The organism is Sphingomonas sp. Leaf339 (assembly GCF_001426195.1).
Taxonomy (GTDB): Bacteria; Pseudomonadota; Alphaproteobacteria; order Sphingomonadales; family Sphingomonadaceae; genus Sphingomonas.
In genome coordinates this window covers 575,221-629,732 of sequence record NZ_LMRS01000012.1, presented here as the reverse complement: position 1 = coordinate 629,732, position 54,512 = coordinate 575,221, and the positions used below count along the sequence as shown (strand labels likewise).

59 protein-coding genes and 1 tRNA gene (2 of these 60 only partly in view) are annotated in these 54,512 nt (G+C 66.0%); 31 read left to right on the top strand and 29 right to left on the bottom strand.

The window, feature by feature from the left end; genetic code table 11:
- Positions 1-569 carry the 5' portion of a methyltransferase domain-containing protein gene (locus ASG67_RS09725; RefSeq protein ID WP_056528902.1) on the bottom strand. 277 nt of this gene lie to the left of the window's left edge, so only the first 569 of its 846 coding nucleotides appear in the window; it begins with the start codon at positions 567-569; its stop codon lies beyond the left edge, outside the window.
- A 43-nt stretch (positions 570-612) separates the two neighbouring features.
- Here ASG67_RS09725 and ASG67_RS09720 point away from each other — a divergent pair, with 43 nt between their 5' ends.
- The 5 genes from ASG67_RS09720 (at position 613) to ASG67_RS09700 (ending at position 3,026) form a co-directional block, all read left to right on the top strand.
- The gene (locus ASG67_RS09720) at positions 613-1,350 is read left to right on the top strand and encodes a ComF family protein (protein ID WP_056529254.1); all 738 of its coding nucleotides are present in this window, start codon (positions 613-615) and stop codon (positions 1,348-1,350) included.
- Positions 1,351-1,381: 31 nt separating this feature from the next.
- A complete protein-coding gene (gene grxC / locus ASG67_RS09715) occupies positions 1,382-1,639 on the top strand; it encodes a glutaredoxin 3 (RefSeq protein WP_056528899.1) in 258 nt (85 codons plus the stop codon).
- Positions 1,636-2,460, top strand: coding sequence for a carbon-nitrogen hydrolase family protein (locus tag ASG67_RS09710; protein WP_056528895.1), 825 nt, complete (start codon positions 1,636-1,638; stop codon positions 2,458-2,460). The genes grxC and ASG67_RS09710 overlap by 4 nt, the downstream gene beginning before the upstream one ends.
- Positions 2,457-2,882, top strand: coding sequence for a DUF1178 family protein (locus tag ASG67_RS09705; protein WP_056528892.1), 426 nt, complete (start codon positions 2,457-2,459; stop codon positions 2,880-2,882). Before ASG67_RS09710 ends, ASG67_RS09705 begins: the two co-directional genes overlap by 4 nt.
- Positions 2,883-2,949: 67 nt before the next feature.
- Positions 2,950-3,026: transfer RNA gene (locus ASG67_RS09700), tRNA-Arg, on the top strand.
- A gap of 71 nt (positions 3,027-3,097) precedes the next feature.
- On the opposite strand, the gene ASG67_RS09695 is transcribed toward ASG67_RS09700, so the two are convergent.
- Positions 3,098-3,403 carry an SWIB/MDM2 domain-containing protein gene (locus ASG67_RS09695; RefSeq protein WP_082543407.1) on the bottom strand — a complete coding sequence of 102 codons (306 nt, stop codon included), beginning with the start codon at positions 3,401-3,403 and terminating at the stop codon, positions 3,098-3,100.
- Between the two features lie 42 nt (positions 3,404-3,445).
- Positions 3,446-3,649: a DUF2945 domain-containing protein gene (locus ASG67_RS09690; RefSeq protein WP_056528889.1), complete on the bottom strand. Its 204-nt coding sequence runs from the start codon at positions 3,647-3,649 to the stop codon at positions 3,446-3,448.
- A gap of 69 nt (positions 3,650-3,718) precedes the next feature.
- Here ASG67_RS09690 and ASG67_RS09685 point away from each other — a divergent pair, with 69 nt between their 5' ends.
- Genes ASG67_RS09685 through ASG67_RS09660 form a run of 6 tightly spaced genes read left to right on the top strand, consistent with a single transcriptional unit; the run spans position 3,719 to position 8,322 of the window.
- Positions 3,719-4,825: an S-(hydroxymethyl)glutathione dehydrogenase/class III alcohol dehydrogenase gene (locus ASG67_RS09685; protein WP_056528886.1), complete on the top strand. Its 1,107-nt coding sequence runs from the start codon at positions 3,719-3,721 to the stop codon at positions 4,823-4,825.
- A gap of 36 nt (positions 4,826-4,861) precedes the next feature.
- Positions 4,862-5,251: a VOC family protein gene (locus ASG67_RS09680; RefSeq protein ID WP_056528882.1), complete on the top strand. Its 390-nt coding sequence runs from the start codon at positions 4,862-4,864 to the stop codon at positions 5,249-5,251.
- Complete coding sequence (gene purU, locus ASG67_RS09675; RefSeq protein WP_056528879.1) at positions 5,248-6,117, top strand: formyltetrahydrofolate deformylase; 870 nt, start codon at positions 5,248-5,250, stop codon at positions 6,115-6,117. The genes ASG67_RS09680 and purU overlap by 4 nt, the downstream gene beginning before the upstream one ends.
- Positions 6,114-6,959 (top strand): S-formylglutathione hydrolase, encoded by an 846-nt coding sequence (gene fghA / locus ASG67_RS09670; RefSeq protein ID WP_056528876.1) that lies wholly within the window; start codon positions 6,114-6,116, stop codon positions 6,957-6,959. Before purU ends, fghA begins: the two co-directional genes overlap by 4 nt.
- A complete protein-coding gene (gene folE / locus ASG67_RS09665) occupies positions 6,956-7,576 on the top strand; it encodes a GTP cyclohydrolase I FolE (RefSeq protein WP_056528873.1) in 621 nt (206 codons plus the stop codon). The genes fghA and folE overlap by 4 nt, the downstream gene beginning before the upstream one ends.
- Positions 7,573-8,322: an SDR family oxidoreductase gene (locus ASG67_RS09660; RefSeq protein ID WP_056528870.1), complete on the top strand. Its 750-nt coding sequence runs from the start codon at positions 7,573-7,575 to the stop codon at positions 8,320-8,322. The genes folE and ASG67_RS09660 overlap by 4 nt, the downstream gene beginning before the upstream one ends.
- 246 nt (positions 8,323-8,568) lie before the next feature.
- On the opposite strand, the gene ASG67_RS09655 is transcribed toward ASG67_RS09660, so the two are convergent.
- The gene (locus ASG67_RS09655) at positions 8,569-8,889 is read right to left on the bottom strand and encodes a hypothetical protein (RefSeq protein ID WP_056528867.1); all 321 of its coding nucleotides are present in this window, start codon (positions 8,887-8,889) and stop codon (positions 8,569-8,571) included.
- Positions 8,890-8,959: 70 nt separating this feature from the next.
- Positions 8,960-10,615, bottom strand: coding sequence for a 2-isopropylmalate synthase (gene leuA, locus ASG67_RS09650; RefSeq protein ID WP_056528864.1), 1,656 nt, complete (start codon positions 10,613-10,615; stop codon positions 8,960-8,962).
- A gap of 273 nt (positions 10,616-10,888) precedes the next feature.
- Here leuA and ASG67_RS09645 point away from each other — a divergent pair, with 273 nt between their 5' ends.
- Both ASG67_RS09645 and ASG67_RS09640 read left to right on the top strand, forming a co-directional pair.
- On the top strand, positions 10,889-11,284 hold the full coding sequence (locus ASG67_RS09645) for a BLUF domain-containing protein (RefSeq protein ID WP_056528861.1): 396 nt from the start codon (positions 10,889-10,891) through the stop codon (positions 11,282-11,284).
- A 63-nt stretch (positions 11,285-11,347) separates the two neighbouring features.
- Positions 11,348-11,740 carry a BLUF domain-containing protein gene (locus ASG67_RS09640; protein WP_056528858.1) on the top strand — a complete coding sequence of 131 codons (393 nt, stop codon included), beginning with the start codon at positions 11,348-11,350 and terminating at the stop codon, positions 11,738-11,740.
- Between the two features lie 34 nt (positions 11,741-11,774).
- Here ASG67_RS09640 and ASG67_RS09635 read toward each other — a convergent pair whose 3' ends face one another.
- The 5 genes from ASG67_RS09635 to miaA form a co-directional block, all read right to left on the bottom strand.
- On the bottom strand, positions 11,775-12,377 hold the full coding sequence (locus ASG67_RS09635) for a YceI family protein (protein WP_056528855.1): 603 nt from the start codon (positions 12,375-12,377) through the stop codon (positions 11,775-11,777).
- 208 nt (positions 12,378-12,585) lie between these two features.
- A complete protein-coding gene (gene ilvC / locus ASG67_RS09630) occupies positions 12,586-13,605 on the bottom strand; it encodes a ketol-acid reductoisomerase (protein WP_056528852.1) in 1,020 nt (339 codons plus the stop codon).
- Between the two features lie 49 nt (positions 13,606-13,654).
- Positions 13,655-14,170, bottom strand: a complete 516-nt coding sequence (gene ilvN, locus ASG67_RS09625; RefSeq protein ID WP_056528848.1) for an acetolactate synthase small subunit — start codon at positions 14,168-14,170, stop codon at positions 13,655-13,657.
- 114 nt (positions 14,171-14,284) lie between these two features.
- Positions 14,285-16,030 carry an acetolactate synthase 3 large subunit gene (locus ASG67_RS09620; RefSeq protein ID WP_056528845.1) on the bottom strand — a complete coding sequence of 582 codons (1,746 nt, stop codon included), beginning with the start codon at positions 16,028-16,030 and terminating at the stop codon, positions 14,285-14,287.
- A 70-nt stretch (positions 16,031-16,100) separates the two neighbouring features.
- Positions 16,101-17,000, bottom strand: coding sequence for a tRNA (adenosine(37)-N6)-dimethylallyltransferase MiaA (miaA, locus tag ASG67_RS09615; RefSeq protein ID WP_235535135.1), 900 nt, complete (start codon positions 16,998-17,000; stop codon positions 16,101-16,103).
- A gap of 22 nt (positions 17,001-17,022) precedes the next feature.
- Here miaA and serB point away from each other — a divergent pair, with 22 nt between their 5' ends.
- Genes serB through ASG67_RS09595 form a run of 4 tightly spaced genes read left to right on the top strand, consistent with a single transcriptional unit; the run spans position 17,023 to position 20,213 of the window.
- Complete coding sequence (serB, locus tag ASG67_RS09610) at positions 17,023-17,898, top strand: phosphoserine phosphatase SerB (protein WP_056528842.1); 876 nt, start codon at positions 17,023-17,025, stop codon at positions 17,896-17,898.
- 59 nt (positions 17,899-17,957) lie between these two features.
- Positions 17,958-18,671 carry a ParA family protein gene (locus tag ASG67_RS09605; protein WP_056528839.1) on the top strand — a complete coding sequence of 238 codons (714 nt, stop codon included), beginning with the start codon at positions 17,958-17,960 and terminating at the stop codon, positions 18,669-18,671.
- Between the two features lies 1 nt (position 18,672).
- Positions 18,673-19,185 (top strand): hypothetical protein, encoded by a 513-nt coding sequence (locus tag ASG67_RS09600; RefSeq protein ID WP_056528834.1) that lies wholly within the window; start codon positions 18,673-18,675, stop codon positions 19,183-19,185.
- On the top strand, positions 19,182-20,213 hold the full coding sequence (locus ASG67_RS09595; RefSeq protein WP_056528830.1) for a tetratricopeptide repeat protein: 1,032 nt from the start codon (positions 19,182-19,184) through the stop codon (positions 20,211-20,213). The genes ASG67_RS09600 and ASG67_RS09595 overlap by 4 nt, the downstream gene beginning before the upstream one ends.
- A gap of 207 nt (positions 20,214-20,420) precedes the next feature.
- Here the strand turns inward: ASG67_RS09595 and ASG67_RS09590 are convergent, their stop codons facing one another.
- From ASG67_RS09590 to ASG67_RS09570, 5 genes are all read right to left on the bottom strand, one after another.
- Positions 20,421-21,632 (bottom strand): dihydroorotase, encoded by a 1,212-nt coding sequence (locus tag ASG67_RS09590; protein WP_056528827.1) that lies wholly within the window; start codon positions 21,630-21,632, stop codon positions 20,421-20,423.
- Positions 21,629-22,615 carry an aspartate carbamoyltransferase catalytic subunit gene (locus tag ASG67_RS09585; RefSeq protein WP_056528825.1) on the bottom strand — a complete coding sequence of 329 codons (987 nt, stop codon included), beginning with the start codon at positions 22,613-22,615 and terminating at the stop codon, positions 21,629-21,631. The genes ASG67_RS09590 and ASG67_RS09585 overlap by 4 nt, the downstream gene beginning before the upstream one ends.
- Positions 22,616-22,761: 146 nt before the next feature.
- A complete protein-coding gene (locus ASG67_RS09580) occupies positions 22,762-23,148 on the bottom strand; it encodes a hypothetical protein (protein ID WP_056528822.1) in 387 nt (128 codons plus the stop codon).
- A 112-nt stretch (positions 23,149-23,260) separates the two neighbouring features.
- Positions 23,261-23,719 carry a Holliday junction resolvase RuvX gene (gene ruvX, locus ASG67_RS09575; RefSeq protein WP_056529245.1) on the bottom strand — a complete coding sequence of 153 codons (459 nt, stop codon included), beginning with the start codon at positions 23,717-23,719 and terminating at the stop codon, positions 23,261-23,263.
- A gap of 10 nt (positions 23,720-23,729) precedes the next feature.
- A complete protein-coding gene (locus ASG67_RS09570; RefSeq protein ID WP_056528819.1) occupies positions 23,730-24,839 on the bottom strand; it encodes a DUF3089 domain-containing protein in 1,110 nt (369 codons plus the stop codon).
- A 112-nt stretch (positions 24,840-24,951) separates the two neighbouring features.
- Here ASG67_RS09570 and gatC point away from each other — a divergent pair, with 112 nt between their 5' ends.
- The 9 genes from gatC to ASG67_RS09525 all read left to right on the top strand — a co-directional run bounded on the left by gatC (position 24,952) and on the right by ASG67_RS09525 (position 36,272).
- Positions 24,952-25,239 carry an Asp-tRNA(Asn)/Glu-tRNA(Gln) amidotransferase subunit GatC gene (gene gatC, locus ASG67_RS09565; protein WP_056528816.1) on the top strand — a complete coding sequence of 96 codons (288 nt, stop codon included), beginning with the start codon at positions 24,952-24,954 and terminating at the stop codon, positions 25,237-25,239.
- Positions 25,236-26,720: an Asp-tRNA(Asn)/Glu-tRNA(Gln) amidotransferase subunit GatA gene (gatA, locus tag ASG67_RS09560; protein ID WP_056528813.1), complete on the top strand. Its 1,485-nt coding sequence runs from the start codon at positions 25,236-25,238 to the stop codon at positions 26,718-26,720. The genes gatC and gatA overlap by 4 nt, the downstream gene beginning before the upstream one ends.
- A 16-nt stretch (positions 26,721-26,736) precedes the next feature.
- Positions 26,737-27,867 carry a glycosyltransferase gene (locus tag ASG67_RS09555; RefSeq protein ID WP_056528809.1) on the top strand — a complete coding sequence of 377 codons (1,131 nt, stop codon included), beginning with the start codon at positions 26,737-26,739 and terminating at the stop codon, positions 27,865-27,867.
- Positions 27,860-29,332: an Asp-tRNA(Asn)/Glu-tRNA(Gln) amidotransferase subunit GatB gene (gatB, locus tag ASG67_RS09550; RefSeq protein WP_056529242.1), complete on the top strand. Its 1,473-nt coding sequence runs from the start codon at positions 27,860-27,862 to the stop codon at positions 29,330-29,332. Before ASG67_RS09555 ends, gatB begins: the two co-directional genes overlap by 8 nt.
- An 84-nt stretch (positions 29,333-29,416) precedes the next feature.
- A complete protein-coding gene (locus tag ASG67_RS09545) occupies positions 29,417-29,746 on the top strand; it encodes a hypothetical protein (protein WP_056528807.1) in 330 nt (109 codons plus the stop codon).
- Positions 29,743-31,341, top strand: a complete 1,599-nt coding sequence (locus ASG67_RS09540; RefSeq protein ID WP_056528804.1) for a methyl-accepting chemotaxis protein — start codon at positions 29,743-29,745, stop codon at positions 31,339-31,341. The genes ASG67_RS09545 and ASG67_RS09540 overlap by 4 nt, the downstream gene beginning before the upstream one ends.
- 70 nt (positions 31,342-31,411) lie before the next feature.
- Entirely contained in the window at positions 31,412-32,944 is a 1,533-nt protein-coding gene (locus tag ASG67_RS09535; RefSeq protein ID WP_056528801.1) for an aminoacyl--tRNA ligase-related protein, read from the top strand.
- A gap of 4 nt (positions 32,945-32,948) precedes the next feature.
- A complete protein-coding gene (locus tag ASG67_RS09530; protein ID WP_082543406.1) occupies positions 32,949-34,031 on the top strand; it encodes a potassium channel family protein in 1,083 nt (360 codons plus the stop codon).
- A 48-nt stretch (positions 34,032-34,079) separates the two neighbouring features.
- Complete coding sequence (locus ASG67_RS09525) at positions 34,080-36,272, top strand: ribonuclease R family protein (RefSeq protein ID WP_056528798.1); 2,193 nt, start codon at positions 34,080-34,082, stop codon at positions 36,270-36,272.
- Positions 36,273-36,287: 15 nt separating this feature from the next.
- Here ASG67_RS09525 and ASG67_RS09520 read toward each other — a convergent pair whose 3' ends face one another.
- Entirely contained in the window at positions 36,288-38,102 is a 1,815-nt protein-coding gene (locus ASG67_RS09520; RefSeq protein WP_056528795.1) for an ABC transporter transmembrane domain-containing protein, read from the bottom strand.
- Positions 38,103-38,271: 169 nt separating this feature from the next.
- Here ASG67_RS09520 and ASG67_RS09515 point away from each other — a divergent pair, with 169 nt between their 5' ends.
- The gene (locus tag ASG67_RS09515; protein WP_056528792.1) at positions 38,272-39,489 is read left to right on the top strand and encodes a polyhydroxyalkanoate depolymerase; all 1,218 of its coding nucleotides are present in this window, start codon (positions 38,272-38,274) and stop codon (positions 39,487-39,489) included.
- 64 nt (positions 39,490-39,553) lie between these two features.
- On the opposite strand, the gene ASG67_RS09510 is transcribed toward ASG67_RS09515, so the two are convergent.
- The 4 genes from ASG67_RS09510 to ASG67_RS09495 all read right to left on the bottom strand — a co-directional run bounded on the left by ASG67_RS09510 (position 39,554) and on the right by ASG67_RS09495 (position 42,758).
- A complete protein-coding gene (locus ASG67_RS09510; protein WP_056528789.1) occupies positions 39,554-40,036 on the bottom strand; it encodes a pyridoxamine 5'-phosphate oxidase family protein in 483 nt (160 codons plus the stop codon).
- Between the two features lie 67 nt (positions 40,037-40,103).
- Positions 40,104-41,282, bottom strand: a complete 1,179-nt coding sequence (locus tag ASG67_RS09505) for an acetyl-CoA C-acyltransferase (RefSeq protein WP_056528786.1) — start codon at positions 41,280-41,282, stop codon at positions 40,104-40,106.
- 55 nt (positions 41,283-41,337) lie between these two features.
- The gene (locus tag ASG67_RS09500) at positions 41,338-41,793 is read right to left on the bottom strand and encodes a MaoC family dehydratase (RefSeq protein WP_056528782.1); all 456 of its coding nucleotides are present in this window, start codon (positions 41,791-41,793) and stop codon (positions 41,338-41,340) included.
- Positions 41,794-42,011: 218 nt separating this feature from the next.
- The gene (locus ASG67_RS09495) at positions 42,012-42,758 is read right to left on the bottom strand and encodes an AcvB/VirJ family lysyl-phosphatidylglycerol hydrolase (protein ID WP_056528779.1); all 747 of its coding nucleotides are present in this window, start codon (positions 42,756-42,758) and stop codon (positions 42,012-42,014) included.
- 129 nt (positions 42,759-42,887) lie between these two features.
- On the opposite strand from ASG67_RS09495, the gene ASG67_RS18840 reads away from it, so the two are divergent.
- Complete coding sequence (locus ASG67_RS18840; protein ID WP_156460723.1) at positions 42,888-43,514, top strand: hypothetical protein; 627 nt, start codon at positions 42,888-42,890, stop codon at positions 43,512-43,514.
- A 316-nt stretch (positions 43,515-43,830) separates the two neighbouring features.
- On the opposite strand, the gene ASG67_RS09485 is transcribed toward ASG67_RS18840, so the two are convergent.
- From ASG67_RS09485 to hppD, 4 genes are all read right to left on the bottom strand, one after another.
- Positions 43,831-44,265 carry a Rieske (2Fe-2S) protein gene (locus ASG67_RS09485; RefSeq protein ID WP_056528774.1) on the bottom strand — a complete coding sequence of 145 codons (435 nt, stop codon included), beginning with the start codon at positions 44,263-44,265 and terminating at the stop codon, positions 43,831-43,833.
- Positions 44,262-44,897 (bottom strand): maleylacetoacetate isomerase, encoded by a 636-nt coding sequence (maiA, locus tag ASG67_RS09480; RefSeq protein ID WP_056528771.1) that lies wholly within the window; start codon positions 44,895-44,897, stop codon positions 44,262-44,264. The genes ASG67_RS09485 and maiA overlap by 4 nt, the downstream gene beginning before the upstream one ends.
- Positions 44,894-46,183: a homogentisate 1,2-dioxygenase gene (gene hmgA / locus ASG67_RS09475; protein WP_056528768.1), complete on the bottom strand. Its 1,290-nt coding sequence runs from the start codon at positions 46,181-46,183 to the stop codon at positions 44,894-44,896. The genes maiA and hmgA overlap by 4 nt, the downstream gene beginning before the upstream one ends.
- Positions 46,184-46,306: 123 nt before the next feature.
- Positions 46,307-47,389 carry a 4-hydroxyphenylpyruvate dioxygenase gene (gene hppD / locus ASG67_RS09470; protein ID WP_235535134.1) on the bottom strand — a complete coding sequence of 361 codons (1,083 nt, stop codon included), beginning with the start codon at positions 47,387-47,389 and terminating at the stop codon, positions 46,307-46,309.
- A gap of 70 nt (positions 47,390-47,459) precedes the next feature.
- On the opposite strand from hppD, the gene ASG67_RS09465 reads away from it, so the two are divergent.
- The 3 genes from ASG67_RS09465 to ASG67_RS09455 are packed head-to-tail and all read left to right on the top strand — an operon-like array spanning position 47,460 to position 50,611.
- A complete protein-coding gene (locus ASG67_RS09465; RefSeq protein WP_056529236.1) occupies positions 47,460-47,933 on the top strand; it encodes a MarR family winged helix-turn-helix transcriptional regulator in 474 nt (157 codons plus the stop codon).
- Between the two features lie 51 nt (positions 47,934-47,984).
- Positions 47,985-50,081: a malate synthase G gene (locus ASG67_RS09460; RefSeq protein ID WP_056529233.1), complete on the top strand. Its 2,097-nt coding sequence runs from the start codon at positions 47,985-47,987 to the stop codon at positions 50,079-50,081.
- Positions 50,081-50,611: a gamma carbonic anhydrase family protein gene (locus ASG67_RS09455; protein WP_056528762.1), complete on the top strand. Its 531-nt coding sequence runs from the start codon at positions 50,081-50,083 to the stop codon at positions 50,609-50,611. Before ASG67_RS09460 ends, ASG67_RS09455 begins: the two co-directional genes overlap by 1 nt.
- Positions 50,612-50,614: 3 nt before the next feature.
- Here the strand turns inward: ASG67_RS09455 and ASG67_RS09450 are convergent, their stop codons facing one another.
- The 5 genes from ASG67_RS09450 to ASG67_RS09430 all read right to left on the bottom strand — a co-directional run.
- Positions 50,615-50,806 (bottom strand): hypothetical protein, encoded by a 192-nt coding sequence (locus tag ASG67_RS09450; RefSeq protein WP_056528759.1) that lies wholly within the window; start codon positions 50,804-50,806, stop codon positions 50,615-50,617.
- A gap of 243 nt (positions 50,807-51,049) precedes the next feature.
- The gene (locus ASG67_RS19450) at positions 51,050-51,649 is read right to left on the bottom strand and encodes a PEPxxWA-CTERM sorting domain-containing protein (RefSeq protein ID WP_235535133.1); all 600 of its coding nucleotides are present in this window, start codon (positions 51,647-51,649) and stop codon (positions 51,050-51,052) included.
- Between the two features lie 427 nt (positions 51,650-52,076).
- Positions 52,077-53,483, bottom strand: coding sequence for a sugar porter family MFS transporter (locus ASG67_RS09440; protein ID WP_056528754.1), 1,407 nt, complete (start codon positions 53,481-53,483; stop codon positions 52,077-52,079).
- A gap of 42 nt (positions 53,484-53,525) precedes the next feature.
- Positions 53,526-54,389 (bottom strand): SMP-30/gluconolactonase/LRE family protein, encoded by an 864-nt coding sequence (locus tag ASG67_RS09435; RefSeq protein ID WP_056528751.1) that lies wholly within the window; start codon positions 54,387-54,389, stop codon positions 53,526-53,528.
- Positions 54,386-54,512: the end of an SDR family NAD(P)-dependent oxidoreductase gene (locus ASG67_RS09430; protein WP_056528747.1), read on the bottom strand. Its footprint extends 635 nt past the window's final position; the window shows 127 of its 762 coding nt (coding positions 636-762); the start codon falls outside the window, past its right edge — the gene reads right to left on this strand; its stop codon occupies positions 54,386-54,388. The genes ASG67_RS09435 and ASG67_RS09430 overlap by 4 nt, the downstream gene beginning before the upstream one ends.

The following is a 54,512-nucleotide window of genomic DNA, read 5'->3' as shown; positions in this document are numbered from 1 at the left end:
ATGTCGACCGTTTCAATATCAGCGACCGGCAAGGCGAAACCGGCCCTGACCAGCAGATCGCCCGCCGATCGTACGTCGACCTGGGGGTGCAGCCGCGCCACGGGGCGCTCGCGCTCGGCGATCTGGAAAGCGCTACGAAGCGCGGGAAAGGAACCCGCGCCGACGAACGCGGCCAGAAACAGGCCGTCGGGCCGCAGCACGCGGCGGGCGAGCGACAGGGCACCGGGAAGATCGCCGATCTGGTCGAGCACCCCGGCACTAACAACGCAATCGAACGCGCCGTCCGCGAAGGGCAACCGGTCCTCATCCCCTTGGACGCCGCCGCTCCGGCTTGCGAAGCCGAAACCGGCATCCAGGCGCGCAACCCGACTGCCCGGCGGTGGCGCGAAAGCACCATCGAACGATCCGAGGTCCAGAATGTCGGTGAATGAGCGTGTAACGGTATCCAACCGATCGGCGATGCCATCGAGCATCGCGACGCGGAGAAAATCATGCGCGGCGTAGCGGTCGATCGCGCGATCGCGGCGTCGGCGTCGGGCATTGCGATCAAAGATGTCGGGCACGTCCATCCCGGCGCTTGTGCCGTGCGCGTGGGCCGGCGACAAGCGGTGGATGCTGCGGTCGATCCTGAGGCCCTTGCGATGGATCGCTGATTACGCCCTGCCGCCGCGCTGTCCCGGCTGCGGCGTGCCAGTGGCTGAGGACCATCAATTCTGCGGCACGTGCTGGAGCGCATTGCGGTTTCTGGGGCCGCCGTGGTGCGCCGCCTGCCATGTGCCGTTCGCCTTTGATCGCGGCGAGGGCGCGATCTGCGCGACCTGCGCGGGCACCCCGCCACGACATGCCGGTGTGCGGGCGGCGGTTGCTTATGGCGACGTGGCCGGCGCGCTGGCGGTGCGGTTGAAGCATGGCGGCCGCATCGCGCTGGCCAACACGATGGCGCGGGCGATGCTCCGCCTGATGCCAGCGCAGGGCGACCTGCTGGTGCCGGTGCCACTCCACCGCGGCCGGTTATGGCGGCGCGGGTTCAATCAGGCCGCGTTGATCGCTGACGTCGTATCACAAAGAACCGGCGTGCCGCGCGATCACCATGCGTTGCAACGACGGCGGGCGACACCGTTGCTGCGGGGCCTCGGCCGCCGTGCGCGGGCGAGAGCGGTGGCGGGTGTGTTCGTTGTCGATCGTGCGCGTCGGGAATCGATCAGGGGCCGGGCGGTAGTACTGGTCGACGACGTCTACACGACCGGCGCGACCACAACCGCCTGCACCCGCGCGCTGCTGGCGGCGGGCGCGCGATCGGTGACGATCCTGTGCTGGGCGCGCGTGCTGCCTGACGCGGCCGATGATTGACAAGCGCGGGCCGTCACCACACCTGATGTCCATGGCCAACGTAGAAATCTATACCAAGGCGTTCTGCCCCTATTGCACGCGGGCGATGCGGTTGCTCGATGCCAAGGGTGTCGACCCGCAGGAATTCGACATCACGATGGGTGGGCCGAAACGCGCCGAGATGATCCAGCGCGCGCAGGGGCGCACCACGGTGCCGCAGGTGTTCATCGATGGCCGTCATGTCGGTGGCTATGACGATCTGGCGGCGCTGGATCGGTCCGGGGGGCTCGACCCACTGCTGGCGGCGTGAAGGCCGCCGTCCTCCAGATGACGGCCGGGATCGATCCGGCCGCCAATGCCGCCACGCTGGTCGATGCGGTCGAACAGGCGGCAGCAATGGGAGCGGCAATGCTGTTCACGCCGGAAATGTCTGGTCTGGTCGACCGCGACCGGTCCCGTGCGGCTGGATCGATCGTCGGCGAGGATGACGATACCGTGCTGGCCGGGGTGCGTAAGGCGGCGTCACGGTACGGTGTGTGGGTCCAGTTGGGATCGCTCGCGGTACGCAGGACAGATGGGCGGCTGGCAAACCGTGGCTATGTGATCGATGCTGACGGTGCGATCCGGGCCAAGTACGACAAGCTTCACCTTTTCGACGTTGATCTGCCGAGCGGCGAAAGCTGGCGTGAATCGGCCAGCTATGCGCCCGGTGAAGCGACAACCGTGGTAGATAGCCCAGTTGGCCGGATCGGCCTGTCAATCTGTTACGACATCCGCTTCCCCGATCTTTATCGCGCGCTGAGTGACGCCGAGGCCACGGTGCTGTCGGTACCGGCGGCGTTCACCCGGCCAACCGGTGTGGCGCATTGGGAGGTACTGTTGCGCGCTCGCGCGATCGAGGCAGGTGCGTTCGTCGTGGCGGCCGCGCAGACCGGGACCCACGCCGATGGCCGCACGACTTATGGTCATTCGATGGTGGTCGATCCATGGGGCAAGGTGCTGCTGGATATGGGGGAGGCGCCCGGCCTAGCGGTGGTCGATCTCGATCCCACCGTGTTGGTCGATGTGCGAACGCGGATCCCGGCGCTGCGGCATCGTCGGCAGATCCCGCCGGTGACGAACGTCGCATGATCGTATTTGACCTGCGTTGTCCGACTGGTCATGTTTTCGAGGCGTGGTGCGGATCGACCGGCGCCTATGAGGAACAACGGGCCGCCGGACTGATCGGCTGTCCGAGCTGTGGCGACACCGATATCGAAAAGGCTCTTATGGCGCCGGCGATCGCCGCAAAGGGCAACCGTGCGAGTGTTGCACCGCAGGCGATCAAGCAGGCGATGCACCTACTTGCCGCCGAACAGGCGAAGTTGTTGGGCAAATCGACATGGGTTGGGGCAGGCTTCGCTCACCGGGCGCGGGCGATGCACGCCGGCGAAGAATCACCATCGCTGATCCATGGGCAGGCCACGTTCGCAGAGGCGAAGGCACTGATTGAGGATGGCGTGCCGGTCGCACCACTGCCACTACCCGTCGTACCGCCAGATCAGATCAATTGATACGATCGGTGAAATCAACCCTCTAGGGGTAGATAGCCGCGCGTGAGTGGATTATGGGCACGTCACTGGTCCCGTAGCTCAGCCGGACAGAGCGCCACTTTCCTAAAGTGGGCGTCGGGGGTTCGAGTCCCTCCGGGACCACCAGATCACCGAATGCGGTGGTTATGAACAATGTCAAAAGTATCGGGGGTGCCGCCGGCACCCCCGATGAGGCATCAGGCCTTGGTCAGATGGGCCGAGATGTACTTGTTCATCTCAAACATCGTGGCCTTGTCCTTGCCGAATACCTTCTTCAAGTTGTCATCGGCGAGGATTTCGCGCTTGTTTTCTGGGTTCTGCAGATTCTTGGACTTGATATAGTCCCAGACCTTGCTGATGACTTCGCTCCGCGGCAACGCATCGTTGCCGACGATCGCACCGAGATCGGCAGACGGCTTGACCGGCGCATGGATGCCCGTCCCGCTGTTGGTTGGCTTCTTGGCGGCCTTGTCGGCGCCGGCGTCCTGCTTTGCAGTGGCCATGGTAATCCTTCCTGTTGAACTGTTGCCCAGCTTAGCGGAGCATTACGCCTTGTCGAGCGCGGACGCCTTGTGCGCCGCCTTTCCGCCGTTGTCACTCTTTACAATATACTGTGGGTCATCCGGCGACGCCCGCACCTGATGGCCTTTGATCTTGGTATCGCTCGTCACCTTTTTCTCGACATGCCCGTGCGCTTCGCCGCCATGGGAATTCCAGGTTACCTCGTCGCCCTTCTTTGGGTCCTTCATCGCTCCACCTCCTTGATTGTTTGCTACCAATCGCGGCAGAGGCCGGAAGGTTGCGAGGAGTGAGACCAAATGAAGACGCGAGCCGCTGTAGCGTTCGAGGCGAAACGGCCGTTGGAGATCGTTGAACTCGATCTGGATGGGCCGCGGGCCGGCGAGGTGCTGGTCGAGATCATGGCGACGGGCATTTGCCATACCGACGCCTATACGCTCGACGGGCTCGATTCGGAGGGGCTGTTCCCCAGCGTGCTGGGTCATGAAGGTGCCGGCATCGTGCGGGAGATTGGCTCTGGTGTGACCAGTGTCGCGGTCGGCGATCATGTCATTCCGCTCTACACCCCCGAATGTCGGCAGTGTAAATCCTGCCTCAGCGGCAAGACCAACCTATGTACCGCGATCCGGGCGACGCAGGGCAAGGGGCTGATGCCTGACGGCACGACCCGCTTCAGCTACAAGGGACAGCCGATCTTCCATTACATGGGCTGCTCGACCTTCTCGAACTTCACCGTGCTGCCGGAGATCGCGGTGGCGAAGATTCGTGAGGACGCGCCGTTCGACACCAGTTGCTATGTCGGCTGCGGCGTCACCACCGGCGTTGGCGCGGTGGTGCATACGGCCAAGGTACAGCCCGGCGACACCGTGGTCGTATTCGGGCTGGGCGGGATCGGGCTGAACGTGATCCAGGGCGCGAAGCTGGCCGGTGCGAAGATGATTGTCGGCGTCGATATCAACCCCGACCGCGAGGAATGGGGCCGCCGGTTCGGCATGACGCACTTCGCCAACCCCAAGGTCGTGGGCGATATTGTGCCGCACATCGTCGCGCTTACTGATGGCGGCGCCGATTACAGCTTCGATGCGACGGGCAACACCGATGTCATGCGCCAAGCGCTGGAATGCTGCCACCGGGGCTGGGGTACCAGCATCGTCATCGGGGTGGCGGAGGCTGGCAAGGAGATCAGCACGCGGCCGTTCCAGCTTGTCACCGGGCGTAACTGGCGCGGCACGGCGTTCGGCGGTGCGCGCGGGCGGACGGACACGCCCAAGATCGTTGACTGGTATATGGACGGGATGATCCAGATCGATCCGATGATAACCCACCGGCTAACGCTGGACGAGATCAATAAGGGATTCGACCTGATGCACGCGGGCGAATCGATCCGCTCGGTCGTGGTCTACTGATCGCCGGCCGGTAATAACAACGGAGAGGCAAATTACATGTTCAGTCACATCATGCTCGGCACCGACGATATCGATGCGTCGAAGTCGTTCTACGACGCCACGCTGGGCGCGCTCGGCATTCCGGCCGGGCAGATCGATCCGATGGGCCGGGCCACCTATGCGCACAGCGGCGGAATTCTGATCCTGACCAAACCGATCAATGGTGAGCCTGCCTGCCACGCCAATGGTGGCACGGTGGGCTTTGCGGCGTCATCGCCCGAGGCGGCCGATGCATGGCATGCGGCGGGGCTTGCTGCTGGCGGTACGGCGATCGAGAATGCACCGGGGGTTCGCAATTCGCCGTTCGGCCCGCTCTACCTCGCCTATCTTCGCGATCCGGCGGGCAACAAGATCTGCGCGATGCACCGCGTTGCGTCGAAGGCATGACCGACGCCGGCACGGCCCTGATCCTCACCCTTGCGTGCCAGGACCTTGTCGGCATCGTGGCTGCGGTGTCGGGAGCGCTGGCCGGCATCGACGGGTTCATCCTCGACAGCCAGCAATATGCCGATCTGGAGACGGGGCGCTTCTTCATGCGTGTCGTCTTCACAGGCGGCGGGCCGGGATTTCCGACCGATGTCGGGGGCGTCCGGGCGGCGCTGGCAGCGGCGGCGGTGCGGTTCGATTTCGCGTGGGAGGTCGTTCGTGCGGATGACCGACCGCGTGTGCTCCTGGCGGTTTCGAAGGGGTCGCACTGCCTGAACGACCTGCTCCACCGCTGGCGGACGAACGCGCTGCCGGTTCAGATCGTCGGTGTCGTGTCGAACCATGATGCTTTGCGCTCGCTGGTCGAATGGCATGGTTTGCCCTGGCATCATCTGCCGGTCGACGACACCAACCGTGATGCGCAGGAGCGGGCGATCCTTGATCTGATGGCTGCCAAACGGGCGCAATATCTGGTGCTGGCGCGCTACATGCAGGTGCTGGGGCCGACGCTGGTCGAGGCGTTGCCGGGCCGGTGCATCAACATCCATCACAGCTTCCTTCCCGGCTTCAAGGGCGCACGGCCTTATCACCGGGCGCATGAGCGCGGCGTGAAGCTGATCGGCGCTACCGCACATTTCGTGACCGCTGATCTGGACGAAGGCCCGATCATCGAACAGGCGGTGGAGCGGGTCGATCACCGCGCTTCGGCCGATGACCTGGTCCGTATCGGCCGCGATATCGAGGCGCAGGTGCTGGCGCGCGCGGTGACGTGGGTCGGCGAACGACGCGTATTCCTGAACGACAACCGGACGGTGGTGTTTCGATGACGATGGAGACCGTTTCGACGGCAAAGGCCCATGGCGGCACGCAGGGCGTGTATCGCCACCGATCGACCGCGACGGACACCGACATGACCTTCGCCGTCTTCGTGCCCGCGCATGATCCGGGCGAAAGATTGCCGGTGCTGTGGTTCCTGTCCGGGCTGACGTGCACTCATGCCAATGTGATGGACAAGGGTGAGTATCGCCGCGCCTGCGCCGAGCATCGCGTCGTCTTCGTGGCCCCCGACACCAGCCCGCGGGGTGAGGGCGTGGCCGATGATCCCGAATACGACATGGGGCAGGGTGCCGGCTTCTATGTCGATGCCACCGAAGCGCCATGGACGCCGCATTTTCGGATGCGGTCCTATATTGAGGATGAGCTGCCAGCTCTGATCGGTGCGGAGTTTCCGGTCGATATGGAACGGCAGGCGATTACCGGCCATTCCATGGGCGGCCACGGCGCGCTCACGATCGGGTTGCGGCACCCCGATCGGTTCCGCAGCGTGACCGCCTTCGCGCCGATCGTCGCACCGGGACAGGTGCCGTGGGGTGAGAAGGCGCTGGGCGGATATCTGGGCGACGATCGCAGCACATGGCGCCGTTACGACGCGGTGGCGTTGATCGAGGATGGCGCGCGCCGGCCCGACCTACTGGTCGATCAGGGTGATGCGGACCAGTTTCTGGGCGAGCAGTTACGGCCCGAACTGCTGGCGGCGGCATGTGCGGCGGCGGGGATCGACCTGACGCTGAGGATGCAGCCGGGATATGATCACAGCTATCTGGGTGTCTCGACCTTCATGGCGGATCATGTCGCCTGGGCCGCCGAACGATTGAGGAAGGCAGCATGAACATGGAACCGGAGGATGGCGACCTGATCGCCGAGGACGGCAAGATCGCCGTGCCGCCCCATGTCGCCGAGGCGATCCGCACGCTGATCGCGTGGACGGGCGACGATCCAATGCGGGAGGGGCTGCTCGATACACCGAAGCGTGTCGCACAGGCGTGGCGGGAATATTGCTCCGGCTATGGCGACGATCCTGCCCGGCATCTGTCGCGGGTGTTCGAGGAAGTGGGCGGGTATGACGAGATCGTGCTGCTGAAGGACATCCCGTTTCAGTCGCATTGCGAACATCACATGGCGCCGATCATCGGCGTCGCGCACATCGCCTATCTGCCGCGTAACCACGTCGTCGGCATTTCGAAGCTGGCGCGCGTGCTGCACGCCTATGCTCGAAGGTTGCAGGTTCAGGAGAGGCTGACCGCCGAGGTCGCCGACTGCATCTGGGAAAACCTGAAGCCGCACGGCGTTGCGGTCGTGATCGAAGCGACCCATGCCTGCATGACGGCCCGCGGCGTTCGGACGCCGGGCGTGGCGATGACGACCAGCCGGATGATGGGCGTGTTTCGCGACGACCAGCGGAGCCGCAAGGAAGTGCTGGCGCTGATGGGTCGCGGTGGCGCGTGAGCCGGCGACCGCTGGCGTTGGTAACAGGTGGTTGCCGCCGGCTGGGCGCGGCGATCGCCACCGCGTTGGCCGGGGCGGGATATGATTTGGCGCTGCATGGCAGTCATGACGCCGATCCGGAGCCATCGCTCGCCGAGGCGCTGACGGCAGCCGGCGGTGTCTGGCAGGGTTTCGTAGCGGATTTCGCCGATCCGGCCCGAGCGACGGCGCTATATGCCGAGGTGACGGCCTGTTTTGGGTGGGTGCCGGATCTGCTCGTTAATGGCGCGTCGCTGTTCGGGCAGGATGTGTTGGCAGACGTGACGGCGGATGATCTGGCACAGGCCCATGCGATCAACGCCGCGGCGCCAGTGCTGCTGATGCAGGCATTCACGGCGACCGCGGGGGAGGGCGATCGATCGATCGTCAACATCCTCGACCAGCGGATCGCGCATCCGCACCCGGACCAACTGTCCTATACGCTGGCGAAACTGGCGCTGGCCGGCGCCACACGGATCGGCGCGGCGGGGGTGCGCGTGAACGGCGTCGCGCCGGGGCTGACGCTGCCGACCGGGGATTATACCGACGATCAGATGGCGGCGCTCGCCGATCTGATGCCGCTCCGGCGACTGCCGACGCCGGATGATATTGCCGCAGCCGTCCTGTTCTGTGCGTCGATGCCGTCGCTCGACCGGCAAATCCTGTACGTCGATGGCGGCGCGCATCTGGTGCCATTCGCGCGGGATTTCGTTCACCTGACGGGGTGATGCCCGACCGGGTTCGGGCACGGAAAGTCACTAAAGTCGCACTCACGGCCGCGCGCGGGCGCGTACACGCGCGCGAGAGCGTAGCCGGCGTCTGGATCGACGGTGAGAAAGAACAGTCGTTGGACGGATATAATCGCGTCCGGGCGTGTAGGACATAGCGCCGCAAAGTAATTCGCCGACGGATCAATTTGCGTTCTCGGTCGGTCGGTTTGGTCCAGTTTTGAGAAACCGGGAGAGAGAGCGCTTCTACTCCTCGATCTTCTCACGCTCCTTGTCGGCCCAGGTCTTGCCCTCGTCGCCACCCCATAGCAGCCAGGCGACGTAACCGGCGGAGGGGTCATCCTCGTTTCCCCAGTCGTGGCTTTTGGTGTCCTTGTCGACGTCGTGGCGGGCGAAGTAGCTGTGCATCGATTTTACGTCGGCGTCAGACATCGGCTTGCCTTCGACGATCTGTTTCGCGCGCTTCACGCCGACGTCGGTGCCGCCGCGATCGAAGCGGTCGCGCAGGTCGAGGCCCTTTTGCGCATTGGTCGCCATCTTCTTCGTCGGATTGTGCTCGCTGGCCATCGGTCCGTCTCCCAAAGGATATCGGGAGACGAACCGGCGAGCCGGGAAGGCGTTCCCTAAAGTCCTGAGATCATGCCCGATTGGCAGCACTCAACACCGCGCGGACGCTGGCGGTGGCGATGTCGCTGTCGAGGCCGACGCCGAACACCGTGCGACCATCGGCGGAGCGGCATTCGACATAGGCGGCGGCCTGCGCATCGGCGCCGTGGCCGATCGCGTGTTCGCTGTAATCGACGACGTCGAGCGTCGGCCCCGTCTCGCCCAGCGCGTCGATCACGCCGGAGATCAGGCCGTTGCCGCGCCCCGAGATCGACCGGTCGACGCCATCGACCGAGACGTGGCCGACGAACAGGCGCTGGCCGGCGGTGCCGGTCTCCTCGTAATCGCGCAGCACGAAGCGGTCGCCGGGGCGGGGGAGGTAGGTCGCCTCGAACCGGCCCCAGATATCGGCGGCGCCGAGTTCGCGGCTGGTCTCGTCGGCCAGCGCCTGCACGTGGCGGCTGAAATCGGCCTGCAGACGCTTGGGCAGTTTCAGGCCCTTGTCCTGCTCGATCACCCACGCGACGCCGCCCTTGCCCGACTGCGAATTGACGCGGATCACCGCTTCGTAACTGCGGCCGAGATCGGCGGGGTCGATCGGCAGATAGGGTACTTCCCACAGGCCGTCGTTACGCTGGCCCTGCGCCACGAAGCCCTTCTTGATCGCGTCCTGATGCGATCCGGAAAAGGCGGTGAAGACGAGGTCGCCGGCATAGGGTGTGCGCGGATGGATGGGCAGGTTGGTGCAATAGGTGACGGTGTTCACCACCTCGTCGATGTCCGACAGGTCGAGTCTCGGATCGACCCCTTGCGTGTACAGGTTCAGCGCCAGCGTCACGAGATCGCAATTGCCGGTACGCTCGCCATTGCCGAGCAGACAACCCTCGACCCGGTCCGCCCCCGCCATCATACCCAGTTCCGCCGCCGCGACGCCGGTGCCGCGATCGTTGTGGGTGTGAAGCGAGATGACGACGCTGTCGCGGTTGGGGATGTTGCGGCCGAACCATTCGATCTGGTCGGCATAGACGTTGGGCGTCGCGCATTCGACCGTGGCGGGCAGGTTCAGGATCAGGGGATGATCCGGCGTCGGGCGCAGCACGTCCATCACCGCCGCGCATACCTCGACGGAGAAATCGAGTTCGGCGGTGGAGAAGGTTTCCGGGCTGTATTCGAAGAACCAGTCGGTATCGGGCTGTTTCGCGGCCCCGTCGCGGAGCACCTTGGCGCCGGCGATGGCGATCGCCTTCACCTCTTCGCGGGTCATGCCGAACACAATCTTGCGCCATGCCGGACTGACCGCGTTGTAGAGGTGGACGATCGCGGTCCTCGCGCCCTTCAGGCTGGCGAAGCTGGCCTCGATCAGGTCGCGGCGCGACTGGGTCAGCACCTGGATGGTGACGTCGTCGGGGATGCGGCCGTCGCGGACGAGGCCGGAGATGAAGTCGAACTCGGTCGCGCCAGCGGAGGGGAAGCCGACCTCGATCTCCTTGAGCCCGACCTTACAGAGCAGGTCGAACAGCCGCGTCTTCTTTTCCGCGCCCATCGGGTCGATCAACGCCTGATTGCCGTCGCGCAGGTCGGTGGACAGCCAGCGGGGGGCGTGGGTGATGGTGCGCGACGGCCATTGCCGGTCGGGCAGGGCGATGGGCGGGAACGGTCGGTACTTGGTCGATGGATCGCGGAGCATGATAACTTCCCGGCTTCGCCGCCACGGATGAAGAACCCGCGCGGCCATTATGGCGCGTATGGGTGGTCGTCGGCCCTTAGGGAAGTGCGCATGCGTGCACGACCGCCCTAAGGGCGGGTAAGTCGCAGGGTCAGGAGCGCCGCACGCATCATCGTGTCCCTCCCATGCCGCCGGGCCGGCCGTTTGTCCATCGGTGGCGATGGCGCTCGCGCACTTTTCCTTAACGGCGATGGGTTAGGTCGGGTTCGGCACCAATTTGCCGGAAGGAGCCGAATGCGCCAGATCGTCTATATCAGCAGCCTGTGCCAGAACGTCGTCGCCGACGTCCCGGCGATCCTGGCGACCGCGCGCCGCCGCAATGCCGGGCAATTGGTGACGGGCATGTTGTTCTTCGACGGCCGCCGGTTCCTCCACGCGATCGAGGGGGCGGCGGGGCCGGTGCAACAGACCTTCACCCGGATTCAGGGCGATCCCCGGCATCAGTCGATCCTGATCCTGTCCGATCGCGGGATCGAACGGCGCGAGTTCGGGGTGGAGGCGATGGCGTATCGCCCGCCGGCGGAATCCGATCTGCCGACGATCGCACGAATGGCGATCCTGTCGGCGCATGCGTCGCCGGCGGCGCGCGATACCTTCGATGCCTTCATGCGGATGCGCCGGGCAGCGTAGCCGATCTTCAGGACAGGCCCCACGGGATCGGATCGGGGACGACGCACCGACAAGAGACCAGAGATGCGACAGATCGTTTGCATCAGTACCCTGCACCGCGTCGCCGTGTTGGATATCGACGACCTGATGGTCGTATCGCAGCGTAACAATGCTCGGGTCAACGTCACCGGCCTGCTGTTCTTCGACGGCAAGCGTTTCCTTCAGGCGCTCGAGGGGAAGGAGGATGCGGTCGCGACGACCCTGGCGCGGATACGGCAGGATGAACGGCATCGAGCGGTCGTGATGCTGTCCGATCGGATCATCGCGGCAAGAGAGTTCGGCGCGTGGGCAATGGCTTATCGCCCGGCCGACGACGGGGGCGAAGCGATGACCCGGATCGACGCGCTGACCGCAAAGGCCGCGCCGTCGGTGCGTGCGACATTCGAGGGCTTTGCTCAGGTGCACCGCGCGGCCTGACACCGCGCGGCGATCCGTCATCTTACCGGGCGGCTTATTGGGCAGCGAAGGCGGCGTTGATCGTCAGATCGACCTTGTCCGACACGACGGGCACGGCCATGCCGAGACCGAAGTCGTTGCGGCTGATCGATCCGGTCGCGCGGAAGCCGAAGTTCAGCTTCTTGCTCATCGGGTTCGCGCCGGCACCGACGAAACTGGCCTGCAGCGTGACGGGCCTGGTCACGCCCTTGATCGTCAGGTTGCCGGTGATGACGGCGCGGTCGCCGGTGGCGCGCACGCTGGTCGATACGAAGCGGGCGGTGGGGTTGGCGGCGGCGTCGAAGAAGTCCTTCGACTTCAGATGCTCTGCAAAGCGCGGCGAGGTGGTCGACAGTTGATCGACCGCGAAGGTCACTTCGACCTTAGTATCGTTGGGCTTCGCCGGATCGATCGTGATCGAACCGCCCGAGGCGCCGAACTGACCCTGCAGCATCGAGAAGCCCATATGGTTGACCTGCCACGTCACCTGCGTGTGATTGGGGTCGACCGGATAGGTGCCGGCGGTGACAAGCGCCTTGTTGGGGGTGCCGGGCGTGCCGGTCTGGGCGAGAAGCGGAGCCGCGATCAGCATGGCGGCGGCGGCGAGGACGAGACGCATTGGAAAACTCCCTGTTGATTGCCGCGCAACGTGGCGGTCCGAACAGGCCGCGTCAAACGCCGAGGCGGCAACGGTGCGTTTCGCCGGGGTGTCGTCCGCCGATCTTTACTCCCCTACCTGTCACCCGGCGAACGCCGGGATGACAGCTAGGGGCGATTTCAGTGGGGAGAGGATGCGAACGGCCTGAACCGCCCGCATCCCGTCGCCCTTAGTTCTTGGCCTTGTCGACCAGCTTGTTGGCGCCGATCCAGGGCATCATCGCGCGCAGTTCGGCGCCGGTCTTCTCGATCGGATGCGCGGCGGCGAGGCTGCGGGCGGCCTTCAGTTCGGGCTGGCCGGCGCGGTTGTCGAGAACGAAGTTCTTCACGAAGCGGCCGCCCTGAATGTCGGCGAGCACGCGCTTCATTTCCTTCTTCGTCTCGTCGGTGATGATCCGCGGACCGGTAGTGATGTCGCCATATTCAGCGGTGTTCGAGATCGAATAACGCATGTTGGCGATGCCGCCTTCATACATCAGGTCGACGATCAGCTTCACTTCGTGCAGGCATTCAAAATACGCCATTTCCGGCGCATAGCCGGCCTCGGTCAGCGTCTCAAACCCGGCCTGGATCAAGTGGGTCAGGCCGCCGCAGAGCACGACCTGCTCGCCGAACAGGTCGGTCTCGCACTCTTCGCGGAAGTTCGTCTCGATGATGCCCGAACGACCGCCGCCGACGCCAGAGGCATAGGCGAGCGCAACGTCATGCGCGTTGCCGCTCGCGTCCTGATGGATCGCGATCAGGCATGGCACGCCGCCGCCCTTCACATACTCACCGCGCACGGTGTGGCCGGGGCCCTTGGGCGCGATCATGATGACGTCGATGTCTTTCGGCGGCTCGATCAGGCCGAAATGCACGTTCAGGCCGTGGGCGAAGGCGAGCGCGGCGCCGGGCTTCATGTTGCCCTTCAGGTCCGCATCCCAGATGCCGGCCTGATGCTCGTCGGGTGCCAGGATCATGAGGATGTCGGCCCAGCCGGCCGCTTCCTTGTTGGTCATGACGGTGAAGCCGGCACCCTCTGCCTTGGCGCGGGTCGCCGAGCCTTCGCGCAGCGCGATCGCGACATCCTTGACGCCCGAATCGCGCAGGTTCTGGGCATGGGCATGACCCTGCGAGCCATAGCCGATGATGGCGATCTTCTTGTCGGTGATCAGGTTAAGATCGGCGTCGCGATCGTAATAGACTTTCATGTTCTCGGTCCCTTTTAGGTCGTTCCCGCGCGCGGGCAATATTGAAAAATCAGGCCGCCTCGCGGCCGCGGGCGATGGCGACGATACCGGTGCGGGCGACCTCGACCAAGCCGACCTCGCCCATCAATTCGACGAACTTGTCGATCTTCTGGAATGAGCCGGTCACTTCGAACACGAAGCTGGACGTGGTCGCATCGACCACGCGGCCGCGATAGACCTCGGCCAGGCGCATTGCCTCGATCCGCTTCTCGCCGACGCCGGCCACCTTCACCAGCGCCAGTTCGCGTTCGACATGCTCGCCCTCGACGGTCAGATCGACGACCTTGTGGACGGGCACCAGCCGGTCGAGCTGCGCCATGATCTGTTCCATCACCGGCGGCGATGCGCTGGTGACGATGGTGATCCGGCTGACCCCCTTGTCGTGCGTGATCTCCGACACGGTCAGGCTCTCGATATTATAGCCGCGCGCGGTGAACAGGCCGGCGATACGGGCAAGGATGCCGGGTTCGTTGTCGACGATCACCGCCAGCGTATGGCGTTCGGCAAGTTCTGGTCTGATGTGCATTTCGATCTCTCTCCCCTCCCGCTGGCGGGAGGAGTCGGGGGAAGGCAGGTTGGTGAAAGCGACGTTTGCTCACAGTCCCAAACCCCTCCCGCAAGCGGGAGGGGGCCAGGAGGGTCAGACCAGCGCCTTGGCTTCGTCGTCCATTTCGCCGGACACTTCGTTGGCCTGCAGGATCATGTCGGTGTGCGCCGCACCCGACGGGATCATCGGGAAGCAGTTGGTCAGTTTCGATACCCGGCAATCGACCATCACCGGGCCGTCATAGGCCAGCATATCGGCGATGCCGGCATCGAGTTGGTCGCGGGTTTCGATACGAATACCCTTCCACCCATAAGCCTCGGCCAGCTTGACGAAATCGGGCAGCGATTCGCTGTAGCTCTCGGCGTAACGCGAGGAATAGGTCAGTTCCTGCCACTGGCGGACCATGCCCATATATTCGTTGTTCAGGATGAACACCTTGACCGGCAGGCGGTACTGGCCGGCGGTGGCCAGTTCCTGGATGTTCATCTGGATCGACGCTTCGCCGGCGATGTCGATGACCAGCGCATTAGGATTGGCGAGCTGCGCGCCGATCGCGGCGGGCAGGCCATATCCCATCGTACCCAGACCGCCCGATGTCAGCCATTTGTTGGGCAGTTCGAAGCCAAAATGCTGCGCCGCCCACATCTGGTGCTGGCCGACCTCGGTCGTGATGATCGGGTCGCGGGCGTGCGTGGCCTCCCACAGCGCACGGACGGCGCGTTGCGGCATGATGTCGGGGCCGATCTCCGGGAAATCGAGGCAGCGGACGGCGCGCCAGCCCTCGATCCGTCGCATCCAGTCGCCAAGATCAGGCTTCGGGTGGTGCCGCGCCTTCCAGACACGGACCATGTCCTCCAGCGCGTGACCGGCATCGGCGATCACGGCCAGGTCGACGCGAACGTTCTTGTTCACGCTCGACCGGTCGATATCGATATGAACTTTGCGGCTGTTCGGGCTGAACGCGTCGAGCCGGCCGGTGACGCGGTCGTCGAATCGGCTGCCGACGGCGATGACTAGATCGGCCTCGTTCATCGCCATGTTCGCCTCGTACGTACCGTGCATGCCGAGCATGCCGAGCCACAGCGGACCGCTGGCCGGATAGGCGCCGAGGCCCATCAGCGTCGACGTGACGGGCGCGCCGGTTAGCCGGACAAGCTCGCGCAATAACTGCGACGCGGCGGGGCCGGCATTGATGATGCCGCCGCCGGTGTAGAGCACGGGCCGTTCAGCGGCGGCGAGCATGTCGACCACCGTCTCGATCGCCTTGGGATCGGCTTTCACCTGTGGGCGATAGGTCTTGTGCTGGATCGGGCCGGGGCGAACATATTTCGCGGTCGCGACCTGAACGTCCTTGGGGATGTCGACGACGACGGGGCCGGGGCGGCCGGACGTGGCGATGTGGAACGCCTCATGGATCACCGCGCCCAGCTTGGCGGGGTCCTTCACCAGATAGTTGTGCTTGGTGCAGTGACGCGTGATGCCGACCGTGTCCGCTTCCTGGAACGCGTCCGTCCCGATCAGTGCGGTGGGCACCTGACCGGTGATGACGACTATCGGGATCGAATCGAGCAGCGCATCAGTGATGCCGGTGACGGCGTTGGTCGCACCGGGGCCAGAGGTGACGAGCACGACTCCGGGCCGGCCGGTGGAGCGGGCATAACCCTCCGCCGCGTGCGTCGCCGCCTGTTCGTGACGGACGAGGATGTGCTTGATCCGGCCCGAGCGGAACAGCGCGTCATAGATCGGCAGGACGGCGCCGCCGGGATAGCCGAATACGATCTCGACACCGAGATCGCACAGCGCCTCGACGAGGATGTCGGCTCCGCTTTGCTCGGTCATGGTGTCGCTCCGGTGGTGTGAAAGAAGTTGAGGGGGCGCTAGAGCGGTATCCGGTTAACGTCAACCCCTGTTAGGACAATAAAGCATCGATTGATGATGCTATTGAGTCATTTTGTTGCGCGATAAGCCATTCTGGAGATGGTTGATTGCGAAACCAGGTGAATTGCCGTTTGGCATAGCGACGCGTGTCCGATCGCAGTCGTTCCAGCGTAACCTCGTGGCTAGCGTGTCCGGCGAGATGATCGGCGATGGCGGCGACGCCGATCGCGCGGCGGACGGGAGCGTCGGGCGAGACGTCGTCGCGGGTCAGCAGGGCGGCGACTTCGGCGGGGGCGCCGCCGTCCAGCATGATGGCGGCGCGGGCATCAATAGCGGTGAAAAGATGCTCGCGCGGGGGCAGCAGGCGGATGGCGGCCAGGCGGATGCGGTGGCCGATGCCGCCGCTCAGCTGGCGTTGCCAATGGCCGATCGGATGGCCGGTGGCGCGGATCACCTCCAGCGCGCGGGCGACGCGAGTAGTGTCGGCGGGGGCGAGGCGGGCGGCGGCGGCGGGGTCTTCGATCGACAATTGGCGATGCGCCTCGGCGACCGGCAACGCGCGGACGGCGGCACGGATAGCGGGGTCGATGTCGGGGACGGGGGCGATGCCATCTAGCAAGGTGCGCAGATAGAGGCCGGTGCCGCCGACGAGCACCGGCAGGCGGCCGGCCGCATGGGCCGCGTCGATCTCTGCGGTGGCCTCGGCGGCCCAGCGGGCGGCGGAATAGCCGGTGTCGGCACCGTCGACATGGCCGAACAGGCGGTGCGGCGCTCGGGCTTCGTCCTCCACCGACGGGCGAGCGCTCAGGATGCGCAGGTCGCGATAGACCTGGCTGGCATCGGCATTGATGACGATGCCGCCATGCGCCTCGGCGACGGCGATCGCGGCGGCGGACTTGCCGCTGGCGGTCGGCCCTGCGATGAGCGCCACGCTTGGATGATCTGGAGTTACGATGTTCACGGCGACACTAATAGCAGCCAATGGCCTGCCGGTGGGAGAGGTCTCCGCCGCGATCGATCGACTGGCGGCGGCGGGTTGTGCGCCCGGTGCGGCGGTGTGGATCGATGCGGGCGAGGCGGTCGACCTGCCGTTCGAGCGTGATCCGGCGGCGGCGCGGACCGCGCTGGAGGGTCACGGTGTCGACGTGGTGGTGCAGGCGGTGGCGGCGCGGGCCAAGGCGCTACTGGTCGCCGACATGGATTCGACGATGATCACCGTCGAGTGCATCGACGAACTGGCCGATTATGCCGGGATCAAGGCCGAGGTTGCAGAGGTGACCGAGCGGGCGATGCGCGGCGAGCTGGATTTCGAGGGGGCGCTGGATGCGCGGGTGGCGCTGCTCGCCGGACTGGACGAAAGCGCGATCGACCGGTGTCTGGCCGAGCGGGTCATGATCATGCCGGGGGCCAAGGCGCTGGTGCGGACGATGCGCGCGCGCGGAGCGTTTGCGGTACTGGTGTCGGGCGGCTTCACACGTTTCGCCGAACCGGTGGCGGCGGAAATCGGGTTCGACCGGGCGATCGCCAACTGCCTGCTAATCGAGAACGGCCGGCTGACCGGCAAGGTTGCCAAGCCGATCGTCGGGGCCGCGACCAAGGAGGAGACGCTGCGCACCACCATGATCGATCGCGGGCTGGCGTCGGCGGAGACGCTGGCGGTGGGTGACGGTGCCAACGACCTGCCGATGATCCGGGCGGCCGGGCTGGGTGTGGCGTACCGGGCCAAGCCGATCGTCGCGGCGGCGGCGGCGGCGCGGATCGAATATGGCGACCTGACCGCGCTTTTATGGGCGCAAGGGATCGCGCGGCGGGACTGGGTGACGACTTAACCTGATCTTAGCGAGGGGCGTGCGACTCCGGGCCGAACGGTTCGGGAGTGAATACAGCTATGCGCGTTCTCGCACTGGCATCGCAGAAGGGCGGATCGGGCAAGACTACATTGTCCGGTCATCTGGCGGTGCAGGCCCAGCGATCGGGCCATGGTCCGGTCGTGTTGATCGACATCGATCCGCAAGGGTCGCTGGCCGACTGGTGGAACGAGCGCGAGGGTGAATATCCGGCGTTCGCGCAGACCACGGTCGCGCGGCTGCCCGGCGATCTGGAATTGCTGCGGCAACAGGGGTTCAAGCTGGCGGTGATCGATACGCCGCCGGCGATCACGATGGCGATCCAGAGCGTGATCCAGGTCGCCGAACTGGTCGTCGTGCCGACCCGGCCATCCCCCCATGATCTGCGGGCGGTGGGCGCGACGGTCGATCTGTGCGACCGGGCGGGCAAGCCGCTGATCTTTGTGGTCAACGCCGCCACGGCCAAGGCGCGGATCACCAGCGAGGCGGCGGTGGCGCTGTCGCAGCATGGCACCGTCGCCCCGGTGATGGTGCAGCAGCGCGTCGATTTCGCGGCATCGATGATCGACGGACGCACGGTGATGGAGTGCGATCCCAAGAGCAAATCCGCCGCCGAGATCACCGCGCTGTGGACCTATATCGCCGATCGGCTGGAGAAGAATTTCCGGCGGACGGTGTTCGCGTCCCCCTTTGCGGCGGCGGCGCCGGTGACGCGTACCGCCGCCAGTGGCTTCGGCCGTCGCGTGGTGGGTTGAGATGGCGATGCTGGGAACCAAGCCGCTCGCCTCGCTGAGTTCGGGGTTGCTGGCGCGCAAGGGTCAGGCGCGGCCGGCGATGCGGCCGCAGGGTTTTTCTGAGATGCCGCCGGCCGCGCCGCCGCTGGACGATCTGGGCTGGAACGACATGGGGACGGCGCCGGTACGGTCGATCGCGCCCGTCCAGGTCGCGTCGCCGGCAGTCCTGCCACCGGTGCTGGTGACACGGGAAGCGCTGCGGACGAAGGTGGAGGTGACGCCGGTGTCGCTGGCGACCGCGCAGGAGATCAGTCGCGAGAGCGCGACGATGACCGAGAAGGGCAAGGCGGCGTTCACACTGCGGCTCGATGGCGAGCGGCATCTGCGGCTGCGGCTGGCGAGCGCGGTGGCCAATCGGTCCGCGCAGGGTCTGGTCGCCGATGCGCTGGACATGTTTCTGGAAACCATGCCGATGGTCGAGGCGCTTGCGGTGCAGCTGCCCCTGCCAAAGCCATCGCCGGGGAAGACATCATGAAGATGCACCAATTCACCGCAGCGGCGCTGTCGGCGCTGGTGCTGGGCGGGACGATGGTGGGCTGCACCACGACCGGCGCCGGCGGTATCGCCTCGGCGGGATCGCGGACGATGCCGCATACCGAGGCGGCGGCCTGGGCGAAGCGGGCGACCAAGGCGATGGCGGCCCACGATCCGGCAGCGGTCGATTTCGCGGAGGCGGCGGTCGCGTCGTCGCCGGGGGAGGCGGATTATCGGCTGCTGCTGGGCCAGACGTACCTGCGGGCGGGTCGATTCGTCTCTGCGCGCGATGCCTTTCGCGATGTGTTGCTGTTGCAGCCGGCCAATGGGCGGGCGGCGCTGAACCTGACGTTGGCCGAGATCGCGACGGGCGACTGGGCGACGGCGCGACAGATACTGACGACGTATGAGCGGGACATCTCGCCGACCGATCGCGGGCTGGCGCTGGCGCTGGCGGGCGATCCGGCGGGGGCGGTGGCGCTGTTGACGCAGGCCGCGCGGCAACCGGGGGCGGATGCGAAGATGCGGCAGAACCTGGCGCTCAGTCTGGGGCTGGCGGGACAGTGGCCAATGGCGCGGGTGATCGCGGCGGCGGACCTGTCGCCGGCCGATCTGGATGACCGGATGCAGCAATGGATCGCCTTCGCGCAGCCCACGGCGGCGTCAGATCAGGTCGCGTCGCTGCTGGGCGTGCGGGCGGTGGCGGATGCGGGGCAGCCGGTGGCGCTGGCATTGGTGAAGCCGGCGACGACGGCGGTCGCGCTGGCCGCGGCGCCGGTGGCCGAGCCGGCCATCGCGACGGTGGCGGCGGTCAGGTTCGGGCCACGGCAGGAAGTGGTGCAGGATGTGCCGGCGGCGGTGCCGGCGCGACGGGTGGCGAAGGTAATCCGCCGGGCTGTGCCAGTCGCGGCGGCGCCGGTCGTGACGCCGCCGGAGACGCCGGTCGAGACGACGGTCGCGGTGCGCTTCGCGCCGCGCCAGGAGGTGGTACAGCCCTTGCCGGTCGCGGTGGCCGTTCGTGCGGGATGACGACCGGGTGCGCGGAAAGTTAGGCTAAGGTTACACCAAAAACGGCTGAATTGCGTGGGTTTGTCCTTGAGTGCAGCGAAGCGGGCAGATGCGTCGCGCGGTACGCTGGATTGCCTCATCCCGTTCGCAATGACGCGTGGCGATACCGGACATGAGAGAGAGCGTCAGCCCGCGATCATAGCCCGTCAGCGCCGTGTAGGACAGCGTCTATAGTTCGCGGCCGCCCTTCCACACGCGCAGGGCGCGGCCCTGCACGGGCAGGCCGTCGAAGGGGGTGTTGCCGGCCGAGGCGAAGGACTCGCCCTCGATCTGCCACGGCACGCGGTCGTCGAACAGCAGCAGGTCGGCGGGCCTGCCCTCGGTCAGGGTGCCCGACTCCAAACCCAGCACGCGCGCCGGATTGGCGGCGAGCAGCGCGAACAGGCGGTCGAGCGTGACGTGACCGTCGCGGACCAGCATCAATGACAGGGGCAACAGCGTCTCGGCCCCGGCCATGCCGGCGGCGGCGTCGGCGAAGGGTAAGCGCTTTTCCTCTGGCCCATGCGGATCGTGACCCGACGCGATGACGTCGATCGTGCCGTCGGCGATGCCGGCCAGGCAGGCGCGGCGGTCCGATTCGTCGCGGAGCGGCGGCGACAGATGGGCGAAGGTGCGGAAGTCGCTCATCGCGTTATCGGACAGGTGCAGATGCGCGGGCGTGATGCCGCAAGTGACGGCAACGCCGCGCCGCTTGGCCGCGCGGACCAGGTCGAGCGCGGCGGCGGTCGTGACCTGACGGATATGGACGCGGGCGCCGGTTTCCTCGGCGAGCAACAGGTCGCGGGCGACGGCCAGCGCCTCGGCGATGGCGGGGGCGGCGGCGAGGCCGAGCCGGGTCGCGGTCTCGCCCGCCGTGGCGACGGTGCCGGCGACGAGGCCGCCATCCTCGGCATGGGTGATGACCACCAGACCGAGGTCGTGGGCATAGGACAGGACGCGCGCCATGACCTGCGCATCGGCGATCCAGCCGCGACCGGTCGCGACGGCCCGTGCGCCGGCCGCCTGGCAGAAAGCCATCTCCGCCAGTTCCTTACCCGCCAGCGCACGGGTGGCGGCGACGAGGGGGTGTATCCACAGATCGGGCTTGCCGACGAGGGCGGCGCGCTGGACGATGCCGGGATCGTCCAGCACCGGCGACTGATCGGGCATCAGCGCGACGCGGACGATACCACCGCGCCGACATGCTTCGCGATCGACGCGGAACACGCCGCAATCAACGATGCCGGGGGCGAGCAGCTTGCCGCCGCAATCGACGATCGTCGCGTCGGCGGGCAGATCGACCGTCCCCACGGCGGTAATCACGCCGTCGCGGACCAGCAGCGTGCCGGGCGTGACGCTGTCCGGCAGGACCAGCCGCGCGTTGGTGAAGGCGATGGTCATGCCCAGCCCTCCACACCGCGATCGCGCCGGGTCAGCACATCCAGACAGGCCATACGGACCGCGACGCCCATCGCGACCTGTTCGGTGATCGCCGATTGCGGGCCGTCGGCGACGACCGAATCGATCTCGATGCCGCGGTTCATCGGGCCGGGGTGCATGACCAGCGCATCGGGTTTTGCGCGTTTCAGGCGTTCGGGCGTCAGGCCGTAGCGCAGGCGGAATTCGCGCGGCGAGGGGACGTAGCCGCCCTCCATCCGTTCGTTCTGGAGGCGGAGCATCATGACCACGTCGGCACCCTCCAGCGCGGCATCGAAATCGGTGAAGGGGGTGACGAACATCCGGTCGATCGCCGGCGGCATCAGCGTCGTCGGGGCGCAGACGCGGACCTCGGCGGCCAGCGCGGTCAGCGACAGGATGTTGGAGCGGGCAACGCGGCTGTGGAGCAGGTCGCCGCAGATCACCACGCGCTGGCCGGCGATGCTGCCACGGCGACGGCGGATGGTGAGCGCGTCGAGCAGCGCCTGGGTCGGGTGTTCGTGACGGCCATCGCCGGCATTCAGGACGGGACAGTCGACCTTGTCGGCGATCAGCTTCACCGCGCCCGAACTCATGTGGCGGATGACGAGGATGTCGGCGCGCATCGCGTTCAGCGTCTGGGCGGTGTCGATCAGCGTCTCGCCCTTCTTCACGCTCGATTGCGCGGCGTGCATGTTGACGACGTCGGCGCCCAGCCGCTTGCCGGCGATCTCGAACGAGAGAAGCGTGCGGGTGGAGTTTTCGAAGAAGGCGTTGATCTGGGTCAGGCCGGCGAGACGGGCGTCGCCCTTGGCATGGGTGCGGTTCGCCTCGACCCAGCGTTCCGCCTCGTCGAGCAGGAACGCGATCTCGTGAGGCTGAAGTCCCTCGATCCCGGTCAGGTGGCGGTGCGGGAAGACGGCGCCGCCGGCGATCATGGCGGCGGGGCGGTGATCGGATGCGGGCATGGAGCGCCGACTAACCGGGGGCGGGGGACCGCGCAAGGCATGGCCCCGCGGCTCGTGGCCTGGGGACGGGCCGCCGGTGTCTGTCAGGCGTGTTCGTCGAGGACGATGCCGGTCGGTGCCGAGGGCGTCTTGGTGCCTGTGCCGTCCTAGGGTCCGGTCGCGGTGAAATGATCGCGCAGATCGTCCAGCAGGCGGTCGGTGGCGGCCGGGGGCGAATCGCGTTTAGGGTCGGGTTGGTCTTCGCCTGAGCCGGTCGATGTATCGGTGGCCTCGATCTTGGCCGGACCTTCCTGAGACGTCGCCGGGGCGCTGCCGGTGGCGGCGTCGAACAGCTTTATCATTGCGGCGGCCTTGTCCGCGCTCATCGTGCCGGCGTTGACCTGACGCTGGAGCAGCCAGTCGAACTTGTATTTCAGGGTCGTCGGCGCGGCCTGCGCGGCGGTGCCGGCCGGTGCGCGGGTGTCGGAACGCTCGGGCGGCGCGAGGCTGGGTATCGGCGAAGGCGCGTCGGCGGGCGACGTCAGCATATCCATGATCGGCGTCCCCTGTCGGACTTATACGCCGTCAGCCTTGGCGAAGATATCCTGACGGACGGTTGCGAAACATGGTGTACCGCGCGCTTGCCGTGATTGGTGCCGTGACCGGTCAGATCGCGACGAGTGCGTCGATCGCGGCCTGTAGGATATGGGCGGCGGCGAGATTGTCGATGCGTTCGGCGCGCTTGGCGCGGCTCATGTCCTGTTCGATCATGAAGCGTTCGACCGCGACGGTGGACCAGCGTTCGTCCCACAACAGCACCGGTGCCAGATCCTCGACGTTGCGGGCGAAGGAGCGGGTGGATTGCGACCGCGCGCCTTCGCTGCCGTCGAGGTTGATCGGCAGGCCGAGGACGATGCCGCGGACGTGCTGTGCGGCGATCAGGTCGACCAGTTGCGCCTTGTCCTTGGCGAATTTGGTGCGGCGGATCAAGAGCGCGGGGCTGGCGAAGCTCCAACCGGCGTCGCACAGCGCGGTGCCGATCGTCTTGGTGCCGAGATCGAGGCCGATCAGTCGGCCACCGTCGGGCAGGGCATCGCGAAAAACGGCGCGGTCGGCGGTTATCACGGCCTGACGGTCACGGCTTGAACGCGGCGAGGCGGCGGTTCGCATCGGCGCGGACGTTGGCCCAGAACAGGCTGTAGTCGTACACGTGATAATTGTTGCCGGGCAGCACATATGGGCCGACCGCCGGCCCCTCGCCGATCAACAGGAACCCGCGCTCATCGCAGCGGGCGGGTACCTTGCCGGCGGTGATGGCGGCGGTGGCAAGGTCGGCGGCGGGGTAGAGCGTGCCGAGGTTCGCGGTAGCGGGCGCGGTGGCGCCGGGCGTGCCGATCAGCGGGTTGGTGCAGACCATCGGCGTGCCGCGCCGGGGCTGGCCATCGAAGCCGGTCGTCTTGTCATAGGTGTCGACGATCAGCGAGGGATCGGCGGGCTCCGCGAACGTCTGCCACGACAGGATGCAGCGCGCCTGATCGGCGGTCGCACAGTCGGGAAGGCCGAGGCGGGGAAGATCGGTGGTGCGCGAGATCGGCCAACCGACGACATAGGCGGCGACGACGCGGCGCAGAAGCTTCGGGTCGCTGGCGATCCGGTCACGCAGCAGGTGCGTCAGGTGGAGCGCGCCCTGGCTGTGGCCGGCGAGGATGATCGGGCGGCGCGGGCCGATCTGGGTCAGGAAGCTGTCGAACGCCGTCGCCACGTCGCCATAAGCGAGGTTGAGCGCGCGTTCGGCGTCGGCGGCGCTGGTCAGGAACGCGCCGAACGTGGCCTGGCGATAGCGCGGTGCCCAGATCTCGCCCGCCTCGTTGAAGGCGCTGGCCTGGCCGCGCAGAAACAGCGCGGCGCGATCGTTGGTCTCGGCATCGTCGATCGGCGCGTTCCAGTGATCGCGGCTGACATAGGAGGTCGGGTGGATGAAGAAGACCGCGGCGCCGCCGGGCCTGGCGCGCGGGCTGTAGCCCTCTGGTGTCCAGAGCGCGGGATTGCCGGGCAGGTCGGGGCGGGCCAGCCACATCGCCTTGTCGTCATAGGCATTGCGCGCGACATCGGGCTGAGCGCGGAATTCCTCGCCCGGGACCAGTGACATGCGGATCAGGTCGTTGCCGAAGAAGCGATAGGCGAACGCACCGGCCAGGACGAGCACGATCAGTCCGGCGATGATGTAGAGAAACTTGCGCGCCACTCGCTCACTCCGTGGGTGGTGGGGACCGCCCGTGCCCCAGAGTGGCCGTTCATGCAATCGGGGGCGGATAAACCGTTGCACGGGGGCAAGCACGGATGCTAGCCGCGCTGTCATGTCCGTCGACACCAACACCGTCAAGAAGATCGCCAGCCTCGCCCGGCTCGCGATCACCGAGGAGGATGCGAGCAGGCTCGCGCCCGAACTCGGCAACATCCTCCATTGGATCGAACAGCTCGAACAGGTCGATACCACCGGTATCGAACCGATGACGGCCGTGATCCCCAACCATCTGCGGCTGCGCGATGATGTCGTGAACGACGGTGGTATCCGCGACGCGCTGATGCAGAACGCGCCGCAGGGTGAACATGGATTCTTCACGGTGCCAAAGGTGATCGAATGAGCGACGTGACCGATCTGGGCATCGCCGGCCTGCGCGATGGTTTCCGCAGCGGTGAGTTTTCCGCGCGTGACGTGGCAGAGGCGTTCAATGCCCGCGTCGATGCGGCCGATGCGCTGAACGCGTTTCTGGTGAAGACGCCCGACCATGCCCTGGCCGCCGCCGATGCCGCCGATGCGGCGCGCGCGGCGGGGGAAGCGGCCAAGCCGCTGGCCGGCGTGCCGATCGGCATGAAGGACCTGTTCTGCACCAAAGGCGTGGCGACAACGGCGGCCAGCCATATCCTGGAAGGCTTCGTGCCGCCGTACGAGTCCTCCGTCTCGCAGAATCTGTGGGATGCGGGCGCGGGGATGCTCGGCAAGCTGAACATGGACCAGTTCGCGATGGGGTCGTCGAACGAGACGTCCGCGTTCGGCAACGTGATTTCGCCGTGGCGGCGCAAGGATGGCGGCAATGCGCCGCTGGCACCCGGTGGTTCGTCGGGCGGGTCGTCGTCGGCGGTCGCAGCGCGACTGTGTCCGGGGGCGACGGGGACGGATACCGGCGGCTCGATCCGCCAGCCGGCGGCGTTCACGGGCATCAGCGGCATCAAGCCGACCTATGGCCGCTGTTCGCGCTGGGGCACGATCGCGTTCGCCTCGTCGCTCGATCAGGCGGGGCCGATGGCGCGCGACGTGCGCGACTGTGCGATCATGCTGGAGGCGATGGCGGGTTTCGACGTGCGCGATGCGACGTCGTTGCAGCTCGACGTGCCGCAGTGGGAAGCGGGGCTCTCCGCCGACCTGAAGGGCAAGCGGATCGGCATTCCGAAGGAGTACCGGGTCGATGGTATGCCGGCCGAGATCGAGACGCTGTGGCAGCAGGGCATCGACTGGCTGCGCGATGCGGGGGCCGAGATCGTCGAGGTCTCGTTGCCGCACACGAAGTATGCGCTGCCGGCGTATTACATCATCGCGCCGGCGGAGGCGTCGTCCAACCTCGCGCGGTATGACGGCGTGCGATACGGGCTGCGCGACCTGCCCGAGGGGGCGGGGCTGCAGGACATGTATGCCGCGACGCGCGCCGATGGGTTCGGCGACGAGGTGAAGCGGCGGATCATGATCGGCACCTATGTGCTGTCGGCCGGTTTCTACGACGCCTATTATACGCAGGCGCAGAAGGTGCGGACGCTGATCGCGCGCGATTTCGAGCGGGCGTGGGAAGCGTGCGACCTGTTGCTGGCGCCGACCGCGCCGTCGGCGGCGTTCGCGCTGGGCGAGAAGTCGGCCGATCCGATCGCGATGTATCTGAACGACGTCTTCACGGTGCCGTCGTCGCTGGCGGGCCTGCCGGCGATGAGCGTGCCGGGCGGGCTGGATTCGGCTGGTCTGCCGCTGGGATTGCAGATCATCGGCAAGCCGCTGGACGAACAGGTCGTGCTGAACGCCGGCCTGGCGATCGAGCAGCGTGCCGGCTTCGTCGCCCGGCCCGAGGCGTGGTGGTAGGCCGGGGTACGCCACGATGAGCGATGGTCCGTCCGCCCCGGGTTCGGCGCGGCGACCCAAGGTGCATGTGCATCTGTCGTACGGGCAGAGCGTCGCCCGGTTCGCCGAACTGTTCGCGGAAGGACAGCAGCCGGAGCGGACGCCGTACGGGTTCCATCACGCCGAGGAATGCGGGTTCGACGTCAGCTTTTCGGAAGACGACAAGCGTGACGGTGGCCGCAAGATCGCACGGTGGACGTTGCGGCGGTTTTCGCTCGACGTGCCGCACGCGTTCTTCAACCGGCGCCGGATGGCCGCGGCCGACATCATCTGGACGATGAGCGAGTGGGACGCGATGTCGGCCAGGTTGCTGATGGAGTTGGGGATCGTGCCGAAGCGGCCGATCATCGGCACGGCGATCTGGGTCTTCGACTGGTGGGATGGCCTGTCGGCGCATCGTCGCTTCGTCTACGAGCCATTGCTGAAGCGACTGGACCTGTTGCTGACGCATACGCAGGCGTGCCTGAACAAGGCGCGTGCGACGCTGCCGGCGGTGCGGACGAAACTGATGCATTTCGGAATCGCGACGGATACATTCCAGCCGGTGCCGGAGGACGTGGCGGGGCGGCGGGTGATCCGCATCGTCGCGGCGGGCAACGATATGACCCGCGACTGGCAGGTGCTGCTCGACGCGTTCGGGAACGATCCGGATTATGAACTGGTCATCATCAACCGTGAGTTGAGCGACGACCTGTTGGCGAAATACACCAACCTGACGATCCCGCGCGAACCGCCGATGCCGGAGTTTCGGCGGCTATATGCCGGCGCGACCTACATCGCCATACCGATGCGGGATAACATCTATTCGGGTACGACTGTCGCATTGGAGGCAATGGCGATGGGGGTGCCGGTCATTTCCACGCGGGCAGGCGGATCTCCGACCTATTTGAATGATGATGAAGCGTTGTTCGTGCCGCCGGGTGACGCCGCGGCGTGGCGCGCGGCGGCGAAATCGCAGACGCCGGACGAGCGGCAGGCGATGGCGCGGCGGGCGAATGCGCGATTCCTGCGCGACGATTATTCGACACTCGGCATGATGCGGCGATATACCGAATTTTCCGCGCCGTTGATCGGGCGCCGGGCGAAAGATGGACGAATCGATGACTGAGCACGCGTACAGGATTCAGGGCGCCACCGGTGAGTGGGAGGTCGTCATCGGCCTGGAAGTCCATGCCCAGGTGACGTCCGACGCCAAGCTGTTCTCCGGCGCGGCGGCGACGTTCGGGGCGGAGCCGAATACGCAGGTGTCGCTGGTCGATGCGGCGATGCCCGGGATGCTGCCGGTGCCGAACCGCGAGTGCATCCGGCAGGCGGTGCGCACCGGTATGGCGATCGATGCGCAGATCAACAGATGGTCGCGGTTCGATCGCAAGAATTATTTCTATGCCGATCTGCCGCAGGGGTACCAGATCAGCCAGCTCTATCATCCGCTGGTGGGTGAGGGCGCGATCGAGATCAGCCTGGACGACAAGAATCCCGATGCCGCCGGCAAGACGATCGGCGTCGAGCGCATCCATGTCGAACAGGATGCCGGCAAGCTGATGCACGACCAGCATCCGACGCGCTCCTATGTCGACCTGAACCGCTCGGGCGTCGCGCTGATGGAGATCGTCAGCCGGCCGGACATGCGATCGCCGGCCGAGGCGGGCGCGTATCTGAGCAAGCTGCGGTCGATCCTGCGTTATGTCGGCAGTTGCGACGGCAATATGGATCAGGGGTCGATGCGTGCCGACGTGAACGTCAGTGTGCGCAAACCCGGCGATGAACTGGGCACGCGGACCGAGACGAAGAACGTCAATTCGGTGCGCTTCGTGATGGCGGTGGTCGAGCAGGAGGCCAAGCGTCAGGTCGAGGTGATCGAGGCAGGCGGCAAGATCGCGCAGGAAACGCGGCTTTACGATCCCGATCGCAACGAAACGCGGTCGATGCGGTCAAAGGAAGACGCGCACGATTACCGCTATTTCCCCGATCCCGATCTGCTGCCGCTGGAACTGGACGACGCGTTTCTGGACGAATGCCGGGCGAGCCTGCCCGAACTGCCCGACAGCAAGCGCGCACGGTACGAGGCGGCGGGGATCACGCGTTACAATGCGGCGGTGCTGACCGCGGACGTCGATACGGCACGCTGGTTCGATGCGTTGCTGGACGCGGGCGCCAGTGCGGTACCGGCGGCGAACTGGGTGACGTCGGAATTGTTCGGCGCGCTCAACCGCCTGGGCAAGGATATCGCCGCGTCGCCGGTGTCGCCGACGCAGGCGGCCGAATTGCTGGCGCTGGTCGCGGATGGCACGCTGTCGGGTAGCCTTGCCAAGCAGGTGTTCGAGGTGATGCTGGAGACGGGCGACGCGCCCGGCAAGATCGTCGAGGATCGCGGGTTGAAACAGACCAGCGACACCGGCGCGATTGAGGCGGTAATCGCGGACGTGATGGAGAAGAACCCCAACCAGCTGGCGCAGTATCGCGGCGGTAAGGAGGCGCTGTTCGGCTTCTTCGTCGGTCAGACGATGAAGGCCATGGGCGGCAAGGCCAATCCGGGCGTGGTCAACGAGTTGCTGAAGAAGGCGCTGGGATAACCCGTGTTTCCCCGCGGCGATTTTGGCGACGGCCACATGGGTTGGGTTACGCGTTCTTAACCAGCCAAACGTACATCGGCGGTGATGACCGTTGCCGTTGTTCCCGCTGCGAAAATACTGATTCCGGTGCAGGGGGCGATGGCGATCGTCGCCCTTGTCGTGGCGACGATGTGGCCGCCGGTTTCGGGCGATATGCTGCTCATCCCGATTGGTGGTGCCGACGCCAATCGGGTTGCGCGGAAAGCCGTGGCGGGGGGTGCCGCGTTGCTCGGCGCCGGGCCGTTCCGGGGATCGATGGTCGTGACCGGCGATCGGGCCCGGATCGAGCATGAGATCGGATCATGGGATATCGTCGTCCTGGCGGCCCCGCCGGCAGGTTGCCGCACGGGCCGTGCGCCGCGGGTGCTGGCATGAGCCATGCGGACGCCATGGCGATCGGCGGCGAGCCTGACATTGCCGCACCCCCGACATTGAACGCCCTCGATCGGCTTCGTCGGCGCGGTGTGCAGACTTGGGCGCTGATCGGCTGGATATCGTTCGCGCTGCTGCTGTTCGGTAATGCGATGCTTGGGGGAGGCGTCACCGCACCGCTGGTTGTCGTTGGGGTGCTCATCAACATCGGGCCGACGTTCATGGCCGTCAGGGGGCGGTACGATGCCGAGGCACGGACCCTGATGGGTTCGCTGGCCGCGGTGATCCCGGCCATGCTGGTGTTCCTGCTGAACGGGCATCCGTGGCAGATGGACGCGCACATGTGTTTTTTCGTCGGGATGGCGGCGCTGGTCATGCTGGCCGACTGGCGGCCAATCCTGCTGGCGACCGTGCTGACCGCGATCCATCACCTGTCGCTGGAATGGCTGGCGCCGGAATGGGTGTTCACCGGCAGCGGCAATCTGGGCCGGGTGTTCTTTCATGTCGTGGCGGTGGGATTGCAGTTTGGCGCGTTGACGGTGGTGTCGGTGCAGCTCGAGCGGCTGTTTCTGTCGCAGCAGGCGGCGTTGCAGCAGGCGCGAGACCTGACCGATATTGCCGAGGAGCAGGAGCGTCGCACCAAAGACGCGCTGCGGCAGGCGCATGACGCGGAGGTCGAGGCCGCGACGGAGCGGAGCCGGCGTCAGCAGCAGGCGGCCCGGACGGCGGCGGAGCGACGCGGCGAGCTCGTCTCCCTCGCCCATGAATTCAATCGATCGGTGACGTCGGTGGTGAAGACGATCGGCCAGGCCACTCGGCAGCTGGAACATACCGCCGTCAAGCTGGAGGATGTCAGCAGCGCTGCCACACAGGAAGCGGTCGAGGTCGCGACCGGTGCGACCAGCGCCGCGTCGGAGATCGCGCAGGTGGCGGCATCGATCCGTGTCCTGTCCGGATCGATCCGGACGATCGCGGTGACCGCCGGCAGCCAGTCCGAACTGACCGACCTGGCAAGAGGCGAAGCGGAGCGAAGCGTGCAGACGGTCGCGATGCTGGAGGAACATGCGGTCCAGATCGAGGGGTTCCTGGATGATATCCGGGATATCGCGAGCAAGACGAACCTGCTGGCGCTGAACGCGACGATCGAGGCGGCGCGGGCGGGCGATGCCGGTCGTGGCTTCGCCGTCGTCGCCGGCGAGGTCAAGTCGCTGTCGGCGGATACGAAGCGGGCGAGCGACCGCATCCGCACGCTGATCGTCGGCATCCGCGACGGGGTGGCGGATACCGGCCAGAAGCTGCGCAGCGTCAACGAGGCGATCGGCAAGGTCTCGGCAGCGGCATCGGGCATCGCCGCCACGGTCGCCGAACAGCGGTCGTCGGCAGACGAGGTGGATGCGGGCGCAGGCAGGGCGGTGGGAACGGCCGACGATATCGAAAGCCGCATCGCCGGCGTCGCCACGACGATCGGCGCGGCATCTTCGCTGTCGGCGTCGGTGCGGAGCAATGCGGGCGATCTGGCGATCAGTGCGCAGGATCTGCGTGCATCGACCGACCTGTTCGTATCGTTCCTGCAGGCGGAGGAGACGTTCGCGGCATAGATGGGCCGGCGACGGACCGATGCCGCTTTGCGCTGGCAAGGCGCGGCGTGGATGGGCTATCCGGCCGGGCATGAAGCATGCGCTCCCCGTCACCCGTGAAGCGGATTTCTCCGCCTGGTATCAATCCGTCATCGCCGAGGCCGATCTGGCCGAGGAATCCGGCGTGCGTGGCTGCATGGTCATCCGGCCATGGGGGTACGGCATCTGGGAGCGTATCCAGCGGCTGCTCGACGACCGGATCAAGGCTACGGGGCATGAGAATTGCTATTTCCCGCTTTTCATCCCGCTGTCGTACTTCGAAAAGGAGGCCGAGCATGTCGAGGGATTCGCCAAGGAGATGGCGGTCGTCACGCATCACCGGCTGATCGGTGACGGCAAGGGTGGGCTGACGCCTGATCCCGCCGCGAAGCTGGAGGAGCCGCTGGTCGTGCGGCCAACGAGCGAGATGGTGATCGGCAGCGCCTTTGCCCGCTGGATCCAGTCGTGGCGCGATTTGCCGGTGCTCATCAACCAATGGGCCAATGTCGTCCGCTGGGAAATGCGGACGCGGATGTTCCTGCGCACCAGTGAGTTCCTGTGGCAGGAGGGGCATACCGCGCACGCCAGCGCCGACGAGGCGCGCGAGGAGACGCTGCGGATGCTGGAGGTGTACCGCGAGTTCTCAGAAACCTGTCTGGCGGTGCACGTCGTGACGGGCGAGAAGCCGGAGAACGAGCGCTTTCCGGGGGCCGTCGCGACCTATTCGATCGAGGCGATGATGCAGGATGGCAAGGCGTTGCAGGCCGGCACCAGCCATTTCCTGGGCACCAACTTCGCCTCTGCGCAGAACATCCGGTTCCAGAATACGAGCGGCGAGTTCGAGCTGGCGAACACCACCAGTTGGGGCGTATCGACGCGGATGATCGGCGCGGTCATCATGGTGCATGGCGACGACGATGGCCTGCGCGTGCCGCCGGCGATCGCGCCGTGGCAGGTGGTGATCGTACCGATGCTGCGCGACCAGCCTGAAGATGACGCGATCGTGGCGTATTGCCGTGATCTGCAAAAGGAACTGGCGGGCCTGTCCACGCTGGGCGAGCCGGTGCGGGCATTGCTCGACCTGAAGCCGGCCAAGGTGGCCACCAAACGCTGGGGCTGGGTGAAGAAGGGCGCGCCGGTGGTGATCGAGGTCGGCGGCCGTGATGTCGCCGGCGGCAACGTGTCGGTGATCCGTCGTGATCGCCTGTACCGCGAGGACGGCAAGCTGAATTCGGCGGTGATGCCGCGCGGCGAGCTGATCGATACGTTGTCCGTCATGCTGGCCGAGATGCAGGGCGGCTTGCTGGCCCAATCGACCGAGGCACTGCGGGCGCAGGTCGCGCCGGTGGACGATTGGTCGGCGGTCGAGTCGCATTTCGCCGAGGGTCGCCGGAACCCCGGCTGGCTTGACGTGCGCTGGTCGAAGCCGACGGGGGCGACACTGGACAAGGTGGTGGAGCGGTTGAAGGCCTTGAAGCTGACGATCCGCAACGCGCCGCTGGGGCAGACCGGCTGCGATGACGGCCCGTGCATCTTCACCGGCGAGCCGGCGGTGGAGCGCGTGTTGATCGGGCGGGCTTACTGATCGCATGGCCGTGCCGCCGAAACCGCACGACGATCGGCACGCGGTGACGCCGGGCCGATTGGCGGCACGGGCGGCGATCGTGGCGGCGCGGCCGCGATTCTTTCGGGCGGGGCGGCTGGGGCCGTTCGTCACGCTGGCGATCCGCGCGGCGGCGGTGCTGGTGTTGATCGGGATCGCGCTGGGCGGGCACTGGCTGGAACGGGACGGGCTGCGCGACAATACCGATGGCGCGATCTCGTTTCTGGACGTCGTGTACTTCACGGTCATCACCGTCACCACGGTCGGGTACGGCGATATCGTACCGGTATCGGACGCGGCGCGGATGTTCGACACGTTCGTGGTCACGCCGATCCGCATCTTCGTGTTCCTCATCTTTCTGGGGAGCGCATACAGTTTCATGCTGCGGCAGGGTTGGGAACGGTGGCGGATGGACCTGATACGACGGGAATTGACGGGGCATGTGATCGTCTGCGGCTATGGCAAGTCGGGCACGGCGGCGGTCGCGGAACTGCTGGAACGCGGGCATGACCCGCGCAGTATCGTCGTGGTGGATGAACGCGGCGAACGATTGCGGCTGGCGGAGGAGCTGGGCGTCGCGACCGTTGAGGGCGACGCGACCCACAACCGCGTGCTGTCGATCGCCAAGGTGGAGGCCGCATCACAGGTGATCGTGTCGCCGGGACGCGACGATACCGCCGTGCTGATCGTCCTGACCATTCGCCGGCTGGCGCCCCATGCCGTGATCGCGGTCGCGATCGCCGCGATCGAGAACGAACTGCTCGCGCGCGACGCCGGCGCGACGATCATCGTCAACCCGGTCAGCTTCGGTGGGCAATTGCTGGCGCAATGCACGGCCGGGCGGCACATCGCCGATTACGTCGCCGATCTGGTGACGCGTGGCGGCCGGGTCGAACTGCGCGAACGGCTGGTGACGGCGGCCGAGGTCGGGCGGTCGCCGCGCGAAATCGAGGGCGGGCAGGTGTTGCGTCTTTATCGCGGCGATCAGGTGCTCGGCCTTTGGGATGCGGCGGCAGGGCGGCTGGAAGCGGGCGATTCGTTGATCGAGGTTGTCCCGGCGCCGACGTGATGGCGGTGGCGGGGTGACGCGGTCGCCCGGGGCGCCTATCTCCCGTCGATGCAACGACCCATTTCCGGCCTGCCCACGCGCGCGCAGATTTTAGACTTCATCCAGAAATCGGGCAGCCTGGCGGGCAAGCGCGAGATCGCGCGCGCCTTTGGCCTGACCGCGCAGGGCAAGATCGCGTTGAAGGCGTTGTTGAAGGACATGGCGGACGAGGGGCTGATCGACAGCGCCCCCGGCCGGTCATTCCACAAGATGGGCGGGTTGCCGAAGGTGACGGTGCTGCGCGTCGCCGATGTCGATGATGGCGGCAATGTGTGGGCGGTGCCGGAGGTATGGCAGGCCGAGACGCCGCCGCCGCGCCTGCGGGTGCGCGAGCGGAAACGCGGCGAGCTGGGTATCGGTCAGCGGGTGCTGGCCCGGACCGAGGAAGCCGGATCGGGATGGATCGCGCATCCGCTGAAAGTATTGGCGCGGGCATCGGAACAGGTGCTGGGCGTGCTGCGCGAAGAAGCCGGCCGGTTCTGGCTGACCGGTGTCGAAAAGAAGGAACGGCGCGAATTCGCGGTGTCCGACACCGGCGACGCGGCGGCTGGCGATCTGGTGATGTGCGAGATGGCCGGACGACCGCCGAAGGTGACGGTGCGCGTGGTCGAGCGGCTGGGGGACCCGTTCGCGCCGCGATCCTTTTCGATGATTGCGATCCACAAGCTGGGCATCCCCGACGTGTTCGCAGAGGAAACGCTGGAAGAGGCCGAAGAGGTTGCGCGCCTGTCCCTTGGCGACGATCGCGAGGATTTGCGTCACTTGCCGATCGTCGCGATCGATCCGGCGGATGCGCGCGATCATGACGATGCGGTATGGGCGGCGCCCGATGACGATCCGGCCAACCCCGGCGGGTGGCAGGCGGTAGTCGCGATCGCCGATGTCAGTTTCTATGTCCGACCCGGCAGCGCGCTGGACAAAGAAGCGCGGTCGCGTGGCAACTCAGTATATTTCCCCGATCAGGTCGTGCCGATGCTGCCGGAAATCCTGTCAGCGCATGTCTGTTCGCTGAAGGAGGGCGAGGATCGCGCGGCGCTGGCGTGTCACCTGCAGATCACGTCGGCGGGCGTGTTGAAGGGATGGCGCTTCACCCGTGCGCTGGTCCGGATCGCGGCGAACATCGCGTATGAGGATGCGCAGGCGACGATCGATGCCGGTGACGGGCCGATGATCGACGCGCTGAAGCCGTTATGGGCGTGCTGGGGAGCGCTGGCCAAGGCGCGGGATGCGCGGGAGCCACTGGACCTCGATTTGCCCGAACGGCGTGTGGTGCTGGACGAGAAGGGCCGCATCCTGTCGGTCGCGGCGCGCGAGCGGCTGGATGCCCATCGTCTGATCGAGGATTATATGATCGCCGCGAACGTGGCGGCGGCCAAGGCGCTGGAGGCGAAGAAGTCGCCGTGCATGTACCGCGTACATCAGGCGCCGAGCCGCGAGAAGCTGGTTGCGTTGAAGGATTATCTGGAGACGTTCGACGTACCCTTCGCGCTGGGACAGGTGGTGAAGCCATCGACGTTCAACCGCATCATCGACCGGATCGGTGATGCCGATTTCCGGCCGCAGGTGATGGAACAGATACTGCGCAGCCAGACCCAGGCCTATTACGCGCCGGCCAATCACGGGCATTTCGGCCTGTCGCTGGGCAGCTATGCGCACTTCACGTCGCCGATCCGCCGCTATGCCGATCTGGTCGTCCATCGTGCGCTGGTCGCGGCGTACAAGCTGGGGCCGGGCGGGTTGCTGCCCGACGAGGGTGAGATGGAGCGGATCGGCGAGGGGGTCAGCCGGCTGGAACGCCGGGCCATGGAGGCGGAGCGCGATACGGTCGACCGCTATGTCGCCGCCTATCTGGCCGAGCATGTCGGCGAGGAGGTGGAGGCGCGGATCACCGGCGTGCAGAATTACGGGTTCTTCGCGACGGTCGACGGCGTCGGCGGTGACGGGCTGATGCCGGTGCGCGATCTGGGCGGCGAATATTATCGCTTCGACGAGGCGGCGCGGACGCTGACCGGCGAGACCAGCGGCGATGTGTTCGCGCTGGGCCGGCGGGTGCGGTTGCGACTGGCGGAGGCGAACCCGGTGTCGGGGGCGCTGCGGTTCGAACTGCCCGGCGGCAAGGGCGCGCCGCCAAGCCGCGCGCCACGGGTGTTGAAGCGGCGGGGGCGGCCGGCGAACATCCGCCATCAGGGCAAGCGGCGGTAGCGTTGGCCTTGGAGCTTACGCCGCCTCGTTGAATTGCAGGCTCGCCAGCCGCGCGTAGAGACCGCTGCGCGCCATCAGCGTCGCATGGTTGCCCTGTTCCACGATCCGCCCCTCGTCCATCACGACGATGCGGCTGGCGGCGCGGACGGTGGCAAGGCGGTGGGCGATGACCAGCGTGGTGCGATGTTCCATCAGCCGTTCGAGCGCCTGTTGCACCAGCCGCTCGCTCTCGGCATCGAGCGCGCTCGTCGCCTCGTCCAGCAGCAGGATCGGTGCATCGCGCAGCAGGGCGCGGGCGATGGTGAGGCGCTGGCGCTGGCCACCGGACAGGCGCGCGCCGCCCTCGCCCAGATAGGTGTCGAGGCCGTCGGGCAGGCGACGCAGGAACGCGGCGGCGTTGGCGGCCTCGGCGGTGGCCCACAGCTCGTCGTCGGTCGCGTCCCAGCGCCCGTAGCGCAGGTTGTCGCGGGCGGAGGCGGCGAAGATCACCGTCTCCTGCGGCACCATCGCGATGCGGGCGCGCAGATCGGCGGGATCGGCATCGGTCAGCGCCACGCCGTCCACCGATATGCGACCACCCTCCGGATCGTAGAAGCGTTCGGCGAGCTGGAAGATGGTGGACTTGCCGGCCCCGGACGGGCCGACCAATGCCACGGTCTCGCCGGGCGCGACGTCCAGCGAGAAGCTGTCGAGGGCGGCGATTTCGGGTCGGGTGGGGTAGCGGAAATGCACGTCCTCGAACCGGATCGCGCCGCGCGCGGGTGTGGGCAGCGGGACGGGGCGGGCGGGGGCGGCGATCTCCGGCACCTCGCGCGCCAGTTCGGACAGGCGGCTGGCGGCACCGGCGCCGCGCAACAGGTCGCCATAGACTTCGGTCAACGCGCCAAACGCGCCGGCGACGATCCCCCCGGTCAGGACAAAGGCGGCGATGGCGCCGCCGCTCAGTCGCCCGGCCGCGACATCGACCGCGCCTTCCCACAGGACGAGGGTGATCGATCCGAACACGAGGCCGATGACGATCGCGGTCATGATCGCCCGGAGCGCGTTACGCTTTCGCGCCGCCGTGAAGGTGGCCTCGACCGCGACACCGAAGCGGGTTGCTTCGCGGGGTTCCTGGCCGAACGCCTGCACGATCCGCATCGCGCCCAGCACCTCGGTGGTGATCGATCCGACCTCTGCCACGCGGTCCTGCGAGGTGCGCGAATAGCCGCGCACACGTTTGCCCAGCAACGTCATCGGCAGGATGATGACGGGGATGCCGATCATCAACATGCCCGCCAGTTTGGGCGAGATGACGAACAGGTAGATCAGGCCGCCGATCCCGGTGAACACGTTGCGCAGCGCGATCGACACGGTGCTGCCGACAATCATCTCGATCAGCGCAGTATCCGATGTCAGGCGCGAGGCGATTTCGGAGGGGCGGTTCTCCTCGAAGAAGCGCGGGCTGAGGCGGAGCAGATGGCGCTGCACTTCGGTCCGGATGTCCGCGACGACGCGCTCGCCCAGCCACGACACGAAGTAGAACCGGATCGCGGTGGCGATGGCCAGCACGACCACGATCAACAGCAGATAATGGAAGGACGAGGCGAACGAGGTGTTCGAGCCGCTGACGAAACCGCGATCGATCACCCGCTTGAACCCGTAAGGGATGCCGATCGTCGCGGCGGATGTGGTCAGCAGGGCGATGCCGGCGATCGCGATGCGGCCGGGATAGCTGGCCGCATGTCTCCACACCATCGCAAGATCGCCGAGACGCTTGCGCGTTTCGGGCGCCTCGTCGGTGGTGATGCCGGGGGCGGCAACGGTCGGCGGAGTATTGGATGTCGCCATAGCCAGCGCGTAGCAGTGTGGCCGGCCATGCTCAACGGGGATGGGTGCAACGCAAAACATGAAACGGGATTGGAACGTGATTTGTGTCCCGATCATACTAGGGTAATGTTGCCATGCAGCGTATTTGCGTTACGAACTCGGCAACCTATCTAGGGCTAAAGGATACCCGATGCTCTATCACGCCTATGAAATGCAGCGTTCCATGTTGGCCGGCGCCAGTGCGATGGCCAATTTCGGAGCGGAGTGGTTCCAGAATCCGGCAAACCCGTTTTCCTATATGGGCGGCGGGTCGATCGTCGGATCGGCGCTGGAAGTGTTCGCTCATGCAGCGGCGCCGCGGGGAAAGCCAGCCTTTGGCTTCACGCGTACCGAAATCGACGGACGCGACGTGCCGATCGTCGAAGAGATTCTGCTGCGCAAGCCGTTCGGGCAGCTTAAGCGCTTTCGCCGTGATGGCGTCGAGGGCGGCCCCAAGCTGCTGATCGTCGCGCCGATGTCCGGCCATTACGCGACGTTGTTGCGCGGGACGGTGGAACGGATGTTGCCGTTCGCCGACGTCCACATCACCGACTGGCGCGATGCGAAGCTGGTGCCGATGACCGACGGGCGCTTCGATCTGGACGATTATGTCGATTATCTGGTCGAGTTCCTGGAGCTGATGGGTCCGGGATCGCATGTGCTGGCGGTCTGTCAGCCATCGGTGCCGGCCTATGCCGCCGCCGCGGTGATGAGCGCCGACAAGAATCCTTGCCGGCCAAAGACGCTGACGCTGATGGGTGGACCGGTCGACACGCGCGAGGCGCCGACTGCGGTGAACACGCTGGCGACTAAGCGGCCGCATGCGTGGTTCGAGCAGAACGTGATCGTCGAGGTGCCGGTGCAATATCCCGGTGCGCGACGCCGGGTCTACCCGGGCTTCCTGCAGCTTGCCGGCTTCATGTCGATGAATCTGGGCAACCACATGATCAGCCACTGGGGCATGTTCAAGCATCTGGTGCAGGGCGACGGTGAGGGCGCGACATCGACCAAGGATTTCTACGACGAGTATCGGTCGGTCTGCGATATGACGGCCGAATTCTATCTCCAGACCATCGACGTCGTGTTTCAGACGCATGCGCTGCCAAAAGGTGAGTATATTCATCGGGGCAAGCGCGTCGATCCGGCCGCGATCACCGATATCGGATTGCTGGCGATCGAGGGCGAGCGCGACGATATCTCGGGGCTGGGCCAGACGAAGGCGGCGCTGACGCTGGCGACTGCGCTGCCCGACGACAAGAAGCAGTATTTGATGGCCGAAGGCGTCGGCCATTACGGCATCTTCAACGGCTCCAAGTGGCGCGACCGGATCGCGCCGGTGGTGGAGCAGTGGATCACTGCGAACAGCTGATCCTCATTTGATACGAAAAAGGCGGCGGTCCGGGGACCGCCGCCTTTCTTAGCGTCATATTCGATCACGCGATCGAGTTGACCTTGGCATGGCTCGACGATTCATCAGGTGAAATCGTCCCGCCGAACAACATCTTGATTCGGCCAGAGATCGCCACGTCGGTTTCCCACAATTCGGCCGAGCTGACGTCGAAACGCAGCAGGGCGAGATTGGGATCGGATTTACCCTGCGGGAACCATGCCTCGACGGCATTGTCCCACAGCTTGTCGATCTGGGCGCGGTCATTATCCTGACTGACCGTGCCGGCGAGGCAGGCGAAGAAGTCGTGACCCTTGCCGACGAACTGCACCATCGCATCGCCGCCGCCAGCCGCGCGATTGTCCTTACCGGCGAAGATGAACAGCGTGTTCGGCTGATCGTCGTCGAGGCGGACATACATCGGTTCGGAATGCCGACCGTTGGTCAGACCCAGCATGACGTACGGACTGGCCTTTACCTTCTCGATGAACTTGGCGGCGATTTCCTGTGGATTGTCGTGGTCGGCCATGTCGGTGCTCTCCTTGATGGGGTTGTCGGAAGAACGAGGAGAGCGACCGTTGGTTGCTCCGCCTGCGTCAAAGCACCTCGAACAGGCCGGCCGCACCCATGCCGCCGCCGACGCACATCGTCACGACGACATACTTGGCGCCGCGGCGCTTGCCCTCAATCAGGGCGTGTCCGGTCATGCGGGCGCCGGACATGCCATAAGGGTGGCCGATCGAGATCGCGCCGCCATCGACATTGAGGAGGTCATTGGGGATGCCGAGCTTGTCGCGGCAATACAGTACCTGCACCGCGAACGCCTCGTTCAGCTCCCACAGGCCGATATCGTCCATGGTCAGGCCGTTGCGGGCGAGCAGCTTGGGAATGGCGAAGACCGGGCCGATGCCCATCTCGTCGGGTTCGGTGCCGGCGACGGCCATGCCGACATAACGGCCGAGCGGGGTCAGGCCGCGATGGGCGGCTTCCTCTTCGGTCATCAGCACACTGGCGGAGGCGCCGTCGGACAGTTGCGAGGCGTTGCCGGCGGTGATCGTGGCGTCTTCGCCGAGCACGGGCTTCAGCGAGGACAAGCCCGCCAGCGTGGTGTCGGCACGGTTGCCCTCGTCCTTGGTCAGCGTCACCTCCTGATGGGTGACCTCCTTGGTCTCCTTGTTGACGATGGCCATCGTCGCGGTGACGGGGACGATCTCGTCATCGAAACGACCGGCGGCCTGGGCGGCGGCGGTGCGCTGTTGCGACTGAAGGCTGTATTCGTCCATCTGGTCGCGGGTGATGCCGTAGCGCTTGGCGACGATCTCCGCCGTCTGGAGCATCGGCATGTAGATGTCCTTGTGCATCGCCAGCAGCTTGGGATCGGGGGCGATGTTCATCTTGGGCGTCTGGACGAGGCTGATGCTGTCGACGCCGCCGCCGATGGCGATGTCCATGCCGTCGACGATCACCTGCTTGGCGGCGGTGGCGATGGCCATCAGGCCGCTGGCGCACTGGCGGTCGACCGACATGCCCGAGACGGTGGTCGGCAGACCGGCGCGGAGCAGGCTGGTGCGGGCAATGTTGCCGGCCTGATGCCCCTGCTGAAGCGCGGCGCCCCAGACGACGTCATCGACCTCGCCGCCATCCAGCTTCGCGCGCTCCACCGCGGCCTTGATCGCGTGGGCGGCGAGGCTGGGCGAGGGGAGGTTGTTGAAGGCGCCGCGATAGGCGCGGCCGATGGGGGTGCGGGCGGTGGAGACGATGACGGCGGAACGCATGGTAGCTTCTCCTTCTTCACGCAGATGACCGCGTGACGATTATAGAAAGTGGTTGTTATACAAATACTTGTGAAATCCACTCGGCGACGAGGGCGGGTTTGTCCACGCCCTCTATCTCGACGGTGAATTGGGTGGATTGCTGATACTGGCCGGGGCGTTTTTCGACGAAGGATAGCGGCACGAAGCGGCCGCGGACGCGGGTGCCGGAGGGGACGGGCGTGAGGAAACGAACCTTGTCGCCGCCATAGTTGACGCCCATCCGCGCGCCCGACAGCCGGGGCATGTCGGTCTTCGCCATCAGCATCGGCATCAGTGACAGGGTGAGAAAACCGTGCGCGATGGTGCCGCCGAACGGCGTCAGCGCGGCGGCGGCGGGATCGACATGGATGAACTGGTGATCGCCGGTCGCCGCGGCGAAGCGGTCTATCATGTCCTGCGACACCTCCACCCAATCGGACACATATTCGGTGCCGATCGACTGTTGGATGGCATCGATGCCGGTCGTCGTCATGAGAAGCCGTTCATCCTCTGGCAGCGGGCTGGCCCCGATGAGCATTGGCACCCGAGAGTGCCTCGTCTCTCTAGAACGAGGGCTTGCCCGCCTGCAAGCCCAGCCGCACCGAAAGTTCGATTGCGACGCGTAACGTAGCGTCGAGTTGAGGTGTGGGACGCCGACAGAAACGGACCCGATCTTCTAAATCCCGTAACGGCGGTGATCCGCGTGGTGTATCAGCGGGTCCTGGCCGGCATGACGGCGTGGATCGCGGTGAGGACATGGGCGAGCAGGCCGTCCGCGTCGTGGTTGATGTTGTGGCCGCCGGGCATGGCGATGATCCGCGCGCCGGGCAGCTTCAGGCGGGGGCACAGGCTGTCGGTCTCCTCTGCACCATAAATGCAGGTGAGCGACGCCCAATCGAGCGTATCGGCGGTCGTGGTGGCGATGCTGTCGGGCTGGCCGTGATAGACGATACCCGATGGGTCGGCGCGATAGAACACGGTATCGCCGGGCAGGATCAGGATGATCGCGGCGACCCGCCGACGCAGATCGGCGGGCAGGTGGGCGAGGCCGGTCTGGACGACATCGGCGCCGTAGGACTGGCCGATGACGACAATCCGCGAGGCGCCGGTGCGGGCGAGACCGGTCCTGACCGCGTCGGCGATGATCGCGTCCACCTCGGCGGCGGAGCGGCGCTGGCGGAACAGGCCGGGGGACGAGATGCCGACGACCGGGAAGCCGCGCTCGGTCAGCCCGCGCGAGGTGGAGGCGCCGAGCAGGAAGCGCAGCCCCATGTCGCCGGAGACGTTGACGACGGCGATCTGCTGAGGCCGGCCGACCGCCGGATAGACATACACCGGGTCACGATCGAAATACCCCGCCGCGCCGGCGAAGGCGATGAAGATGGCGCTGATGACGCCGGTGACCCAGGCACCGCGGCGCAGGCGGCGGGTGCGCTTCGACAGGGATGCGTTATTCATGGGTGCGGCGTTTGCGCCTGGCAGGGTGGGTTAGGCAATGCTGGTTCTATTGGCGCTCGCGCGTTGATTAGGGGTGTTCAAGCGAAGGCGCCAAGGCGGGAGGAGAGTTCACGCGGAGGTCTGTTATACATGCGCGACTCACGCAAATATCGAATTCGCGCGGCGCACAAATGCATGGATGTCCCAGTTAATCGGTTACATCAAAAAGGATCTGCGGTGATGCTGGTTAAAATATTAGCATACTCGGCATTGCTGCTTTCTTCGACAAATCCGCTTCAGGCCAAGGGGGCGGTACGCGCAGCTTATAGTTGGGGCAAACCAGGCGTTTTCCGTTCGGATTACGATGCCGATGCCGTTTCTTGTAGTTTGAGGTCCGCTGCCCGCGATGTTGCAGCAGACAAGGAATCTAAATCGTGTGTCCAGGGCTTTGAAGCGCTCGAGAGAGAAAATAACATGCCGCCCATGGCACGGACGATCGATGACGAGGGGCTTATTGCCCAATCTAACCGGAACGTGTTGCTGAGGCGAATGTACAGACCCGATCGTGAAGTGGATGCACTACAGAGCAAGCTACAGGGCGAGACGGAGGAATGCTTGATATCACGTGGATACACCCGTTTCCTGTTGTCTCATGACCAATCCAGGAAACTAAAGGCCTTCCGGATCGGATCGTTAGAGCGTCGTGATTTTCTCTATAGTCTTGGCAGCGATGCCGCCATCGTGGTGGCGCAACGCGCGAAGGCGGGCGACCACTGATGCGGGCGGTTGTCGGACGCTAGCATTACATGCGCTTCTAGCCTTTTTTGGTGAAAGCGCTCAGAGTTCACGCTTTCCCGATCGACCATCCTTTTCCAGACCGGCGATCTAACTCGCTGGTATCAAGAGGCGGTTCAGCGCAGGCTGCGACACCGGTTCAGGTTGACTGGAAGCAACATCTAGCGTCACGATCGGATGGTGAGTCATCGGGCGATCTGCTCGACGTGATATGTCTCCGTGTACCCGCCTCTCCGCGTAAAACATCTTCTCCGCTTCGCATCTTCGCGTGAGCATCACCGGTGTTCCGGGTCTGTCCTCATCCTTCGCCGCCTTTGGCGGCTTTTCCCTCTCCCGGTGGGAGAGGGGTTGCGGCGGCGGTGGTCAGGTCGCCGTTTATCACCTCGACCGGCCATGGGGTCAGGTGCTGGCCGATGCAGGGGCCGCCGATGCAGCGGCCGGTGTCGATGGTGAAGAGCGCGCCGTGGAAGCTGCAGGCGATCAGGGTGCTGTCGGGGCTGAGATAGTCGTCCAGTTTCTGCGCGAGGGAGACGCCGGCGTGGGGGCAGCGATCGACATAGCCGTGGACGTGGTCGCCGTGGCGGACGACGAAGCCATGAAAGCGGCCGGCGCGCATCTGGACGACGATGCTGCGGGCCTTGCCGTCGGCGACCATGGCGAGGGGGCCGAGACGCAGGCCGGGCGGGGTGGCGAACAGGCGCTGGCTGGACGGGGCGGGGGTGGCTTCGCTCATGCGTCGGCGTCGGGCTGGCGATCGGGGTGGGCGGCGGCCACGGGGTGGAGCGCGCGGGCGTTGGCGGCGGCGGCGGTCAGGTGCGGATAGGGGGTGAGATCGACCGCGAACCGCTCGGCGGCATAGACTTGGGGGACGAGGTGGCAGTCGGCGAGGGTCGGGATGGCGCCATAAGCGAAGCCGTCACCGTGGCGGCCGATCTGCGTTTCCAAAGCCTCGAAACCGGCGCCGATCCACGTGGCGATCCATGCCGTCACCTGTGCCTCGGTGGCGGCAAGGTCGCGGCGGAGGGTGGTGAGGACGCGCAGATTGTTGATCGGGTGGATGTCGCAGGCGATGGTCGCCGCCATGCCGCGCACGATGGCGCGGGCGGTGGGGTCGGCGGGGAGCAGCGGCGGCGCGGGATGCGTCTCCTCCAGCCATTCGAGGATCGCCGGGCTTTGCGTCAGGATAGCGTCACCGGTGTCGAGCGCGGGGACGAGGCCCTGTGGCGCGATCCGGCGATAGGCGTCGGCGCGTTGGGCGCCAGTGCGCAGGTCGTGGGTGATCTGATCGTACGCCAGCCCCTTCAGGTTCAGCGCGATGCGGACGCGATAGGACGTGGTGGAGCGCCAATAGCCGTGGAGGGTCATTGCGGCAGTTGTGCCTTCGCGAACCCCCGCCATACGTCGTCGTAATCGAGCTGCATCGTCGGCGTCTCGCTGGCCCAGCGGGTCGGGCGGACGGGGAAGCGGGTTTCGACCATGAACGCCATGGTGTCGGTGATCTTCACCGGTTTCAGGTCGGCGGCGACGGCCTTTTCGTAGCTGGCCTGATCGGGGCCGTGGCCGTTCATCTGGTTGTGCAAGGACGCGCCGCCGGGGGCGAAGCCGCCTTCCTTGGCATCATAAGCGCCGGTGATGAGGCCCATGAATTCGCTCATGACGTTGCGGTGGAACCATGGCGGCCGGAACGTGCCCTCGGCCACCATCCAGCGCGGCGGGAAGATCACGACGTCGCAATTGGCAGTGCCGGGCGTGTCGCTGGGGCTGGTCAAGACGGTGAAGATCGACGGATCGGGATGGTCGAAGCTGACGGTGTTGATCGTGTTGAAGCGCGCGAGGTCATAACGGCAGGGGGCGAGGTTGCCATGCCACGCGACGACGTCGAACGGGCTGTGGTCGAGCGTCGTGGCCCAGAGGCTGCCCTGATATTTCTGGATGATCCGATGAGGGCGGTCGTCATCCTCGAAACGGGCGACGGGGGTCTCGAAATCACGCGGGTTGGCGAGGCCGTTGGCGCCGATCGGGCCGAGATCGGGCAAGCGGAACAGCGCACCGTAATTCTCGCAGACATAACCGCGCGCTGGGCCATCGAGCAGTTCGACGCGGAAACGGATGCCGCGCGGGATCAGCGCGATCTGGAGCGGGGCGACTTCGAGGCGGCCGAGTTCGGTGTCGATCAGCAGGCTGCCCTGCTGCGGGACGATCAGCAGCTCGCCATCGGCGGAGAAGAAGGCGCGATCGACCATGTCGGCGGTGGCGGCATAGAGGTGGATGCCGACGCCCGTGCCCGTGCCGATATCGCCATTGCCGCCATAGGTGACGAGGCCGTCGACGAAATCGGTCGCTTCGGTGGGGAAGGGCAGCGGATCCCAGCGAAGGCGGTTGGGGCTGGGGGGGGCATCGGCGAAGGGGGCGGATTTGAGGTGCTGGGCGCCTTCATAGGGGGTAAAGGCGGGGTGGTTGGCGGTGGGGCGCAGGCGGTAGAGCCAGCTGCGGCGGTTCTCGGCGCGCGGCGCAGTAAAGGCGGTGCCGGAGAGCTGCTCGGCGTAGAGGCCGAAGGGCGTGTGCTGGGGGGAATTACGGCCGATCGGAAGCGCGCCGGGGACGGCCTCGGTCGCGTGGTGGTTGGCGAAGCCGGGTTGGTAGTGGGTCATGTTGGTTGCTCTCCGTCTTTCCACCCGCCGGCGCGTCAGACGCGACAAAGCCGCGCCTTATGCGCCGGCTTTGTCGCGCTGGCCGGGCGCGGGCCGCACCTTCGTGCGGCGTTCGGCCGACGCTTAGGCGTCGACTGTCACCACGCCGCGCCGGATCTGATCCAGCTCGATACTTTCATACAACGCCTGAAAATTCCCGTTCCCGAAACCCTCGTTGCCCTTGCGCTGGATGATTTCGAAGAAGATCGGCCCTACCATCGTCTCGGTGAAGATCTGCAACAACAGGCCCTCTTCGCCAACATTGCCGTCGATCAGGATGCGGTTGGCGCGGAGGCGTTCCAGGTCTTCGCCGTGGTTCGGGACGCGCTTGTCGACCAGTTCGTAATAGGTTTCGATCGTGTCCTGCAACTTCACGCCGCGGGCGCGGAGTTTTTCGACGGTGGTGTAGATGTCGGGGGTGGTGAGGGCGAGATGCTGGATGCCCTCGCCATTGTAATCGCGGATGAATTCCTCGATCTGGCTCTTGTCGTCCTGGCTCTCGTTCAGGGGGATGCGGATCGCGCGGTCCGGGGCGATCATGGCCTGGCTGAACAGGCCGGTCGCCTTGCCCTTGATGTCGAAATACTTCTGTTCCTCGAAACCGAAGATCTGGCCGTAGAAGGTAGACCATGTCCGCATCTGGCCGCGACGCACATTGTGGGTCAGGTGGTCGAGCAGGTCGAGACCGACATTGTTGGCGGCCTCTGCCTCGGCCGCGCCGGGAATCTGGTCCCAGTCGTCATAGAGCGAGCCGGCGCCGCCGTGGCGATCGACCAGATAGAGCATCGATCCGCCGATCCCCTCCAGCGCATAACCGCTGCCCAGCGCGCCGGTGGCGGCGTCGGCGGACTTGGCGCCGCGCGCGATGGCGGCGTCATAGGCGGCTTTGGCGTCGTGGACGCGGAAGGCCATGCCGCTGGCCGAGGGGCCGTGCGCCGTGCGGAAATCAGCAGCGTGGCCGGTGTCCATGCGGTTCAGGAGCAGGTTGATGCGGCCCTGCTTGTACCGGGTGACGGCGCGCGTCGGATGGGTGGCGGCGGCGGTGAAGCCCAGCGCCTCGAACTGCGCGCCCAGCGCGTCGGGATCGGGCGAGGTGAATTCGGCGAATTCGAACCCGTCGAGACCCATCGGGTTGACGTCCATATGCTCCATGATCGGCATCCTCATCGCAAATTTCGTATCGATTGATACCAATTTGGGCCGTTGCCGGGATAGTGTCAATCGTTACTATCGCCTAATGACCACGCTCGCGCTCGACGATTTCATTCCGTACCGGCTGTCGTTCACCTCCAATCTGGTGAGCGACACGATCGCGCGGACCTATGAGGCGCTGTTCGGGCTCACGATCCCGGAATGGCGGCTGGTGGCGGTGGTCGCCGAGACCGGCGGGATCACACAGGCCGAGATCGGCGCGCGGACGCGGATGGATAAGGTGACGGTCAGCCGCGCGGCGATCGCGCTGGTCGATCGCGGGTTGCTGGCGCGGGTGGCCAACCCGCAGGACCGGCGGTCACACCTGCTGTCGCTGACGGCGGCGGGGGAGACGCTATATGCGGCGGTAGCGCCCAAGGCGATCGATCTGGAGCGGCGGATCTTCGCCAGCTTTCCGGCGGACGAGGTCGCCGGGTTCGTAGCGATGCTGCGGCGGATCGATGCGGTGACGTTGGCCTTGGCGAGCGATCGGCCGGGGGTCGATGGGCCTATTGGATAGCGGCGATGCTCGGCTATGATCGCGGAAAAATCATGGGCGGGGAAATGGACGATGGCGGAGTTCGAGCAGCGGGCCGGGTTGAGCGTCGCGGCGCCACTGGTGGCGTTTTTGGAAGAGCGTGCGTTGCCGGGGACGGGGATCGCGCCGGCTGATTTCTGGGCGGGGATGGCGGCGGTCTATGCGCGGTTCGCGCCGGAGAATGCGCGGCTGCTGGCGGTGCGGGATGCCATGCAGGCGCAGCTTGATGCGTGGCACGGCGCGCGGGCGGGCGCAGCGGTCGATCAGGGTGAGTATCAGGCGTTCCTGCGGTCGATCGGCTATCTGGTCGACGAGCCGGCGCCTTTCATGATCGATCCGGCCAATGTCGATGCCGAAGTCGCGACGCTGGCGGGGCCGCAACTGGTGGTTCCGATCCTGAATGCGCGTTTCCTGTTGAACGCGGCGAATGCGCGCTGGGGCAGCCTGTACGATGCGCTGTACGGGACGGATGCAATTCCGGGCCACGCGGCGGGCGGCGGGTATGACGCGGCGCGCGGGGAGGCGGTGATCGCGTGGGCGCGGGACTTTCTGGACCGGGCGGTGCCGCTGGCCGAAGGGACTTGGCGCGACTGGAAGGGGGAAGCGCCGGTGCTGGCCGACCCGGCGCAACTGGTCGGTCGGGCTGGCGCGAACTGGCTGCTGCGCCATCATGGGCTGCATATTGAATTGGTGATCGACGCCGCGCATCCGATCGGGCGCGACGATGCAGCGGGGCTGGCGGATGTCGTGCTGGAATCGGCGCTGAGCACGATTGCCGATCTGGAGGATTCAGTGGCGGCGGTGGATGCCGACGACAAGGTCGCGGCATATGACAATTGGCTGGGGCTGATGACGGGGACGCTGGCGGCGTCGTTCGACAAGGGCGGGCAGACGGTGGAGCGGCGGCTGGCGGCGGACCGCGACTATGTCGCGCCGGACGGCACGGGCTTCACGCTGCCGGGGCGCAGCCTGATGTTCGTGCGCAATGTCGGGCATCTGATGACGACGCCGGCGGTGCGCCTGCCCGACGGGAGCGAGGCGCCGGAGGGGATATTGGATGCGATCGTCACCAGCCTGATCGGGCTGCATGACGTGAACGGCGCGCGGCAGAACAGCCGGACGGGATCGATCTATATCGTGAAGCCCAAGATGCACGGGCCGGAAGAAGCCGCGTTCACCGACCGGCTGTTCGACGCGGTCGAGGATATGCTGGGGCTGGCGCGGCACACGATCAAGGTCGGAGTGATGGACGAGGAGCGGCGGACGTCGGCCAATCTGGCGGCGTGCATCGCGGCGGTGCGGCACCGGTTGGTGTTCATCAACACCGGCTTCCTCGATCGCACCGGCGACGAGATGCACAGCGCGATGCGGGCCGGACCGATGATCCGCAAGGGCGAGATGAAGGGGGCGGCGTGGATCGGCGCGTATGAGGATCGCAACGTGCAGATCGGGCTGGCGTGCGGCCTGAGCGGGCGGGCGCAGATCGGCAAGGGCATGTGGGCGGCGCCCGACCGGATGGCGGACATGCTGGCACAGAAGGTCGCGCATCCGATGACCGGCGCATCCACCGCCTGGGTGCCGTCTCCCACCGCGGCGACGCTGCACGCGACGCATTATCATGATGTCGATGTGCAGACGCGACAGGCGGCGCGGGCGGGGGAGATGCCGGCGTCGTTGGATGCGTTGCTGACGGTGCCGGTTGCGGCGGGGCGGAACTGGCGGCCGGACGAGGTGCGCGAGGAATTGGAGAATAATGCGCAGGGCATCCTGGGCTATGTGGTGCGCTGGGTCGATCAGGGGGTGGGGTGTTCCAAGGTGCCTGACATTCATGATGTCGGGCTGATGGAGGACCGCGCGACGCTGCGCATCTCATCGCAGCATATGGCCAACTGGCTGCTCCACGGGGTGGCGACGGCGGATGAGGCGGAGGGCGCCCTTCGGCGGATGGCGGCAAAGGTCGATGCACAGAATGCGGGCGATCCGCTGTACCGGCCGATGGCGGGGCGGGAGGACACCAGCCTGGCGTTCCAGGCGGCGCGGGCGCTGGTGTTCGAGGGGCTGGGCCAGCCCAATGGCTATACGGAGCCGCTGCTGCACCAATATCGCCTGCGGGTGAAGGAGGCGCGCTGATGGCCGTGTATGCGATCGACGGGAAACGCCCCAGATTGCCGGCGGATGGATCGGCATGGATCGCGCCCTCGGCCGACCTGATCGGCGAGGTGGTGCTGGGCCGCGATGTCGGCGTGTGGTTCGGCGCGGTGATCCGGGCGGACAATACCGCCATCACCGTGGGTGACGGCACCAATGTGCAGGAGGGGGTGATGATGCACTCCGATCCTGGTTATCCGCTTACCGTGGGGCGGGGTTGCACGATCGGGCATCACGCGATCCTGCATGGCTGTGCCATCGGCGACGATGTGCTGGTGGGCATGGGTGCGACGGTGCTGAACGGCGCGACGATCGGCGACGGCTGCCTGATCGGCGCGGGGGCGCTGGTGACGGAGGGGAAGGACTTCCCGGCGGGCAGCCTGATCGTCGGGTCGCCGGCACGGGCGGTGCGGACGTTGCCACCCGAAGCGATCGAGAAACTGCGCCTTTCGGCAGCGCATTACGTCGCGCGGGCGAAGGCGTATGCGGCGGGCTTGGAACGGATCGGGTGAGCTTCAAGACCGGAACAGGGCGACCACCGCATCGATCACCGTCGCGCCAGCCAGCGGCCCGAGGAACAGCATCAGCAGGTTGAACCCGAGTATCCACGCCAGCACCGATTCGCCCCGACGACTGATCCGCGGCGGTTGCGGCTTCGGCTGCCACGGTTCGGGCGGCGGCCAGGCATTGCGGAAATCGACGAACATGCTGGGTGCTCCGGTCAGCGCGGCTTGATAGCAGGAAGGTTGTCGCATCGTCGAGCATAAGGCGACAAGTGATTTCGGCCGGAGCGGTACGTTGGTGAGGTGCGTGCGGGTCAGCCAGCGTTCGGTGCCGGTAATCTCATCAAGAAGGCCGAGCGTCGGAATGGCGGGGTTCGGTGGACAGCGGATATGGAAAAGCCGCCAGCCTTTCGACTGACGGCTCTTAAATCCAATTGGGTAAGAGCGTTAGGCAAAGGTTGTTGCGGTGCTCCGGCGACGAGAGCGGGAGGCCGCGCCAACCATGCCGAAGCCGACCAGCATCATCGCCCAAGTCGCGGGCTCGGGCACGGCGGCTACAGTCTGCATCGTAAAGCGTACATAATTTACCGACGAGTCCGCCGTGGTCGAGGTATTGATTTCCGGATATGCCGGCCCTGCTCCTACGAACTTTCGATCGGTTCCGCGGTATGCTGCCACGATGGCCAAGGCGTAACTGGGATCACCGGCAAAAAGCTGATATGGTATATAGCTATCGCATATCCCTGCCTCGCAACCAAGCACCCTGCTATAAGTCTTGACGTTAGCGGTCGTGTAGACTTGGTTTAGCAATGCGCTGGCTGCATCCCTTGCCGTTACATCTGTCTTGAAGTCGAACTTGCTTGCCGAGCAGGTGCCGAAAACGACGGTGCAGCTGTTATCGAAGAAGTCGACATTGTAAGTGTTTTTACCAATAACAACGCCGGTCGCGCCGGTCAGTGTGCCGGATCTATCGACATTCAGCTTCACGGCGGCAAATGCTGGCATGGCATTTGCCAATAGCCCCATGCCGATCAGTCCAGCGATCATCCTCTTCATCATTTGTCCCCCCGGCAGCATGTTGGGTGTGCCGTCGGACGCCTACTTATCGAAGGACGTGGCAATGGAAAGACGATCCAGCCCGCATTAATGCCTCATTTCAGGCCAAAATCGGTTGTTGGGACGCAGTGCATAGGCAAGCGGGATTCCCGGTCGTTCGGGTCCGCTTTCACGCCAGCGAATGTCGCGACTTGGGCGGAAACGGAATGGCTGGTTTGGTCTGGAGCTGCCCAACCGTTTCCGAGTGATGATCGCAGTGAGCGGCGCTTGTTCCGGCGCTGGCAAATGAGCTGGCGCGGTTAACGCCCATGCTCAAGATGCACATGGTCGCAGCGAGGATCGCAAAAATGCCAAAGGTATCGATCGAACATCGACCGAATTTCCGTCACCCCCGCCGGCGCGGAGGTGACGGTGGCGATCAGCCCTGCATGTCCTCTAGTTCGCGGCCGCGGGTTTCCTGGACCATCGCCTTCACGAAGAAGAACGAAACCAGCGCCGCCAGCGTGTAGAGCAGGTAGGTGATCGACAGGCCGGGCGAGAGTACCATCGACGGGAAGCTGACGGCGATGGCGGCGTTGGCGATCCACTGGGCGAAGCCGGACACGGCGAGGGCGGAGCCGCGGATCTGGGTCGGGAACATTTCGCCGAGCATCACCCACATCACCGGACCCCAGCTGACGTTGAAGAAGATCACATAGAGGTTGGCGGCGACCAGCGCGATGACGCCGGCGTTGCCGGGCAGGGTGACGCCGGTGCCGGATGCGCCGGGGACGGAGGTGGAGAAGGCCCAGGCGACGGTGGCGAGCGTGACGGTCATGCCGGCCGAGCCGATCAGCAGGAGCGGCTTGCGGCCGATCCTGTCGATCAGCGCGATCGTCAGCAGGCAGGCGCCGATCGAGAGGGCGCCGGACAGGATGTTGATTTGGAGCGCGTTGTCCTCGGTAAAGCCGACCGCCTCCCACAAGGTCGCGCCGTAATAGAACACGACGTTGATGCCGACGAGCTGCTGGAAGACGGCCAAGCCGATGCCGACCCACAGGATCGGGCGGATCTTGCCGCTGGTCCTGTCGATCAGGTCGGACAGGCGGGGCTTGTGCTGATCGGCGGAGAGGCTGGCGCGGATGTCGGCGACCTTGCGGGTGGCCTCGGCCGGGCCGAACAGGCGGGTGAGGACGCCCTGCGCCTCGGCATCGCGGCCGCGCACGACGAGATAGCGGGGGCTTTCGGGGATGAAGAACAGCGCCACGAAATAGATCGCGGCCGGGATCACCTGAAGCCAGAACATCCAGCGCCAAGCCTCATACCCGGCCCAGAACATCGCGGTCGATCCGCCAGCATAGCGGGCGACAAGGAAGTTGGCCACGAAGGCCCCGGTGAGGCCGGAGATAATCATCACCTGCTGCACGCTCGACAGGCGGCCGCGCACATTGGCGGGGGTGACTTCGGAGATATAGACCGGGCTGGTGACGCTGGCGGCCCCGACGCCGAGGCCGCCGATGATGCGGGCGATGATGAAGATCGCGGAGGAACCGGCGGCACCGGCCAGCAGCGCGCTGACGATGAACAGCACGGCGGCGAGCATCATGGTGTTGCGGCGGCCGATCAGGTCGGCGAGGCGACCGGCGGTGAACGCGCCGATCGACGATCCGACGAGGATCGCGCCGACATTGACGCCGATGCCGAGCCGGCCGAGGTCGAACGCCGCCTCGATCCCCTTTTGCGTGCCGTTGATGACGCCGGAATCATAGCCGAACATGAACCCGCCGATCGTCGCGACCGCGACGATCAGGCCGATCAGACCGTTATTGACCTGTCTTGCTTCCACGTTCGTGCTTCCTCTCTGTCGCGCCTTGTTGGACGCCTGCGTTCAGGCCGCTCTGAGTGGCGGTTTGGCGGGCACGGAGACCCGGAAGGTGAAGATGTCGCCGGCCAGCGGCTGGGCAGCGAGGGCGGTGTTGTCGAGGCCCTGGCGCGCGGTCGTCGCGTATGCGGTGCGGCCATCGGGGCCGCCGAGCGCGATCTTGGTGATGTTGGCGACGGGGAATTCGACCACGTCGGTCAGTGTACCGTCGGGCGCGTAGCGGCGGGCTTCCCAGCCGCTGTACAGGCCGAGCCAGACGCCGCCCTCCGCATCGCAGATCGCGCCATCAGGATAGCCGTCATCCATCGTGAACGTCTGAAAGGTTTCGCCCGCGCCCAGCGTGCCGTCGGGCGACAGCGGGTGGACGGTGATGCGCTTGCCGATGGTATCGACGTGGTAGAGGCGGTCGCCGGCCGGGCTGATCGCGGGGCCGTTGGTGATCGCAACGGGATCGGCGCCGCTGTCGGTGACGGTGGTGCCGTCGAGGCGATAGAGGCGACCGCTGATCGCGGCCTCGTCATCGTCCATCGTGCCGAACCAGATACGGCCGGCGGGATCGAGCGCGGCGTCGTTCAGGCGGTTGGCCGGCAGATCGGTATCGACGCTGGCAATCGGCTCGAACGCGCCGGTCGCGGGGTCGAAGCGATGCGGGCCTGAACGTAGCCCGACGACGAACTTCCCCGGTTCGGCGGGAAGCACCCAGCCGACCATTTCGGGCGCAGGCCAGTGATCGAGCGCGCCGGTGGCGGGATCGTGGCGATAGATGCGCTGTTGCTTGATATCGACGAACCAGAGCGCGTCATCGACCCAGATCGGTCCCTCGCCCAGCGTCGCGCCGACGGTTAGTGCGTGTTCTGCCTTGATGTTCATCGCCACCCCGCATCGATAAAATAGTCGTGGCCGGTACACATACGCGCATCGTCGGACGCGAGGAACAGGACGAGCGCGGCGACGTCGGCCGGCTGAATACGGCCATCGAGGCATTGCGCGGCG

Excerpts from the sequence above, each read along its gene's own strand:
- ASG67_RS09595 (WP_056528830.1), top strand. The coding sequence starts at position 19,182 with ATGAAGATGCACCAATTCACCGCAGCGGCGCTGTCGGCGCTGGTGCTG.
- gatC (WP_056528816.1), top strand. The coding sequence starts at position 24,952 with ATGTCCGTCGACACCAACACCGTCAAGAAGATCGCCAGCCTCGCCCGG.
- ASG67_RS09605 (WP_056528839.1), top strand. The coding sequence starts at position 17,958 with ATGCGCGTTCTCGCACTGGCATCGCAGAAGGGCGGATCGGGCAAGACT.
- ASG67_RS09685 (WP_056528886.1), top strand. The coding sequence starts at position 3,719 with ATGAAGACGCGAGCCGCTGTAGCGTTCGAGGCGAAACGGCCGTTGGAG.
- serB (WP_056528842.1), top strand. The coding sequence starts at position 17,023 with ATGTTCACGGCGACACTAATAGCAGCCAATGGCCTGCCGGTGGGAGAG.
- ASG67_RS09500 (WP_056528782.1), bottom strand. The coding sequence starts at position 41,793 with ATGACGACGACCGGCATCGATGCCATCCAACAGTCGATCGGCACCGAA.
- ASG67_RS09645 (WP_056528861.1), top strand. The coding sequence starts at position 10,889 with ATGCGCCAGATCGTCTATATCAGCAGCCTGTGCCAGAACGTCGTCGCC.
- leuA (WP_056528864.1), bottom strand. The coding sequence starts at position 10,615 with ATGCTCCGCGATCCATCGACCAAGTACCGACCGTTCCCGCCCATCGCC.
- ASG67_RS09705 (WP_056528892.1), top strand. The coding sequence starts at position 2,457 with ATGATCGTATTTGACCTGCGTTGTCCGACTGGTCATGTTTTCGAGGCG.
- ASG67_RS09585 (WP_056528825.1), bottom strand. The coding sequence starts at position 22,615 with ATGCCCGCATCCGATCACCGCCCCGCCGCCATGATCGCCGGCGGCGCC.
- hmgA (WP_056528768.1), bottom strand. The coding sequence starts at position 46,183 with ATGACCCACTACCAACCCGGCTTCGCCAACCACCACGCGACCGAGGCC.
- ASG67_RS09530 (WP_082543406.1), top strand. The coding sequence starts at position 32,949 with ATGGCCGTGCCGCCGAAACCGCACGACGATCGGCACGCGGTGACGCCG.
- ASG67_RS09695 (WP_082543407.1), bottom strand. The coding sequence starts at position 3,403 with ATGGCCACTGCAAAGCAGGACGCCGGCGCCGACAAGGCCGCCAAGAAG.
- purU (WP_056528879.1), top strand. The coding sequence starts at position 5,248 with ATGACCGACGCCGGCACGGCCCTGATCCTCACCCTTGCGTGCCAGGAC.
- gatB (WP_056529242.1), top strand. The coding sequence starts at position 27,860 with ATGACTGAGCACGCGTACAGGATTCAGGGCGCCACCGGTGAGTGGGAG.
- ASG67_RS19450 (WP_235535133.1), bottom strand. The coding sequence starts at position 51,649 with ATGATCGCTGGACTGATCGGCATGGGGCTATTGGCAAATGCCATGCCA.
- fghA (WP_056528876.1), top strand. The coding sequence starts at position 6,114 with ATGACGATGGAGACCGTTTCGACGGCAAAGGCCCATGGCGGCACGCAG.
- ASG67_RS18840 (WP_156460723.1), top strand. The coding sequence starts at position 42,888 with ATGCGCGACTCACGCAAATATCGAATTCGCGCGGCGCACAAATGCATG.
- hppD (WP_235535134.1), bottom strand. The coding sequence starts at position 47,389 with ATGAGGATGCCGATCATGGAGCATATGGACGTCAACCCGATGGGTCTC.
- ASG67_RS09655 (WP_056528867.1), bottom strand. The coding sequence starts at position 8,889 with ATGGCCAGCGAGCACAATCCGACGAAGAAGATGGCGACCAATGCGCAA.
- ASG67_RS09580 (WP_056528822.1), bottom strand. The coding sequence starts at position 23,148 with ATGGATATGCTGACGTCGCCCGCCGACGCGCCTTCGCCGATACCCAGC.
- ASG67_RS09455 (WP_056528762.1), top strand. The coding sequence starts at position 50,081 with ATGGCCGTGTATGCGATCGACGGGAAACGCCCCAGATTGCCGGCGGAT.
- folE (WP_056528873.1), top strand. The coding sequence starts at position 6,956 with ATGAACATGGAACCGGAGGATGGCGACCTGATCGCCGAGGACGGCAAG.
- gatA (WP_056528813.1), top strand. The coding sequence starts at position 25,236 with ATGAGCGACGTGACCGATCTGGGCATCGCCGGCCTGCGCGATGGTTTC.
- ASG67_RS09620 (WP_056528845.1), bottom strand. The coding sequence starts at position 16,030 with ATGACCGAGCAAAGCGGAGCCGACATCCTCGTCGAGGCGCTGTGCGAT.
- maiA (WP_056528771.1), bottom strand. The coding sequence starts at position 44,897 with ATGACCCTCCACGGCTATTGGCGCTCCACCACGTCCTATCGCGTCCGC.
- ASG67_RS09520 (WP_056528795.1), bottom strand. The coding sequence starts at position 38,102 with ATGGCGACATCCAATACTCCGCCGACCGTTGCCGCCCCCGGCATCACC.
- ilvC (WP_056528852.1), bottom strand. The coding sequence starts at position 13,605 with ATGAAAGTCTATTACGATCGCGACGCCGATCTTAACCTGATCACCGAC.
- ASG67_RS09510 (WP_056528789.1), bottom strand. The coding sequence starts at position 40,036 with ATGGCCGACCACGACAATCCACAGGAAATCGCCGCCAAGTTCATCGAG.
- ASG67_RS09460 (WP_056529233.1), top strand. The coding sequence starts at position 47,985 with ATGGCGGAGTTCGAGCAGCGGGCCGGGTTGAGCGTCGCGGCGCCACTG.
- ASG67_RS09690 (WP_056528889.1), bottom strand. The coding sequence starts at position 3,649 with ATGAAGGACCCAAAGAAGGGCGACGAGGTAACCTGGAATTCCCATGGC.
- ASG67_RS09465 (WP_056529236.1), top strand. The coding sequence starts at position 47,460 with ATGACCACGCTCGCGCTCGACGATTTCATTCCGTACCGGCTGTCGTTC.
- ASG67_RS09555 (WP_056528809.1), top strand. The coding sequence starts at position 26,737 with ATGAGCGATGGTCCGTCCGCCCCGGGTTCGGCGCGGCGACCCAAGGTG.
- ASG67_RS09640 (WP_056528858.1), top strand. The coding sequence starts at position 11,348 with ATGCGACAGATCGTTTGCATCAGTACCCTGCACCGCGTCGCCGTGTTG.
- ASG67_RS09600 (WP_056528834.1), top strand. The coding sequence starts at position 18,673 with ATGGCGATGCTGGGAACCAAGCCGCTCGCCTCGCTGAGTTCGGGGTTG.
- ASG67_RS09635 (WP_056528855.1), bottom strand. The coding sequence starts at position 12,377 with ATGCGTCTCGTCCTCGCCGCCGCCGCCATGCTGATCGCGGCTCCGCTT.
- ASG67_RS09590 (WP_056528827.1), bottom strand. The coding sequence starts at position 21,632 with ATGACCATCGCCTTCACCAACGCGCGGCTGGTCCTGCCGGACAGCGTC.
- grxC (WP_056528899.1), top strand. The coding sequence starts at position 1,382 with ATGGCCAACGTAGAAATCTATACCAAGGCGTTCTGCCCCTATTGCACG.
- ASG67_RS09435 (WP_056528751.1), bottom strand. The coding sequence starts at position 54,389 with ATGAACATCAAGGCAGAACACGCACTAACCGTCGGCGCGACGCTGGGC.
- ASG67_RS09495 (WP_056528779.1), bottom strand. The coding sequence starts at position 42,758 with ATGAATAACGCATCCCTGTCGAAGCGCACCCGCCGCCTGCGCCGCGGT.
- ASG67_RS09680 (WP_056528882.1), top strand. The coding sequence starts at position 4,862 with ATGTTCAGTCACATCATGCTCGGCACCGACGATATCGATGCGTCGAAG.
- ASG67_RS09515 (WP_056528792.1), top strand. The coding sequence starts at position 38,272 with ATGCTCTATCACGCCTATGAAATGCAGCGTTCCATGTTGGCCGGCGCC.
- ASG67_RS09485 (WP_056528774.1), bottom strand. The coding sequence starts at position 44,265 with ATGAGCGAAGCCACCCCCGCCCCGTCCAGCCAGCGCCTGTTCGCCACC.
- ASG67_RS09450 (WP_056528759.1), bottom strand. The coding sequence starts at position 50,806 with ATGTTCGTCGATTTCCGCAATGCCTGGCCGCCGCCCGAACCGTGGCAG.
- ASG67_RS09525 (WP_056528798.1), top strand. The coding sequence starts at position 34,080 with ATGCAACGACCCATTTCCGGCCTGCCCACGCGCGCGCAGATTTTAGAC.
- ASG67_RS09720 (WP_056529254.1), top strand. The coding sequence starts at position 613 with ATGCTGCGGTCGATCCTGAGGCCCTTGCGATGGATCGCTGATTACGCC.
- ASG67_RS09505 (WP_056528786.1), bottom strand. The coding sequence starts at position 41,282 with ATGCGTTCCGCCGTCATCGTCTCCACCGCCCGCACCCCCATCGGCCGC.
- ASG67_RS09545 (WP_056528807.1), top strand. The coding sequence starts at position 29,417 with ATGACCGTTGCCGTTGTTCCCGCTGCGAAAATACTGATTCCGGTGCAG.
- ASG67_RS09540 (WP_056528804.1), top strand. The coding sequence starts at position 29,743 with ATGAGCCATGCGGACGCCATGGCGATCGGCGGCGAGCCTGACATTGCC.
- ASG67_RS09535 (WP_056528801.1), top strand. The coding sequence starts at position 31,412 with ATGAAGCATGCGCTCCCCGTCACCCGTGAAGCGGATTTCTCCGCCTGG.
- ilvN (WP_056528848.1), bottom strand. The coding sequence starts at position 14,170 with ATGCACATCAGACCAGAACTTGCCGAACGCCATACGCTGGCGGTGATC.